Raw genomic sequence first — 57,671 nt, 5'->3', positions numbered from 1 at the left:
AAAAAACGTACATTTTTTTACTAAAACCAGTAAAAAAATAATAAAAACACTCCATTAGTAAAAATACTTTCTTCCCCCATTAAACTTTTCATTCTTTTCCCTACATCTTTCTTCCTACTTCAAGTGCCAAAGCTTAGTTTTCATAGTTTTTAAATCCATCATTGGTATGTATTTCGTAACTCGAAATTTGTCTAAATAATAGGCATTTTACTTTATTAACAACCTGTCTATATTTGGATAGAATTTGAATTGTTAGAATAATCTACTTTTTGGAGGTAAGATATGAACGTAAAGAAAAAAACTTTATCCGTATCCTTATCAAGTTTAATGGCTTTTGGTGCAATTACCGCCGTCTCAACACCCGTTTTTGCTGTAGGAAATGGCCCAAGTGCTGGTAACGGGTCGATCCAAACGTCCATCCTGCATACATATGAGAGTTTAGTAGATTATTTAAAGACACAGGATGCGAAGCAAGAAGCGATGGAACTAGAGGTGATTGGACAAACAGTGAAAGGCCGAGATATTTTCATGGCGAAATACATCTCCAATCCTGATAATCCAACGATTTTATTTTTAACACAACAGCATGGAAACGAGCAGCTTACTACAGAGGGTGCCCTTAGCTTTATTAAACATTTAGGCACGGAGAAAACAAAGGGTGTATTGGATAACGTCAATGTACTTATCATTCCGATGCTTAATGCAGATGGAGCCATGGGGGATGTCAATTTCTCTCTTGATAACTATCTTGCCGATGGTGACCGCCACCTTACTCGTTATAACGCTAACAACGTTGACCTAAACCGTGAGCATGCCAAGGCAACAGCGGAGATGCAACCAGAGGCTAGATTCTTGCATGAGAATGTTTTACAGAAATACGATATCGATTATATGATTGATTTGCATCATCAAGGTACCCTTAGTGAAACAGAAGGTGAGCTTGTTTCTGGATCGATTCTTTATCCGACAAATCCGAATGTGAAGCCTGAGGTGGTTGAACGCTCTAAAAAATTAGGATCAGTTGTCTACGGAGCACTTGAGGATACAGGTTGGGGCCATATTGGTAAATACGCAGGTGGCAGCGGAGAAAATATCGGACGAAATGGTGCAGCCGTTCGTTATGACATCTCCACCCTTTTATTTGAAATGCGGGGTATGTCCGATCACTATATTGAATCTTATGCACTTGGACAAAAGAGCAATGGTTACTTAATTAAACAAACAATCACTACCCTAGATGCAACGGTACGAGCCATTGCAGATGGATCTATCGAGACTGCCGACACTAGTTTCTGGGATACACTTCCCGTTCAGAGTAACAGAACAGGCGAAGAAGCGGACGAATAAAAAAACAAATAAAGGGAGAGCCTTTCCTATCTTAGGCTCTCCCTTTCTCTATTGCATCATTTCCACCTTATCTTTTTGACCACGACGTTTCACTACTTTCCACCCTATGTACATGAAAGTAACGACCACAAATCCAACAAGTAGAATCGTTTGGTACTCCGTTATGATCTTGAGAATCGCATCGATATCACCTTCATAAAAATGGCCAATACTCAAAAATAGAAACGTAGAAGGTGCAATTCCTAGCATGGTAAGTATCGTATAAGGGAAAAGTTTCATATTGGACATTCCTGCTATAAACGGAATCACGTTTCCTAAATGAAGCGGACTTAAAATAGCAATACTCCATATACCATGCTTATTCAAATTGCGCTTAACCTTTGCCAGCTTTTCTCTATGTCTTAGGCTCAACCTGTTCTCAATAGAATGGCCTAATCTATATCCAATTGCATAAGGAATGTAACTGCCTAGGGCATATAAGAAACTTCCTATTATTGAAACCAAAATCATTTCTACCCAGCTCATATCCCTAATGAATCCCACTGTTACAATAAAAAACGTTCCGATAAAAGGAAACGCACTTCCCTCAATAAATAAAGAAAGATATATTCCCCCTATCCCCCACTCGTCAATTAGAGCTAACAGTATTTCTGTCATACACCCACTCCATCTACCTTCAATATAATATAAGTTTAGAGTGGTTCTTGATACCTTTATAGAAGCTTGAGGTGTAACTTCATCTAAGACTTGAGAAGTAGATTGTTATATCATTAAGATCTCACGAATATCTTCTTCAGATAAAGAAGCCTTTGAATCCCTCTTCGAATCAATAATCTCTGAAACAAGATGTCTTTTTTTCTCCTGCAGCTCATTTATTTTTTCTTCAATCGTTCCGCGTGCGATAAGCTTGATTACTTGTACTTCATTCGTCTGTCCCATTCGGTGTGCACGGTCTGCTGCTTGCTCCTCCACGGCAGGATTCCACCAGAGGTCATATAGAATGACCGTATCTGCCCCTGTTAAATTCAGTCCTGTCCCCCCCGCTTTTAATGAAATGAGAAAAATATCCCGTTCTCCATCATTAAATCGATTGCATCTTTCCAGGCGTTCCTCTGATGGAGTCTGCCCATCCAGATAGAAGAATGGCACGCCTTGATTTGCTAGCTCCCTGCCAATTATATTGAGCATTTTCGTAAACTGAGAAAAAATTAACACCCGTCGTCCAGAAAACTTTGCTTCATCAACAATCTTCATGAGCTGTTCAAATTTTGACGAGCTTCCTCTATATCCATCCACAAATAATGCAGGATGACAGCATATCTGTCTTAGTCGCGTTAATCCAGCTAGGATTTTAATACGGTTTTTTCCAATCGTATCCTTGTCTAGATGCTTTAACGTATCTTCTTTTAGTTTTGCCAGGTATGCTGCATATAGATTTTTTTGATCAGGGAGAAGCTCTACGGTCTCCATTAACTCCAATTTTTCCGGAATGTCAGAGAGTACCTCTTCCTTCATTCTTCGAAGTAAAAACGGACGGATCCTACGAGAGATTTGTTTTCTTGTCAAATTACTGTACTCCTTGAATCCAAGAAACAATTCAGGAAATACAACGTGAAAAATGGACCACAGCTCCTCTAAGGAATTCTCCACCGGAGTTCCTGTCAATGCGAAACGATAATCTGCTTGTATCCTTTTTACGGCTTTCGCTGTTTGTGAAACTGGATTTTTAAATGCTTGTGCTTCATCAAAAAAGACAGTATGAAACGACTGTTTCTGATACCAAGTCAAATCTTTTAATAACAATGGATACGAGGTGATCACAACGTCCAAACCGATAAGGTCCTTCTGAAGTTTCACCCGTTCCGTTTTCGTTCCATCAATCACAACGGCCTGTACCTCTGGAGCAAACTTCATCAACTCACTTAACCAGTTGTAGGTTAAAGACGATGGGCATACAACAAGAGCAGGAAGCTTCTTCTCACGTATGGTAGAAAGCTCAGATAATAAGAAGGAAATGCTCTGCAAGGTTTTCCCAAGTCCCATATCATCTGCAAGAATCCCTCCAAATCCAAAATGGGTGAGAGTTTTCATCCATTGATAACCCTGCTTCTGATACTCATGTAAAATCGGCTCTACCTGTTTTGGCACCTCAAAATCCATCTTACTTGGATGTTGAATGGTTTCTAAAAATTGACGAAAGGATTCTTCAAACATAAATACTTTACTATCATCGCCTAGGAGCTGTAGCCCCCTCACAACTGGGATGTTCAATTCGTTTTCCCAATCTTCGGATTGGACAGGAAGGGTATTAAGGAATCGGTCGATTTCTTCAAACTCCCTTGTTTCTAACGAGAGCAATGATCCATTTTTCAAACGGTAATATTTTCGCTTTTCCTCTAAAGCGGCTAGCACGGCACGAATCTCTTTTTCTGCCATACCTTCCATTTCAAACTTAAATTCAAGCCAATTGGTTCTTTCCTTTTTCATTTTAATTCGAATTTTCGGGTGAGCATTTTCCTTGAACAAGCGGTTTCTTACCGCTGTCGTCGCATATACCTGTACAAGCTGCTGAAGCTTCGGAACCACATGATATAGAAACTCGTACTCTAATTCCTCATTATGAAGAACGTAGCCACTGTCAGTTGTCGCAAATGAGCTTTCCTCCATTAGCTTTAGAATCGCCCGTTCTTTCCCCACATCCCTTGAAGGAATAAATCTTGCTTGGTGTGGTTGACTTTCCAATGGGTTGATGACGATATTTTCATAGTGGAATTCGAGACCAGCAAGAAGACGGTTACTTACCCGATCTAGGTACAATTTTGCCACCAGTGGCGTTTGGAAGAGTTGATTAGAAATGGAAGGAGATATTTGGACGTTCCCAAGCTTTTTTAAACCAGGAACCACTTTATCTAAGAAAAAATCAAACTGTTCCTTTGGAATGGGTATAGCCCCCGACATCGAATTTGCTAACATCTGCTTCATTTCAACTAGTCGGTCAATCTCTTCATATGGAAGCTGGTACATTTCACCGTTTGCTAATACCAGTCCATAGGATTTCATCACGGTGATTTGGTCCAAGCCTTGTACCGTAAGTTGACAACCTTCGCCCCCTTGGTCTGATAAATCAAACTTTAATGGCAGAGTATTCTTAGAAAGCCGCAATCCGTTATATGTGAATTCATCCACCTGTAAGCTTACTAATGGCGCTTTTACAAGAAAAGGGAGTACTCTTTCCCATGAGGTCGGTGTGATCTGGAGCATTTGTTTATTGAGAGCCCCTCCCTGTACCTTTTCGTCATTCGTCACTTGAACAAGCTGGTGAATAACCGCGTCAGTCTCTCTTTGAAAACAATGAACACTTGGATCGTAAGTAAATGAATCCGATAGAGTGATTGGGCCCCCGTGTTTTATGTGTTCAAGAAAATTTCGAATATCTTGGACGGGAATGGAATCGATACTCATTTCTACTCCCAGTATCTCTCTTTCCTGAATGGTAATGGTTTTGCAGGTGAAGGCAGCATCGATTACTTGACGGTTTTCAAAATGGAGCTGATGCCCACTCGACCGCTTTGGCTGATTGGTGAACAGCGTTAATAACCCCTCTGTTAACTCCTGATTGGGATTAGGACGTTTACTTGGTATAAAAGGGACTGCTCCTTTTTTTTGGTAATCATAGATAGCTAGTAATACGGCTGCAATATGCTGGCATTCATTTTTAAAAGATGGTAAGGAAGGGCAGCTGCATGATGATTGAAAATCTCCGTGAGAGTCTACCTCTACTTTGACATGGAAGTCCTCCGCACCCGTAACTGTTGCTTCACAGTCATTAAGTTGATATTTCTGAAATGTTACTCTATCCGCACGATAAAAAGAATCTCCTCGTTTAAAGGAGACATTACCACACATATCTTTAATGATTTTTTGATTTAATCGTATTTTCACGTATGTCTCTCCTTTCTAGAGGAGCATGATATATCTCATTATTCTACCATCAAAAGAGTAGAAGACACCAAAAAATGCCCAAAAAACCCTTTGGGCATTTTTACTACTTTGTAATAGGCAGCCTAAATAACCGATCGTCACCTTCTCTCGGATTCCCTCTACCATCACGGTTATTGGTTATGGAATATAGGGATTGATCCTCAATAAAAATATCCCGCAGTCTACCGGCACCTTCAAATACTGTATCCACTTCCGTACCAGATAGATTTACGACTCGAATACTCTCCCCACGTAAGGTCGCTACGTATATATTCCCATTATGAATTTCAATTCCGGATGGAGCCCATGTTTCTTCTCCTGTTTGAAATAATGGAGAAACCATATTTGAAGCTTTTTCGTCTCCTTCAATCACGGGCCACCCATAGTTCTTCCCCACGTCAATTTGATTAATCTCATCATGCGCCGACTGACCATGCTCCGAACTATATAATTTCCCACGATTATCCCAAGCCAACCCTTGAGGATTTCTATGTCCATATGAATAAACGTAGGAGTTAGTGATTGGATTATCCTCTGGTATCGAACCGTCTAATTCCATACGCAAGATTTTCCCTGCTAAGCTACTTATGTTTTGTGCATGATCAGGGTTTCCAGCATCGCCTGCTGTTGCATACAACATATCGTCCGGACCAATTTTTATTCTTCCACCGTTATGAATTCTTCCACCTGGAATTCCTTCAAGGAGAATGGAGGTTTCTTTCCATCTATCCTGAATAAGCTGGAGAACGACGATCCGATTGAATACTTCACCATTTTGTTGGTAGGTATGGTAAGCAAAAGCTTTCTGAGTGCTTTCAAAGTCTGGAGAAAGGATAAAACCTAAAAGTCCTCCTTCCCCAACATGTGAGACATCCTTTGTAACATCCACCTCTTGAATCGTTTTCGAACCATTTTCTCCGTTCACTTTAATGATATTGCCTGCCCGCTGGCTTAGATAAAAGGTATTATTATTCTTCGTAATATTCCAAGGGATATCTAAATCAGTCACCAATACCTCAGCTTGTCTGGCAACTGCTTCACTAGCCTCATTTTCATTTAAGCGTTCATTATCTCCTGAACACCCCGAAACAAAGACGATTGTCATTATAATAATCAGGAACTTTTTCACTGCTACCACCTCAATTTTTACTCTAAATAGAAGTTTAGCCATTTGTTTACAATAATAAAAATAATTTTTCTTATTTACATGACCATCCTGTCCAAATCACCGGCCCATTCGGACTCTAAATCGATCCCAAAGAAAATCCTACTATCAAATCAAATCAAATCAAATCTCTTTATTTATTCTTCTCCATCAGCTTCTTCACTGCCTCTTTCGGATCCCAGCAGTTGAATTGATAGGTTGGGTTTGTATCAAATCCTAATCGGGAGCATCGGTAAGTCACTTTCCCGTGCACTTTTTTTATTTCATAATTCACACACGTCGCACAGCAATGGAAATTCTTCACGTGTTTCTCCTCCTTCAATCGGATTCTTTTATTATAATAATAAGTGTAATTACAGTAGATTCCTAGAGTAAGGAGCGTATTCCATTGAAACTCATTTCTATTTGTCCAAGTAATACCGAAATTGTCGCTTATTTAGGATTAACTTCCTCGCTAGTTGGAGTTGATAATTATTCTGATTGGCCAGAGGATATGAAAGAATTACCTAGATTAGGGCCCGATCTCAATATAAATATGGATAAGGTCGAAGAATTACAGCCTGATCTGGTGTTGGCCTCTCTCACTGTCCCTGGGATGGAACGCAATATTGAAGAATTAGAGAAACGCAACATTCCATATGTAGTCGTGCCTAATCCAACAACCCTACAAGAGGTGGCTGATTCCTTATTGTTTGTAGGAAAAGCAACAAACTCTATAGAAAAAGCAACCTTAGTATACGATAAGTTTACCTCTATCATCAGAGACTACAAAACGCTGAGCCAGAAGGTTGGAGTTCCGAAAAATATTTACTGGGAGTGGTGGGCGAAACCAGTATTCACCCCGGGAGCAAGCAACTGGTTAACGGAAATCAGTGAGCTAGCTGGGGGAGAAAATATTTTTTCAGACCGCAAAGAAGCGAGTGTGCAAACGGATTGGGACGAAGTTCGAAGAAAAAATCCTGATGTCATTTCCGTAGTTTGGGTCGGAGTACAAAAAGAGAAAGTGAACCCTAAGGTAATCCTTAAAAGACCTGAATGGGATCAAATGGAGGCAATCAAAAACCATCAATTATACATATTGGATGAACCATTGTTTTGTAGACCTTCTCCTAGGTTACTCTTAGGTTTAGCAAAAATTGCTTCTCTTCTTCATCCAGAGATTTATCCTACTTTCAATGAGAAAAGTGATCCATTGATGGATAGTAACAAATAACAAAAAGGCCATTGTCCCAAAACGGACAATGGTCTTCTAATTAGCTCAATCATTTTGTTAAAGGAATAATCCTACCGTAGTTGCTGTTAATACAGAAGCTAAAGTAGCCGCCAGTAACATTTTTAGTCCAAAGCTAGCCACAACACCAGCTTTTTCACCATTTATCGCTTGAATGGAACCAGAAATGATTCCAATTGAACTAAAGTTAGCAAATGAGACTAGGAAGGTTGATATGATTCCGACCGTACGATCCCCTAGTTCAGGAATCAATGTTTGGAATTCAAGCATAGCAACGAACTCATTTGTGGCAAGTTTAATTCCCATAATGGAACCTGCCGTTAAGATTTCACTTGCTGGAATCCCCATCATGAAAGCAACTGGCGCAAATACATATCCTAGAATCTCAGTTAAGGAAATGCCGATTAATCCTGATAAAGCTGCATTAATTAAAGCCATTAGGCCCACATAGGCAACCAACATCGCTGCCACAATTAACGCAACTCTTCCTCCGTCAATCGCGCCCACACTGATTGCTTCAAAAATCGATTTTGATTGGGAAACTTCTTTTAAGTTGATCTCTTCATCTTCTCCTGATTGGATAGGAGCTACAATCGTAGCAATAATCAGAGCCGAAAAAGCATTTAAAATCATGGCCACTAGGACATATTGTGCTGGAATCATACTCATATAAGCACCCATAATACTTGCACTCACACTCGCCATGGCACTTGTTGATACGATGAACAACTTATTATTGTTCATTTTATCTAAATGTGCTTTTATTGCTAGCAAGGATTCACTTTGACCAAAGAAAATAGAGTTTACAGAATTAAACGTCACTACCTTAGATAGGCCGGTAATTTTTGAAATAGCTCCACCTATGTATTTGATTGCTAAAGGTAAAATCTTAATATGCGTTAGAATAGATAATAGAGTGGATGTGAAAATAATCAACATCAAAACATTGATAAAAAATACAGATGTGTCTTTAGGAACTAATCCGCCTGTGACAAAATTTATCCCTTCATACCCATAAGTTAATACTTGTGTAACGAAGTTTGAAACGACTTCAACAATTTTTAAGCCAACAACCGTCTTAAACATCACAATTGTGATCGTAATTTGAAGTGCAAACATAATTACGATTGCTCTAAAGTTAACCCCCTTCTTATCATTTGATAAAAGGTAGGCCAACCCAAGTGTGAGGATGATGCCTAAAATGCCAATAATGATACTCATACTGTTCTCTCCTTAGATGCATTACAAAGTTACTTTCTACTATTATGCCTTCTTTTAAACAATAACTTTTCCATTTTAACGAATTACGTTTTGCTTTTCTAGTACCATTCATTTATTTATAATTTTCCCAAAAGTAAAACAATGCTACCCAGGAAGCATTATTAATAATGCAACCCTGATAGCATTGTTTCTTATCAGGTTCCACAGTATGTTCGATAAGGAAGACCAGATGAATCTGGAAGTTTGCAATATTCTTCCTGTACGGAAGTATAATTGTAAGGATTCGCTAAAGCCTCGAGTAAATTATCCATTACAGAATAGTCTTCTTGCTGAGCAGCCTCAAGTGCTTCTTCTACCCGATGGTTCCTTGGTATCACAGAAGGGTTGTTTTTACGCATTAATTCGAGTACGGCTTCCTTTGATTGCTCCTGCCTAGCCAGTCTCTCCTGCCACCGCTTATACCAGTCGTTAAATTCCGTCGTTCCTTGAAGGACGGACTCCTCATGTGCTTCACGGGTTAACGCTCTAAAGGTATTTGTATAATCCGCTTTATATTGCTTCATGACGCTCAGCAAATCATGAACCAGATTTTCATCCTGCTCTTCTGCATTAAATATCCCTAATTTTCCTCTCATACCTTCTAGCCAATATCCCTTCGCTAATGCAGGATACTCAGAAATTGCATCTTGAGCAATTTTAACTGCCTCTTCATCGTTGTCGTGAAGTAAATCCAACAACGATTCAGCAAACCTTGATAAGTTCCAACCGCCTATTCCTGGCTGGTTTCCATACGCATAACGACCTTGGACATCTATTGAGCTAAAAACTGTTTCCGGATCATAAATGTCCATAAATGCGCATGGACCGTAGTCGATTGTTTCCCCACTAATCGTCATATTGTCTGTATTCATAACACCATGAATAAATCCTACAAGCTGCCACTGGGAAATCAATTTCGCTTGCTGGTTGATAACCGCTTTTAAAAAGGAAAGATATTTATCCTCATGATCCGCAATATCTGGGTAATGACGGGTAATCGCATAATCAGCTAGTGCTCGAGAGTCTTCAACAGTTCCCCATTTCGCGGCATATTGGAATGTACCAACACGGATATGACTGGCAGCTACACGAGTCAAAATAGCACCAGGCAGGTTGGTTTCCCGGATGACCGGCTGACCTGTTGATACGACGGCTAAGCTACGTGTCGTAGGGATCCCAAGTGCATACATCGCCTCACTAATGATATATTCCCGAAGCATCGGACCAAGTGCTGCGCGACCATCTCCCCCACGAGAATATGGTGTTCTCCCAGGTCCCTTAAGTTGGATATCCAAACGTTCACCATTAGGTGTTATATGTTCACCGATTAGAATAGCTCGGCCATCCCCAAGCATGTTGAAATGTCCAAATTGATGCCCCGCATATGCTTGGGCAATAGGCGAGGCACCTGCTGGAATTTCATTTCCAGAAAAAGTTTTTACGGCCTCTTCAGATTGCAGAGCATCTACATTTAATCCAAGTGACTTTGCCAATGATTCATTGAACTTAACCATTTCAGGTGATCTTACAGGGGTAGGATTTGTATTCGAATAAAAGGTCTCTGGAAGGTTGGTATAGCTGTTATCGAAGTTCCAACCAAATTCATTTGTTTTTGTCATCGTATCTTTCACTTCTTTCAGCTTTTATAAATTGTATTGCGTCCGTTTTGTTCACACAGCAAATAACCCTTTTTTAATGTCCAACTTCTTTGCTTTTATTATACCTTTCCCGTTTATTCAGGGAAAAGCAATAAGAATATTTGACCTGAACCTTAACAAACTATAAACGTAAAAAACAATATAGAAGCAGAAAGGAAAACAGATGAGAAGAGTTCTATTTGGTTTGCTTATTTGTTTGTTTATGACCACTCCCTCAAACTTTGCAATCGCGAGTGTTCAAGAGGCAAGTACTACACCTCAAAAGCAAGGTCAGCACATTCTTATGACTAAGGAGCAATTCAAGGATTGGTTACAAAAAAATACTTTCCATCGAAAAATTAATCTAATTCAACAGCATCATACATGGGCTCCAGCTTATAAACGATTCAATGGCTCCAATCACTTCCTTTTGCTTCAGGGAATGGAGAATTACCATAAGACCAACATGCATTGGAAAACCATTGCGCAGAATATAACCACATTCCCTGATGGAAGAATAGCCGTGTCCAGACCCTTTGATATGGCTCCTGATGGCTCGATTGGAGCAAAGGCAAATTCCGTTGGTATCGCCATTGAAAATGTAGGTAATTTTGATAAAGGGCAAGATGTGATGACCGCCGAACAAAAGGAAACAATTGTGTATATTACAGCCCTGCTTTGCTTGAAATTCGACCTCACACCATCTGTGGACACCATCACCTATCATCATTGGTGGAATTACAAAACGGGGCAAAGGGTACTTGATCAGGCGAAAAGCTATGAGGTGAAATCTTGTCCAGGAACGAATTTTTTTGGTGGCAATACGACCACCGCTGCTAGAACGTATTTTTATCCACTTGTGTCTCAAAAGATGGAGGAGCTTCGAATAAAATAAAAAATAGGTTGGTGAATTCTTTACCAACCTACTTTCCTATCTCATGAAACTGCTTGTTTCTTTAATTCTACCTCTCTATACTCATGTTTCCCAATAATTCCAGCTTCCCGATCCTTCTTTTCTAGTTCTAAAGCTTTCGGCACTGACAACCAATACGCTAATCCAATACTGATTACACCAGCACTTAGCTTCCCAATAATAATGGGAAGTATTAATGTCGGTTGGAAATTCGCAGTAAAAGAGAGATGATCCCCTAACAGAAATGCTGCGCATACGGCAAACGAAATATTGATTACTTTGTCTTTTGGTGACATCGTACGAACGAGTTTGAACATCGCTAAAATATTAGCAATTGTCGCAACCAGTCCTGCACTTCCTTCTTTACTTAATCCTATTTTTCTTCCCATCGCTTCCAACTGGTTCCCTGCATATTTTTGTAATAGATAGACCATTGGGAATGCCCCAGCTAGCATAATTCCAATATAACCTGCAGTCTCAAGTGCTCGAAACTGGTCATCTGCATCAGCCATGATTGGATGGAAGCCCCATGAGCCGAATACCTTTGAGAAAAGACCTGTGAATATCTCCACAATCGAGAACACTAACACCAGTTTAATTCCTGCATCCATGATCCTTCCGAACCACATAAATCCTTTAATCATTACGTCTGGTAAAAAGTATAATCCAGCTGCTAAAACAACAACAAAAATAATCAGAGGAGATAAATTAGCAAATATTTCTAAATAGCTGATCGTAAATTCATAGGTAGAATCGGTGGTTGTTGAGATGGCGTCTCTAATTTTCGAATTCGTTATCACCACTAATACACTTGAAATAAATGCACCAATCGGAATCGTTAAAATACCTGACATCACACCTAAAGCCATATATTTATGGTCACGTTTATCTAGCATAGCTAAACCCATGGGAATTGAGAATACGATGGTTGCTCCTGCCATAAATCCAACAATCATTGCCATGATCCAGCCTTCATAGGAGGTCGCTAGCTCTTGTGCTAATTGATATCCTCCCATGTCAGTAGCAAGAATCGCGGTGGCGGCTATTGCTGGGTCGGCTCCTATTGTTGCAAAGAATGGGCCACATACCTTGTTAATAAACCAAGATAGATAAGGAATAGAGGCCATGATTCCCGCTGCTGGAACAAAAATATGTCCAACAGCATGTAAGCCTTCCATAAATTGTTGCCCTAATCCTTGCTCACTGTTTTTAATCGCTGCAAACGCTCCTAAAATGGCACATGCCATAATAATATAAATGACGATTTCTCCAACCATGACCATTCTTTTTTCCCCCTTTAATAGAATATCAATTTACACAACTAGGCTTACTCCACTCGCTTTTTGCTCGAGCATCTTATTAACCAAGGTTCCGATATGAGCGGCCGCTTCAATTGGTGGTGTTCCACGTCGATGAATATTGGATATCACCATTCTTTCCGATTCCTTCATTCCTTTTCGCGGGCGATAACACATATAGGCACTAAGGGAATGAGCACATACAAGCCCTGGTCTTTCTCCGATTAATAAGATAAAGGCTTCCGGATTAAGAATTTCCCCTATCGCATCCATACAAGCTACCCTTCCCCCTTTTACAAAGAATGGGGTCCCGACCTCAATTTGATATAAAGAGAGAGAATCCAACAGAGCGGGATACACATCCAGTAAATTCTCATTGATTGCACTAGCACTTAAACCGTCCGAGATAACAATTTGCACTTGAGGGTTTCGTACACAACGTTCACTAATGAGCTGTTCACCTTCTACTGATAAAACTCTTCCTTTATCCGGTCTTTTTAAATACTCTTCTTTTGTTCCATAGCATGTTTCTACGGCAAAAAGGTTAAATTCTTGTAATAGCTCTGAAGAAACCTCCCCATACACGGCATCAACTGCAGCTGCATGATCAATCCGAAACGATAAGAAGTCCTTTGTTAACGGTCTTGTACCCGTCCGGCCAACTCCAATTCTAGCGGGAGTAAATTTCCTTAACCCTTCCAACTGATGATTTTCCATTTCTGTCACCTCACTTTTATACGTTTTGTAAGAAAAATGTCGGATCTCCCGCTAGCTGGGTTAGCTTTCCATTTTCCATTAATCCAATATTCTCTAACCAACACTTAAACTCCGGTGCTGGGTCTAAGCGTAAAACGCTTCGTAATGTCGCGATATCGTGATAGCTTAAGGACTGATAATTGAGCATACAATCATCCGCCATCGGAACACCTATAACAAAATTCACCCCAGCCGTCCCTAATAAGGTACTCAACGTATCCATATCATTTTGGTCTGCGTTCATATGGTTCGTATAACAAACGTCTACTCCCATTGGAAGACCGTGCATTTTTCCCATAAAGTGATCCTCTAGACCAGCCCGTATCACCTGCTTGCTGTCATATAGATACTCTGGGCCAATAAAGCCGACGACCGTATTCACAATAAAAGGACTGAACTTTCTTGCGAGACCATAGCATCTGGCTTCTAAAGTCACTTGATCTATATCAAAATGAGCATCAGAAGAAAGTTCAGAGCCTTGACCGGTTTCAAAATACCAGCGATTTGGACCGGTTGCTGTTCCTTTTTCGTTAATCATTGCTGTAGCCTCATCAAGCATGGAAAGGGAGATTCCAAAGGATTCATTTCCTGCTTGAGTACCAGCAAGACTTTGAAAAATCAAATCGGCCGGTGCTCCTTTTTCAATGGCACGCATTTGACTTGTGACATGGGATAAAACACAGTTCTGAGTAGGAATTTGAAAGTGATCAATCACCTTCTTTGTTTCATGTAATAAAGCTGAGATATTTTCCGTTGTATCTATCACTGGATTAATTCCGATCACCGCATCACCAATTCCAAAGCTTAATGCCTCATATAAGGATGCCGTCATCCCCTTTAGGTGGTCGGACGGATGATTCGGCTGAGCTCTTGAAGCTAGTACGCCTTGTTGGCCAATTTTTGTTTGACAATGGGTAATAATCTTTATTTTTGAAGCGGCTTGAATTAAGTCCAAGTTAGACATAATCTTTGCTACTGCAGCGATCATCTCACTAGTTAACCCGCTGCCCAATGTGAGCAAATCCTTGCCCATCTGATCATCACTCAAGATATATTCTCGTAAATCCGCTACGGTCCAATTCTTTACAACCTGATATACCTCTTCATTCACATTGTTTTCAATGAGCTGTGAGACATCATCTGTATCAGGATCTACTAAAGGAGTATTCCGAATGTCGGAAAGGAGAATATCAGCTAGGACGAGCTTAGCTGCCATTCTTTCCTTCATATTTTCGGCACTAATCCCGGCTAGATCATCCCCAGAACGGCTTTCATTAGCTTTTGCCATGATTTCTTTTAAGCTATGAAACTCATAGGTGAGCCCATATAATCTTGTTTTTCTATACATGCTTCCTTCCTCCTCATTATCCAAAAGCTAGAGTTTTCACCGATAGAGAGATCGCTTCCCCCGCTGTACGAAAGCCTAAGTCAATATAATCTCCATGTAGAAAATCCACCTGATCGATACAGATAATTTGCATCCCTTCATGACTGGTTTTCTTTAAAGATTGACCGAGCGCCTTTCCAATATCACTTTCACAAATAACTACCAGACAAGTAGCGTTCGGAAAATGTTGGTGAAAGAGTTGACAGATTGTACTTGTCATAGACTTCATTGTTTGGTACGAGCAGTAATCCATTCCTAACAAACCGAGAGCAAATGGTGGATCCTCCACTTCATAAAGCCTTCTCGCTTGTTTGATTACTTCATCTAGCTGGTTAGTAAAAGCTACGGCATTAAATTCTAGCGTATCTACCATGATTCGTACGATTGGGAGATTTTTTATCGGTAACAGGTCCTCTTGAACAAAGACGGTCGCCCCACTTATCTCCGTATTTTGCATTCCTGCTCCAATTACGGTTGCTCGGGTTGTTTCCTTCGCATTAATCAGATGGAATCCTGACAACTTACTTACCTTCAATAAGGTAGAAGCAAGCAAAGGGCCAATATCACCAAACGTTGTAACCTCATTTATTTGACTGGGTTCTTTCCCAGCCATCATGTGCCCCACCCCACCGGAAAAAATGATTTCTTTAATGAGTGGAAGGGGTTTATCTATTGGTTCAACGAGTAACAAATCTGCATGATACTTTGGCTTACCAGAGAGAAAGGAAATCATGCTTTGATTCATACGTGTACAGAGTTCTTTCAGCTCATGAAATGTAATGCCCTTACCTGTCTGATGGGAAAGGCAGTTCGCTTCAAGCCAGGGCCTTACATATTCTGAAATGTACACGACTTCCTCTTGGTCATTTATTCGGATTAATCTCCCCCCTACATGAAACGTGAAGGTTTGAATGGCCCGACCCGCTTCAAACAGAGCAACATTGGCCGTTCCTCCCCCAATATCTACATTGGCAACAATTCCTTCGATTTCTTCTGAACGCACCTTTGCACCAGAACCTTTCCCAGCTAAAATTCCTTCTAGGTCTGCTCCTGCTGTGGCAACGACAAAATCTCCCGCTCGATCAGCTAAATAGTTAATAATTTTTTCCGCATTTTCTTTTCTCGCCGTTTCACCTGTAATAATGACAGCTCCTGCTTTCACATCCTTCATATGAATGCCAGATTGTTCATACTCCGTTGAAAGAATGGTTAACAAACTTTCCATATCGATGTCATGGTTGGATGTTAAGGGTGTTGTGTAGATGGAACTTGCATACACAACGGTACGGTCAATTATTTGAGACGTCGGTAAATGAAAAGGGCTCCCCTGTTCCGCAATGGATAGATGACTGACAATGAATTTTGTGGTACTTGTTCCTATATCAAGACCGATACTTGTGATCCAGTTTCCCAACTTCTCCACCCCCTTAAAATAAAAAGCACCTTAAATTAATTCCCATCTCTAAAAGAGATCGTAGAATTAATTCAAAGCGCCGTTGCTTTGGATGATTATTTACTTTTCTCTAGCACGTCCTTAGCTAACTTCGCTAATGGAATATGTTTCTCCATACTTTCTTTTTGCATATGGCGATAAGCCTGCTCCTCGGTACATTCTAGTTGTGCCATGAGAATCCCTTTTGCCTTCTCAATAAATTTACGGTCCTTCATTTGTTGCTCTAATCTCCCAATCTTCTTATGTAAAAGTAGATTTTGCTTTCGTTGAAACAGAGCGATTTCAACAGCAGGGATAAGATCTTTTTCTGTTACCGGTTTGACAATATAGGCATTGATGCCAACCTCTTTCGCCTGTTCAATCACCTCATCATGACTAAAAGCGGTAAGAAGAAGAATGGAGCAGCATGAGAATCCCTTAATAATAGAGGATGCCTTGATTCCATCCATTTTTGGCATTTTCACATCCATTACAATAAGGTCTGGATCCAAAGCGTACGCCTTTTCAACAGCTTCTTCCCCATTTCTCGCTTCTCCAACGACCATGTACCCTTTACCTTGAAGAGTCTCTTTAATATCAATTCTTGTAATGGGCTCATCATCCACTACAAGTATTTTTGATTGGTTCATTCCATCACCTTATCTCTAATCGGAAACATAATCGATACTTTTGTCCCTCGAGTGGAAGGGAAGAAAGATAGAACTCCGTCTAACTCTTCTTCGACTAACATTCTTACCAGCTGCAATCCTAAGGATGATGACTGTAAATCATTTGGCTGTACTGTCATTCCTGAGCCATTATCAGATACGATAAGATAGACCATCTGCTTTCTACTATTAATTGTAATTTCTATTCTCCCACTTTCTCGAGAATGGAAAGCATGCTTAATTCCATTTTGAATCAATTCATTAACAACAAGTGCAAGAGAGGTAGCCTTATCTGATGGTAAAAATAACGACTCCCCATGAACAAAAACTTGAATATTCTGTCCTGGAATAACAGAAGAAGAGACGAGTAGAGTACCAATTTGCCCCATTACAAATTTCACATCTACCTCTTCTAATCCATCCTTCGCTAAATAATTATGAACAAGCGCCATACTTGAAATTCGTGAGAGACTATCCTCAAACACTTCCCTAACCTCTTTTGATGAAGATCTTCTCATTTGTAGACGGAGTAAACTCGAGATAACCTGCAAGTTATTTTTTACTCTGTGGTGAATTTCTTGAATGACAAGAGACTGCACTAATTTTTGCCTTTCTTGACTATTGGTTGTTTCCATTAAGGACTTTACTTTGCGTTCATTTCGTATGGTTTCTGAAATGTCCCGTTCTTTTATTAATACAGCTATCGGTTTTCCATCACAATCAGTAATGGGAACGATATCCTGTTGCATGACGATGTTTTCCTGAGAGATTCCCCTTGAACCAATGACTGGTTTCCCATTTTTCAAGCAGAATAACACTCCTGGCTCTGCTTCCTCTAATGCCACCTGACCTAGCACACTTTCTTGATATAACGAAGGTGCAGTGTTTGGATTGGCTTCAGCCACCACAATGGCTGTCTTTCCCCCAGGCAATAAACAATCGATGAATACATCTGCTTGAGAAATATCCGCTATTACTTGGAGATTAGTAGACATGTTTTTTATTAACTCTTGTTGTTCATAGGTTAGATTTGTTACCTGTTCTAAGGCGAGACTCATTACCATGTCAGAATAAATCCTCTCTCTTTTTATTGTCCTTTTCTATAGAAACAACAATAACACCCTTTCCTTACACGACCAACAAAACTGTAAGAAATTCTAACAATCATTATTCAGATTCATAGAAGTTTTCTTACAAAGAAAAACAGAAACCTTACAAAAAGGTCTCTGTTTAAGTAAATTATCTTCCACTAATTTCATAAATCCTTACATTTCCAGATACCTCGTTCGCCACCAACAACAATGGCTTACCAGTTGGACTATCTTTTGCTTCAACCAAGCACAGTCCCTCTGGCGCAAGATCACCACTAGTGGATACATCTGTACCTGCGAAATCTCTTAAGTTAACATAGTCATAAAACTTTACATTTTGTACATTTGTGACGTCATACATCATAATGCCGCCCGTTCTTTCTAACCCGATAAATGCGAAGGTTTTGCCATTTACTTTCATCACTTTAATATCTTCTGGCTCTGGTCCTTTTTTCCCGCTGCGCGAATCTAGTTCTGTTTTATTGTTCGATGAATTAAAGGCCTTAGGATAAAGCTCTCCCGTTATCTTTTCAAAATCACTTCCACTATCATATACTTGCTCCATTGTATCTGCATCCCAAATGGAGAAGGAACGGCCACCGTATAGGTATGTTTGATCGGGATTAAGTCCGTCTCTTTCCGTATTCAATAGGGTATCGATTTTATAAGAGGTTCCTGGAAATCTAAATGACACTGTATCCTCATAATCAGCCCATTCTCTTCCATCACCTTCGTTGGCAGTAAAGATATACTGTTTGCCCCCGATTCTCTGCGAGGCTAGTCCATCAGGCATGTAGGTTCCATAGAGGTTTTGAGTGGTGAGATTTACTTGACCATCCTTTAATGCATCAAGAGCGTTTCCTTCTACATTATGATCCTTAAATCCAAGCCCTTTGACACTTACAATCTCTTGAGTTTTCAAATCGATTGTCGCTACCGAATTGGCCTCCTGTAAAGATACATATGCGTAGTGACTGTTATCAGAAACAGAAATGTACTCAGGCTCTAAGTCAATGGATGGTGTGGTATTCGGCTTCAATAACACTCCATTTTCTACAAGTGCTGCTCTTGCTTCTTTGGAGTCGAACTTGTCAAAACCAATCGTTTGACCCGTAGCTTTGTTTACACCCTTTTTTATATCAATGATAGTAATGGATCCTTTTGGGTCAGCTGCCTCTGCTGCAGCATATCCTTCTCGTGGCTCGCCTTCGTTGGCAGACAGTAGGTATTTATTGTCATGAGAGAAAGTGACCATATCAGGCTGCACTCCCGCCTCGAAATGACGAATGTACTTCCCATCATAATTCAGAATGACAATACTTCCATTATCCTTGTACGTTGCCCCCTGGACAGCAATCGCAATAATTTTTTCCTTCGTATTGATATCAATACTGGTAATATCACCGCTCGCAAATCCATTTTCTTTTCCCATAGCAGTAATATCCAGGCGCGTATCAATCTTAAATTCTGTTTTATTGTTTGAGGTCATATTAACCACGCTAACAATATCAACTGATTGTGCCGCCCCGTTTACAAGATACATTTTTTGATTGTCTTTATTGTATTTTACAATTTCTGCAATTCCACCATCTTTGTTGTTCATTCCGGTCTGGTAGTTTCCGATATAACTCAGTTTGCCGTTGACACTTTCTTCGTGAACAACGTTGCTTTTTGCAAAGACAGTTGGATTACTAAATGGTAGCGTTCCTGCTAATAGTCCCCCTGCCATTGCGAGTCCCAAAATTGCTTTTGACTTTACCATTATACTTACCTCCCAAATATAGGATTTGTTTCGGTTAATTCACTTATGTAGGACAATTCCACTCATTATTGTCGCAAATGCTAGAATCAACAAAAACCATGGTGAAGTAAATATTTGGTTAATGTTTGGTAAATGTTCAAATCTCCCATTCGAACTCTCCTTCGCCCAGATCATTGTTCCTTGTCCGAATAAAACCACTGTTATCTCGGTCACTCCCCTCCCTCGAATGAATACCCTATTACGAAAGGAGTGCGATTACTATGAACAACAACTATATTGGGATCATCATCCCGAAATCCACCTATGAACGCATGCCAGAGTTAAGTGGGAATGTATTAAGTATGTTTTCCATTTGGGAAGAGGCAGCCCGGAATCATGGCTTGAATATCTGTTATATTCGTTTTTTTGAGATCCAACCTGATAAAAAACTGGTAACTGGTTATGTCAAAGAGAACAGTGTCTATAAGTTAAAACAAATCCCTTCACCAAAAGTGATTTACTCGAGAGTTCTTGACCAGTTACCTGCTTACCGAGAACATGTAAAGTCTCTCATCCAGAACGAAATTTCCATATTCAATGTTCCAAACTTCGATGTAGAGAAATTCACTGTTCATAAAATCCTGAACCAAGACTCGTACATCCGAAAGCACTTACCTCAAACAGAACTATTTTCCATCGAGGACTTAAATAAGCTTGCGAGTAAATTTAACCGCCTTATTCTAAAAAAGAGCTACGGAGAATTTGGTGAAGGAACCATGAAGCTTGAACGAACACCTAAGGGGTGGGAACTTTCATATAAAACGAAGGGAGATAAAGAGCTAAAAAAAATACCTTTTCAGAAAACATTGCCTTCCATTTTACAAAAGCGCATCAAGCAGCATACGTATTTGATTCAGGAGCTGATCCCGCTGGCTACCTATAGCGGAAGACCATTTGATATGAGGGTCGCTGTCCAAAGAAATTCTAAAGGGGAATTTCAAGTATCTGGTATCATGTGTAAAGTGGCTCAAGATAACGATTTTCTGACGAATGGGGCTCAAGGTGGAACCACTTATTCTCTACAAAGTATCGCACACACCACTCATCCGCACATTCCTTATCAAACCCTAGTTAATACGATTAAGGATTTTTCCTTGTATGTAGCTAATTATCTCTCCAAACACTTTCCACATTTAGCTGACCTCGGTTTTGATCTCGGTGTAACGAAAAATGGGACTCCCTACTTTATCGAATGTAATTTTATTTCCGACTATGTTAGTGGCTTGTTTGAGGATGGGAAAATAATAAACGAAGAATGGGAAGCCGTCTTTAGCACCCCTATTGATTACGCGAATTTTTTACTAACCAAAAAAAGAGTCTGATAGAGATAACTCTCTAGTCAGACTCTTTTCCTTTTAAGATTAATTGGTTTACCGTGTTTTTGAACGATTTCCTCATGGAGGTTTTTAATAACACAGAGGTGTCTTCATCAACGATACCTTTCAGCAACTCCATCAAGGCTGAATGACTTGTTACATGGTGAATATTTGCTTTGCTCATGCCTAATTCAAAGGCCTTTTGACAAGCTGGAATCGTGTTTCTTCCAACCGCTATGAATCGATCAATCTTGTTTTTTACAACCAGCGCTCCCACCTTTTGGTGTTCAGACACTGAATACTCTCCTAACTCTTCAATTTCTCCAATGATCGCTACGGTTTTACGTCCTCCAGCTGTTTCTTTTAGAACCTCTAAAGCGGCCTCTATAGACGTAAGATTGGTATTCCAGGTATCATCTATCACTTGGCTTCCATTGAGACCTTTGTAAAACTGAAGATGGCTTTTTACATGTGTAAAGGTTTGTAATCTTTCTATAGCCTCTGGAATGCTCACTCCTACTAATGAGCATGCGATAATAGCCGCCATTGCATTGTATACATTATGCTTACCAAACCCAGGGACAAAGGCAGAATACTCCCCTTCTTTGCAAACAATTACGAAATTCATTCCATTTTTTTCTAAATTAAAAGTCACGGAATGAGCATAGTAATTAGCTGTTTTCTCCATTCCATAATAAATGACTTTTCCCGAAAAAGACTTAAGATCAATCCTTCTACAGTAAGGATTATCATGGTTTAGAATAATGGTTCCTTTTGGCCCTACTGCTTGAACCATCTTACTCTTTTCTTTTACATATGAATCTTGATGTTTAAATCCTTCAATATGATCAGTGCCGATGGTGGTAATAATCCCAATTTCCGGTCGGAAGTAACGGGCCGAATAAAGCAGTTGGTTAGGACCTGAAACCCCCATCTCGAATACAGCACTGTCAGTGGTATCATCGATTTCTAATAGATAATCTAAGTTTCTTCTTAACCCATTATGACTTAAATAGGTACTTACTACCTTTTGATCCTCAGCTAAGATTTTTGTAATCATTTCCTTGGTAGTCGTTTTTCCAGATGTGCCAGTCACCCCAATAACAGGAAGGGTAAACAAATTTCTATAAAAACTAATAAACTGGTAGTATGCCTTTTTTACATTTGGTACATAAACAATGGTTGTGTCACTACTAACATTTTTCAATAATCTAGGCGTGGAAGTAACGACCGTAATGGAGGTAACTTTGGTTGGCAAAGGCAACGTTTTTCCCTTTTTTAAAATAAAAACTAAAGAATGATCTGTTATTACATGTTCCCCGTACTTTGCCGAATTTTTTATTACTTGCGATCCTTTTCCGTGAATAACCTTTCCTTCTAAAACAGGAAGTAGTTGGTTTAAATGAAGATGTTTCATGATGTACCCACTCTCTTTTGTGGCTTTTGTTTATTCTATTGAAAAAGCTCATTTATGGTAAGGGCATTTAACCATTTTTCAATCCTTTGTATGAAACACATTCCTCCCCCCCTTTAAAAACATATACTGCTAGAAGAAATTTGTGTGAGATTGCTTGAAAAATGGAGGTGAAATATATGCATCATATTAAACCTTGTAATCAAACACAGTATACAATCACATTGTCTCCTGATTCTCCTTTGATCCCTGAACAACCAAACGTAAGCTTACTATTTGGTGTAAAGACAGCCGAGGTAAAAATAGAGGTTTCAGATTCGGTCGAAGGGTCGGAGATTCTATTGTCCGATCATCTTATCCATGAGCTACAAATCCCTTTGACCTGTTCTTACGACATCTTAGTAGGTGACCATTTCATTCGAATCGGTCCGTTTATAGGCATTCTTGCAGAGCTTACAGATAAAAAAGTCGAACAATTGCTTTTTACCTATAAGAGCTTCGTGAGAAGATATCAGCAAATAGGTGGAGCGATTCTTGTATTTTCCCTAGAAAGCATTCATATTGAGCAACAGACTATATCAGGTTTTTTGTATCAACCTGAACACAACTCATGGAAATACGGGACGTTCCCTTTCCCAGCATCTGTTATGACGATACTCGAGGCAAGCTTAACCTCAAAATATAAAGACTTTCATCAAAAAATAAACGTTCTAACATCAGTGTTAGGTCCTAAAGTATTTAACTACCCTCACTTTTCGAAATGGGAGATGCACAAGCTGCTCGTTCAAAAGTTGGGTCATGTGTTACCTGAAACGACTCTCTATCAAGAACCGGATGACATCACTGATATGCTAAAGCTCTATAAAAGTATTTATATAAAGCCCATTAACGGGAGATTAGGTAAACGTATTTTTAAAGTGGTACAAACAAACAAACACATTGCTGTCTATTTTTATGTAAACCGAAGGAAGCAGGTAAAAACCTTTTCTTCTCCTAAAGAAATGATGAGCTTTTTCCAGGCTAATCTTGTACCAAATGTGTATTTAATACAGCAGACCATTTCTTTAATGAAATTTGATGATAGGATCATCGACTTTCGAGTGATGATGATAAAAAATGAGTGGGGTATATGGGATAACCTTGGGATATATTCTAGATACGGTGCAAAGGGACAATTAGTAAGTAATATCACGGCAGGTGGTCAAACGGAACTGGCTTCCGATACTCTGAAAACCGTATGGAAGCTAGATTCAGAGAGTACCCAGGAAGTACTGCTAAAGATTGATAAATTAGTAAGAGAAGCACTGGAGCTTTTCGAACAACAAGGTTACCATCTCGCTAATATTGGCTTTGATATTGGAATGAATGAAAATGGGGCACTCTATATAATAGAAATCAACCATCAAAATCCAGATCCATATATCGCACTTAAGGCCAATAACAGCAGAGCGTTTTACCTGGCTCGCTATAAGAACATGATGTATGCGAAGCACTTAGAGGGATATTAATAATAAATGCTACTCAAATATGGGTAGCATTTTTTATTGATTGAAACCAAGTGATTTAGTCATATATGAAACCGATTAATAAAAGCGCTTGCAAAACTATAAAATCTAGAGTTATAATACTTGTATACAAGTATACTTGATTAACAGGAAGGTGTAATTATGACCGAATCTAAGGATTTTTTATATCCATCTAAATGGCTCTCAAAGGCTTCTGCTGGAGATCGTGTGACATGCGAGCTTAGAATGCGGATTATATCTGGTTTAATTGAAAGCGGTGCCATCATTTCTGAAAATAAATTAGCTTCAGATTTTGCTGTAAGTCGTTCACCTGTTCGGGAAGCGTTAAAAGTACTTGCATCGGAAAACATCATTCGACTAGAACGAATGGGTGCCGTTGTGATTGGGTTAACCGAAAAAGAAATAGAAGAAATATATGATGTTCGTCTACTTATTGAAACATTTGTTTTTGAACGATTAGTACGTATGGACGTGACTGAATTAGTTAAGGAACTTAGTAAAATACTTGAAATGATGAAAGTCGCTATTAAGTATCAGGATGCGGATGAATTCTCCTATCAGGATCTCCTATTTCATGAAACGATTATTCGTTCCATTAACCATTCGTACATGCTAATGATTTGGAGTAACCTAAGACCAGTTATGGAAAGCCTGATCCTATTATCGATGAGAGCTCGCTTTCAGGAAAAATACGAAGACTTTGACCGAATTATAAAAAATCACGAATTATATATAGAAGCCATCCAAACAAAAGAAAGAACCCTTATGGTTCAATCTTTACATCAAAATTTTGATGACGTTCAAGGGAAGGTTGATGATCTTTGGATGTCTCAACAAATGCTTTCTAAAGGAGTAGTGCAGGAAAATGACTAGCTATATGGTAGGTGTAGACATAGGAACAACCAGTACAAAAGCTGTTCTTTTTACTGAGAATGGCGATGTGATACAAACAGAGAATATTGGCTACCCTCTCTACACACCCAATATTTCAACAGCTGAACAAGACCCGGAAGAGATTTTTCAAGCAGTTTTGAAAGCTGTTTCTAGCATTACGAAGCAACACCCCCATAAAAACATATCATTTGTTTCATTCAGCAGTGCCATGCATAGCGTGATTGCTATCGATTCTGATGACCAGCCTCTAACAGCTTGTATTACATGGGCTGACAATCGCAGTGAAGCTTGGACGCATAAGATTAAAACGGAACTGAATGGTCATGAGGTGTATAAGCGTACTGGAACACCTCTTCACCCGATGTCACCATTAAGCAAAATGGCTTGGATCACCCATGATCGCCCTGAGATTGCAACAAAAGCAAAGAAATACATTGGTATTAAAGAATATATCTTTAAAAAATTATTTAACGAGTATGTTGTCGATTACTCCCTTGCTTCTGCCATGGGGATGATGAACCTTCAAACATTGGATTGGGACATGGAGGCCCTTTCGATTTCTGGTGTAACAAGAGATCAGTTATCTACATTAGTTCCCACTACTCAAACGTTTACGAACTGTGATTCAGCTTTAGCCAAGCAAATGGGAATCCACCCACAAACCCCTTTTGTGATTGGGGCAAGTGACGGAGTGCTTTCCAATCTAGGAGTAAACGCCATTCGCAAAGGTGAAATCGCTGTCACAATTGGTACAAGTGGGGCGATTCGTACAATTATAGATAAGCCACAAACTGATGAAAAAGGACGTATCTTTTGCTATGCATTAACCGAAAATCACTGGGTTATAGGTGGGCCAGTTAACAATGGCGGGATGATTCTTCGCTGGATTCGAGACGAGTTTGCTTCCTCAGAAATGGAAACTGCAAAAAGGCTTGGAATTGATCCGTACGAGGTATTAACGAAGATTGCAGAACGCGTCAGACCAGGTGCTGATGGCTTACTCTTTCACCCGTATCTAGCCGGTGAGCGGGCTCCTCTTTGGAATCCGGACGTCAGAGGATCATTCTTTGGCTTAACTCTCTCTCATAAAAAAGAGCATATGATTCGTGCCGCTTTAGAGGGCGTGATTTACAACCTTTACACCGTTTTCCTCGCTTTAATGGAATGCATGGAAGGGCCAGTTACTCGAATTCAAGCCACGGGAGGATTTGCAAGATCAGAGGTATGGCGTCAAATGATGTCCGATATCTTTGAATCGGAAGTAGTCGTTCCAGAAAGCTATGAAAGCTCGTGTTTAGGAGCATGTATTTTAGGCTTATACGCAACAGGGAAAATTGAATCATTTGAAATTGCATCTGAGATGATTGGCAGCACTTACCAACACACACCAAATGAAGACGCGGCAAAAGAATATAGACAGCTATTGCCGATTTTCATTAATTTATCAAGAGTACTAGAAAATGAATATAAGCAAATTGCTAATTATCAAAGAGGCTTAATAGAAAAATAAAAGATTTAGGGGGAAATACGATGCCATTAGTTATCGTTGGATTGGGAATTATAGCATTACTCATCTTGATTATGGGCTTTAAATTAAACACCTTTATTTCACTAATTATCGTATCATTTGGGGTTGCATTAGCACTAGGTATGCCACTAGAGGAAATTGTTAAAACCATTGAAGCAGGTTTAGGCGGAACACTTGGACATTTAGCGTTAATTTTTGGGCTTGGGGCCATGTTAGGTAAATTGATTGCAGATTCAGGTGGTGCACAACGAATTGCGATGACCCTCGTAAACAAGTTCGGCGAAAAAAATATTCAATGGGCTGTCGTTGCTGCTTCCTTCATTATCGGTGTAGCACTATTTTTTGAAGTAGGATTAGTTTTACTAATTCCGATTGTATTTGCGATTTCAAGAGAGTTAAAGATTTCTATTTTATATCTAGGAATTCCAATGACAGCAGCGTTATCCGTAACACACGGGTTCCTCCCTCCTCACCCAGGGCCAACTGTTATTGCTGGTGAGTATGGTGCAAACATTGGGGAAGTGTTACTTTATGGATTTATTATTTCGATTCCAACCGTTATTTTAGCTGGACCTGTATTTACTAAGATTGCAAAGAAGCTAGTTCCAGCATCATTCACTAAAACAGGTAATATCGCTTCACTAGGAGAACAAAAAACATTTAAGCTTGAAGATACACCTGCATTTGGAATCAGTGTGTTTACTGCTTTACTTCCTGTTATTTTAATGTCTATCGCTACGATTATTACTTTGCTGCAAAAAACAATGGGTTTTGAGGATAATAGTTTCCTAGCAGTCGTTCGTTTTATTGGTGACGCTGGTACATCTATGTTGATTTCCTTATTAGTTGCCGTTTATACAATGGGGGTAGCTAGAAAAATTCCAATCAAACACGTGATGGATTCTTGTACAACTGCTATCTCACATATTGGGATGATGCTTCTAATTATCGGGGGCGGCGGTGCCTTCAAACAAGTATTAATTAATGGTGGCGTTGGTGATTACGTAGCTGAATTGTTCAAGGGCACTTCTTTATCCCCAATTTTACTAGCATGGATCATCGCAGCGATCTTACGTATCTCCTTAGGATCAGCTACTGTGGCAGCATTAACAACAGCTGGATTAGTGATTCCGATGCTAGGTCAAACGGATGTAAACCTTGCATTAGTCGTACTGGCAACTGGTGCTGGTAGCTTAATTGCTTCCCATGTCAATGATGCTGGTTTCTGGATGTTCAAGGAGTATTTTGGTTTAAGCATGAAAGAAACATTTGCCACATGGACGTTACTTGAAACGATTATCTCTGTAGCGGGATTAGGGTTTATTTTATTACTAAGCTTGTTTGTATAAAGGAGTCGAGAGTTACATGAACAATACCATTGGAGTCATTGGATTAGGAGTCATGGGTAGCAATATCGCCTTAAACATGGCAAATCACGGCGAAAAAGTAAGCGCGTACAATTATACAAGAGAACTAACGGATCAGCTTGTTCAAAAGCTAGATGGTCAATCGATTCATCCCTTCTATGATATTCAAGAGTTTGTTCGATCTCTAAAAACTCCTAGAAAAATCTTTCTTATGGTTACTTCAGGTTCTCCTATTGACTCTGTCATACAAACCTTACTTCCATATCTTGAGGAAGGCGATGTAATCATGGATGGTGGAAATTCTCACTATGAAGATACCGAACGCAGATATCATGACCTAAAAGCAAGAGGTATTGGGTACCTGGGAATTGGAATTTCTGGTGGAGAAGTTGGGGCTTTAACCGGCCCCTCCATCATGCCAGGTGGAGACCGGGACGTGTACGATAAAGTTGCCCCTATTCTGACCAAGATTGCTGCACAGGTAAACGGGACTCCTTGCTGTGTCTATATCGGTCCAAAAGGTTCTGGTCATTTCGTCAAAATGGTTCATAATGGAATTGAGTATGCCGATATGCAACTCATTACCGAAGCTTATACGTTTTTACGTGATACCTTGCTTTTACCTGTTGATGAAATTGCTGATGTGTTCGAAACTTGGAATCAAGGGGAATTGAAGAGTTACTTAATCGAAATAACAACTGAGATTTTAAGAAAAAAGGATGAGTTAACCGGACTCCCTTTAATTGATGTCATACTAGATAAGGTCGGACAAAAAGGGACAGGCAAATGGACGAGTATTCAAGCAATTGATAATGGAATTGCTGCATCCATCATTACTGAATCACTATTTGCCCGTTATGTCTCCTCTTTAAAAGAAGAACGGGTGGTCGCGGAAGAAATGTTAGTTGGACCGACCAACAAGCACCACAACCTGAACAAAGATGAATGGATAGAATATGTCCGACAAGCTTTATATATGGGGAAAATCTGTGCATATGCTCAAGGTTTTAACCAATACAGAGCTACTTCTGAGCTGTATAATTGGAAGCTTCCTTTAGAGGATATTGCCTTGATTTTCCGTGGTGGCTGTATCATTCAAGCGGAGTTTCTTAATGTCATTAGCCAAGCTTATAAAGAGAATGCAAATCTCGCTAACTTACTTGTTGCTCCTTTCTTTGCTGAAAAGGTCAAGAAATACCAACAAGGATTAAGAAATATAGTAAGTGAAGGAATTCAATCAGGAATCTCCTTCCCTTGTTTAAGTGCTTCCCTTACCTACTACGATAGCTATCGTACCGGTCGATCACATGCGAATCTCTTACAAGCTCAACGTGATTATTTCGGGGCACATACGTATGAGAGAACTGATCGGGAAGGAATGTTTCATACAGAATGGCAATAATAATAAGGTGCTGACCTTTGTGGTCAAGCACCTTTTTCTGTATAATGACACCATGAAAGTGAAAGGGGGAGATGGATTGGATCAGCATAAGCACGCAAAGCTAACGATTTTAGAAACTAGCGATACCCACGGTCATATCTTCCCTATTTTATATGGAACAAACAAATATGAACCCATTGGTTTAGCAAAAATCGCTACTTATATCCAACACCTCCGTCAAACGGAACCCAACCTCCTTTTGATTGATAATGGAGATAGTATTCAAGGCACGCCTTTAACATATCACTATGTAAAAAATCAAAGTGACTTACCTAATCCCGTTATCCTTACTTTTAACCAACTAAAATACGATGCAGCGATCATCGGAAATCATGAGTTTAACTATGGACTGCCTACTTTACGAAAAGGCATTTCGGAAGCACAATTTCCCTTTTTATCTGCAAATATTATTAATAAACAAACAAAAGAGCCTTACTTTGGACTACCTTACACCATTAAATTATTTCCAGAAGGAATGAAGGTGGCGATTTTAGGGTTAACAACACCCTATATCCCAAACTGGGAAAAAGCAGAACATATAGAAGGGGTAGAATTTGAAGATGCTGTTGAAACAGCAAAAAAATGGATCCCCTTCATTAAGGAAAAGGAACAACCTGATCTTTTCATTGTATCCTATCATGGCGGCTTTGAAAGAAACCTCAAAACAGGAGAACCAACCGAAGCAATCACAGGTGAGAACCAGGCCTATCAACTCTGCCAAGAAGTGAAAGGGATCGATGTGTTATTAACTGGACATCAGCACCGCCTCCTGGCCGACGAACTAAACGGAGTAACCATCGTCCAGCCTGGAAACAGCGGGGCTTATATGGGGCAGGTTGATATTGAGTTTGCAATGGACTCTAGAAATAAGTGGAAGTGCGTTTCAAAAAATCCCTCCCTTGTTCCCATAACAGAATGGAAAGAAGATGAGGAAATTTTACAATTGATTCTGCCTTACGAAGAGGGAACACAAAAATGGCTCGATCAACCAATCGGCCGAATACAAGGCGATATGATCATAAAAGACCCTTTTCTTGCTCGTATACATGAACACCCCTTTGTTGAATTTATTAACCGTGTCCAGATGGAAGCGAGTAATGTAGATATTGCTAACACGGCTCTATTCAGCAATCAGGCGATTGGACTTCCAATTAACGTAACGATGAGGGATATTGTCTCAAATTATATTTATCCGAATACGTTAACCGTATTAGAGCTTACCGGTCAGGATATTTTGGATGGATTAGAAAAAAGCGCCACCTATTTTGTTGTGAACGAGCATGGAGAGATAGCAGTAAATCCCCAGTTCATCGATCCTAAACCTCAGCATTATAATTACGATATGTGGGAAGGAATTCAATACACCATTGATGTTGGAAAGCCAGTAGGGGAACGGATTGTTTCACTTATGAAGGACGGTGAGCCTTTAGATAAAAAGAAAACCTATCATGTGGTCATGAATAACTACCGAGCAACTGGCGGGGGGAACTATTCCATGTATAAAGGTAAAAAGGTTGTAAAAGAAATTCAAATGGACATGACGGAAATACTGGCTAATTATTTTACTAAGTATGGTACAGTGGTAGCTAATGTAAATAATAATTGGCAGGTTATACGAACATAAACAGGCTAGCAGCTTTATGGCTACTAGCCATTTTTTCTATTTCAAATCGTCCATGGCCACCAATTCTCCAGTAACCGCATGTACTCCATAATAACAGTCGAGCTTTCCTCCTAAAAAATACTTTTTTTGTCCTTTGTCGTACACATAGCATGGTTTTAACACAAATTGATCTTTTAGTTTTTCGTATGCTTCTTCTTTTGCAACTGTAATTTTTCCAGGTAACTGTAACGAAGTTTGCCTTTCTAGCAACAACTTGTTATCTATGTAATTGACTACCTCGAAGCTTTCAGCAAGAATAATGACCTTCAGCTTTCTTTCAAATAGATGATTGGTCGGCTTGTTGGCTTGTAATAGGGCGTGAATATAGCCTTTGTCCCGAAAAAGACTGTTCACCTTCCAAGTTCCCGATTCCTTTGGATAAACTTTACGCAAAAAGTCTCTTATGGCAATGACACATTGGTCTTGCTCAGCTTTTGTTATGGGATAACTCTCTGGTGCCGCTTCCCGCGCGAAGGCTTGCTCAGGAGTAATCTCCTCGATCCAGCTTACTACTCCATGTTCATATGGGCGATGGATTGGTTCTTCCCACTCCAGTATTTGGTTGATTTCTGTATAAGAGCTTATCTCTATAAAAAAATCATGTGCAATCGTTCGTAATGGGCTGTTCATGACATAAATTTCTTCAACTGCATAGATTGGAACAAGCCTTTTTTGATCGGACAAAGGAAAATCCATTAATTTTATTTGTTCCCATTTGAGCTGGGGAATTTTCTCTACCTCTAACTTATACCCTTCATCCATCACCTGCTCCATTGACGGAAAATGACCTTGTACCGTCAATGAAGTCAGTTTGCCTTCCCCATCACATTTGATTTCAATGGAACCTGGCGGATATACGGCCAAGCCTTTCAGACATTCTGTAAATAGAATAACTTCCCTTTCTTCTTTACAGGTTTCGAATTGCGTCCCATATGTTATTCCTTGTTCCTTCTCAATCCAGATAATCATGTCACTTACATAAGGCTTAGTAAAAGCAATGCCATCCTTTGCGTACGTTTTACCATTTACGAAGGTGGCACTTTTGATTTTATGGCTATTTACATCTATCTCAATCATAGCTGCCCCATCTGGGGTATTCCCCTCTTCCACTATCGTTGTATGTTGAGGAAACCATTCCATACAAAGGGTGTACTCGGTCTCATTAAAGATATTCACATGTCGATTAAGACTATGACTTTGTAAGTAATAGTCCTCTAATCCAAACTTATCGTTTGTGAATTGTATGATTTCCTTTATTCTCTGATGCACTCGTTTCACCTCTTACTATTATGACAATAAGCCCTACTTGTTTGCCTGCTTATAAAAGAATAAAGTGCATGGTGATTACACCCATAATGACAGCGAAAATAATACCTACTCCTATTCCTATTACGTTCGATTTTCGAGTATAACCTTTTAGATCAGTTTTACTTAAAGAACGGTCAATCTTTCGAAATCGAATGACAGAGCCAATATTAACTAAGGCTAAGGTTAAAAATATGAGTATAGCTAAAAAGGAATTCTCCATTTGAAAGGTTTGCTCTGGCAAACTTCGGTTCCAGAATGCTTGCAAAAACATCAAGCAACTCAGTAGGACACTCCCAATAAAATTTGTTTTTCTTTCTTTATACCACTCCCTACCCATTTTTTCCTTTTCATAGACGGCAACCTTCTCATAGATGGGTAACAAAGACTTCGTCGTATCACCTCTTAAAAGCCCCACAATCCCTTGTAGTGCCAATAAGAAAGCTACAATCATCGAAACTTGAGAGAATGATATGGAAACAAACCTAACCAAAGTAAAAAATACAATCAAACTTAAAACTATAAGCACATTGGTTACAAGAAGCTGCTTTACTCTCATATTACCTATTTCTTTTATGTCCATTTACTTCTCCCCCATATGGAAACCTCTTTTAGAATGATTGATAACACAGTCATTATTCTATGTACTACGAATACAATGACGATTGGATGTCAATACACTTTCATTTTCTCTGAAAAAAGGTGACAACAGTTTGTCACCCATTGTCACCTTGCCTTTATTCTAATTTATGTTTGGAATGTTATTTATTACTGTTTTATTTTTCCCTGTTCTCTTTGCTGTATAAAGGGCTGTATCTGCTCCTTTAAAGAGTTCTTCCTTATTCATTCCAGGCAACAGCTTTTGTACACCAATACTGATTGTTACATGACGTCCTTTTAGTTCACGGAAGCTAGTGTCTGCAATACTTATTCGAATATTTTCCACTTTTTCAATCATATCCTCTTCAGACGTCCCTAACGTAATAATTCCAAATTCTTCTCCTCCGTACCTAGACGGAAAGTCATCGCCAACCGAGGAAAATTTAATTTGCCTGGCTACTTCGATAATTACACTGTCTCCTGCTCTGTGACCAAATGTATCATTGATTTGTTTAAAATTATCAATATCTAGAACCGCTACATATACGTTTAACTCCTCTAGTAAAGCCAAACTTACAATTGAACCAAGTGTTCATGGAACGACCTGTGATTATATAATTCTGTCACGGGATCAATTCGGGTAAGCCTTTCCATTTGAATATTCCTTGAAAAAAGGTCATTTTTCGCTTTTGTCGTTAGTAAGAGATGATTCATTATTTGGAGGCTGTGCTTCATTAACTTATAGATAAGTAAGGATACTCCTACTATAATCACAATAATAATAATCAGATCTGAGGTATCTATTTGAGTACGAACGGGCCAATAAAAGAGATAAATAAATGATAAAGTTAAAATAGAGATGTATATAGAAAATTGTACCAATTTTTTATTATAAAAAAACAAGGACACGATGACAGGAAAAACCAATAAAATCATTAAAGTTATTTTCATATATAAACTGATAACAATGATCGCAACGATAAGAGTAATTGCTATCATCACAATATACTCCATATACTTTCTGTTTTTTTTCATATAAATCTCAGTAGCTAGCATTACTGCTAAGAACTTAATCAATGGAAAAAAGATCACTTCTAGAAAAAATAATCCCCGATCATAAGAGGTAAGAAACAGCTCAGTTCCTGTCCCTATCAAATACAGTCCAATAATAACCCATAGGGTATTTAATATGTCACGAATAAGTAACCTTTTATCAAACATTTCTTCTCTATTCATATGACTTCCTCCAATTTCACGTAGTATTCAAAATACTTCGTGAAAGCCATCTTTGGCTGTATTCGATAACCTGGCAATCTTAGCTTTCACCTTAGATCCACGGTTTTGCGTCTCTACCTTTCAGTAGATTTGCCTTTTCGTAATTGGAATAATTACTTACTACTATTATACTCTCAAAATGTTTCGGTAGATATATGCACTCTGATTGAAAAATTACCCATTTAAAACTAAAAAGAGCCTTCAACACGAAGACTCTCCAATGATTATACAGTCATTTTCCAACTAGAAAAAGCTAACCAATTTTCCTGTTCTTTATAATCAGGCATGATTTTTCCTACCAGACGCCAAAAGGATCGGTCATGATTCAAATGCATCAAATGGCACATTTCATGTACAACTACATAATCAATGACTTTTTGCGGTGCCATCGCTAACTTCCAATTAAAAGTTAACTGCTGATTAGAATCACAGGTTCCCCACGTACGATTGCTATCATTAATACGGATCCCCTTGGGTCTTATTTTAAAGTGACTTTGATAAGACTTGATGCTCTTCTCTACTAACATCTTACATTGCTGATAGTAGAAACGCTTAAGTGCCTGTCTGATTTTTTCTTCCTCTACCTCCTTTACATAGATATGTAGTTTATTCTCTTCAAACTTTACTTGATTCTGGGTAAGAGTTTGGTCATGAATAATTTGTATGGGGTACGTGCTACCTAAATAAAGAAAGCTTTCCCCATGGTCATACACCTTTTCCTGCGGTCCAAGTGCTCTTTCCTTCATTTCCTTTGACTTCTCCTGAATCCAGTCCCATTTCTCTTCTAAAAATATAAGGATATATTGATTCGGTGTACCTTTGGGAGCCTGGACTTCGATATTCCCATAAAAATCGATAGAAATTCCAATAGACTTGCGTTTCTTGTAGTTTATATTGTAACTGATCGTTTCACCTAAATAGCTGTGTATCATTACATCACCTTTCTAAATCCACTTGATTCAAAATCATCACGTGCTGCAATGGTACAGCTAGTAACGTTGTTGCAAGGAACATACCATTTGCCCAAAAACCTAACCAAGCAAAGGATCGGTATTTCTCCCATCTTCCTTCTTTCTGCTTTAAAACAAAATACAATAACCAAACTCCAAGTGGTAATACAGGAATCCTTACCACCGCATCAAACATCGGCCAATTGATTGTAAATGAAAAAATACCTATATATAAAACGAATATAATCTTCCATACCTTCAGCTTGACTGCCTTTTTTTGAGAAATGCGAAAGGCAATTAACCCTATGCTCATCCAAGCTAGAAGCCCTAAGGTGAAATTAATTATATGAAAAGAAAAATCCATAGTCATTTATTCAACCCCCGTTTTCCGTCACAAATCAAACACTACATTTCCCCAATTTTACCATATGAGGTGTTACAATTACTTTATGACCCGGTGGAAGGACTGATTCTTTTGCTACTAAATAATTTCCTATTACCTATTTTATTTATAGGAATACTTTTCTTTTTATATAGATGGAGTAAAGAACTTGAAGATCGAAGTTTTACTATATTTATCTATTTTCTAGTTAGTACGTATATTGGTCCCCTCTTTTCCACTTCAACTGAGGATGGGGGAGATTTTACCTTGTGGTTTCCGATGGGCTTTGCTATGGTCATGATTTACCTTTATGCTAGCAAGCGGTACCACCCTGCCAAAATGAAGGCGAGTTCGCTAGGACTTTGTGTAGCTATAGTCAAAATTATTCATGAGTATCAGTTTTTTATGTAAACTCACACACGAAAAAACTCTATCCTATGTCGGATAGAGTATCTAACCTATTCAAATAATGGGCTTACCGCTTTTTCACTATGAATACGGTCAATTGCTTCTACCAGCAATGGGGCGACAGATAAGCAAGTAATTTTATCAAGATGCTTTTCTTCAGGCTGCTCGATTGTATTTGTCACAACGAGTTCTTTTATGGGTGACTGTGCAATTTTTTCAATTGAGTTCCCCGTAAATACAGCGTGTGTACACCCTGCATAGATGGATTTTGCACCGTGTTCAGCTAATGCTTTAGCTGCAAATGTGATGGTTGTCGCTGTATCAATTAGGTCATCGATAATGATCGCATGTTTCCCTTCTACATTTCCAATCACATCGTACGTTTCATGCCCGCCTTCTTCTGGTTTTCTTTTATCGATAAGAGCAATAGGGGCATTTAAAGTATTCGCTAATTTTCTGGTTCTTCCGATACTTCCGTTATGTGGAGCCACAATTACCATATCTTCTAACCCTTTTTCCATAAAATACTGTGCCAGAACGGGCACACCAATTAAATGCTCGACAGGGATATCAAAGAACCCTTGAAGCTGAGGTGTATGAAGATCCATTGTAAGGACTCGATTGGCTCCAGCCGATTCTAATAGATTAGCTACTAGCTTAGCAGTAATAGGCTCACGAGAACGTGCCTTCCGGTCCTGTCGACCATAAGCGTAGTAAGGTATAACTACATTAATGACACGTGCTGAAGCTCTTTTTAACGCATCAATCATAATGAGGAGCTCCAATATATTATCATTCACAGGGTACGAAGTGGACTGAACAACAAATACTTCACTTCCACGTACACTCTCTTCAATATGAATTTGAATCTCTCCATCACTAAACTGAGTAACCGAACAATTTCCCATCTTACAACCTAAAAGCTCCGCCATTTCTTCCACAAGCTTGCGATTTGAATTCAATGAAAATAACCTGAAATTTTGATTTAATTTATAAGGCACCTTATATCCCCCATACTATTATTCGATCTTTTTTCGATTCTACATACGATTCATTTTACATTCTCTTTAAAAGACAGAATCTCCTGCCAAAATAGTGAAAAATGTTGATTCTTGTCATAACCTGTCTTAATTATAACTTATTTTGATGATTTTTGAAGGTCTATAGTATATTCCCATAGACCAAGTTGCCCTTTGGCTGGTATGAACTCATCTAGCAATTTCATATTCTCAACTTCCCACACATACCCACCTACTCGATAATCCCCTAAAAATAAATCATTTCCCTCGACTAATCGGCCATTCTCCAAGACTGCCCATGTGTTATGGTTTTCAACGACTTTGATACAATTTTTCAGCATACATACACCGATAATGACTCCCGTTGGGAGGTTGCTAGCTGTATAAGCGTGCTTCACTAATAGCTCTTGAACCTTCGGATGACTGCAGGAAGCTCTGTCTACTTTCTTACTAGTATGAATGGCTAATGGTCCTCGGTACTTTGTTTTCCAGGTCCTTGTTTCATATTGAGTCTCTCCAAGGACAAATAAACTTGCCCAGGGCTGAATCATGGACAAAACCTTCATTCTATAAGGCTCCTTAGTTGGTTATAAATTATATGATATAGGTTCCCCTTCGTTTTATGACCCATTCATTGTTCTAACACAACTCTGACAAAATTTTCTATTACCTAAACACTTGCTCCACGAATGCCCCATTCCATCTCCTTCTCCCCCACATATGAATAAGCAAGCTAGTTTTTTTGTCTTGAGATTGGAGGAAAAAAATGTGCATGAATATACGATTGAACCGTGGGATCATTTAGTTGATTCAGCCACTAGCGAGGCAGACTTAGAACAATATGTCCCACCAGAGCTAGAGACCTTAGCCTATGAAGTCCTATCGAACTATGATATGACTGTTTCCGAAATGACTCTTATCACCTCGAAGCCCGATAAAGGGGGAGCTATTTGGAAAATAGAGACCAACCACGGACCACGCAGTATCAAGGTACTTCACCGTCAGCCTACAAGAAGTTTATTTAGTGTAGGTGCACAACTGTATGTTGTTCAGCAAGGAGCTCGAGTTCCTTCCCTTATTCCCACAAAGGATAACCACCTCTATGTACAGGCGGGAGGAAAACTGTGGATTGTTACCGATTGGATCACTACTCTTGAACAACTAATGAAAATTGATTTAGAGGCCGCCTCTGCCCTTTGCTATGGTCTAGGAGAATTCCATCGTCATACGAAAGGATATATTCCACCAACCGGCTCAGCAAAGTCTTCTCGACTATATCGGTGGAATCAATATTACGAGAAAATGATTCAAAAAATCGGTTGGTTCCGAGATATTGCCCACGCTTACCCTGAAACGGTCGCCAGTCCACATTTACTTTCTATAGTAGACAAATTTGAAAAGCAAGCCTTTGAAATGTACGAAAAGTTCAAGCAGTCCTCTTATCGAAAAATGATTGCAAAAGGGGAAGCACATTGGGGATTAGCTCACCAAGACTATGGCTGGTCTAATGGACAACAAGGACCTAACGGAATATGGGTCATCGACTTGGACGGAGTTTCTTATGATTTACCAATCCGTGACTTACGGAAAATCATTACAAGTACGATGGATGATATGGGAACCTGGGATCTTGAATGGATACGCGGGGTGATAGATGCCTACCATCAGGCAAATCCAATCGACCAAGAAACCTTTGAATTACTATGGATTGATATGGCATTCCCCAATGAGTTTTATAAGCATGTAAAAGAAGTAGTTTTCGAACCTGTGAATTTTATGAACACTGAGCTTGATGCCATCTTAGACAGAATTACTCAAACAGAGGCCAATAAATGGGAGGTGCTAACTGAATTAGCCAAGGACAAAGAGAAGTATCCTCCTGGAGACTATTCAGAGGAAGAAGTTATTTATGAAGTACCTCCAAGTGCTGTCGTATTAGGCAATACAGAATTACTAATCAAAAATAATAATGAATTCAAAAAGTCCGATTCTTCTCAAACTCAACAAAAGGTTCAGCCTCTATTCGGGGAGTCTACATCAAAAAATTCTAAAACAAAGAAGTCCGATTTAAAACGTGAAAGTATTCAAACGAAAATCAAAAAGAGAAAAATAAAATCATCCCACACTTCTATAACTAGTGACAGCAGAGATTATTTGGTTGACCTCGACCTTCTTTTAAGATCAATCATTGAGGAAGATTTCCCCAAACTGCTTAAGAAGATGAATGAAGGAAAAACGTCTAAATCTAAGAAAAAAACCGAATATCCAGCTTCTTCTAAACCAGTTCGCAAAAAGAAATCAAACGCTGAATTTGAAAGCATTGTAGCAAAGGTTCAGAGAAAAAAGCTGGAATACGAACGTAAGACAAAATAGAATAAGTTTTTGTCTACGATAAATAGCAAGAAGGGAGTACGCACATGAATGTGTTGCTGATTTGTACAGAAATGCTACCTGTCCCTAATATTCGAGGTGGCGCTATCCAAACGTATATATGCGGTGTATCCCATTTATTAAGCGAGCAACATCAAATTACCATCATCAGTAGAACAGATCCAGATCTACCAAATGAAGAGGTGGTTAATGGTATCCGTTACATCCGTATTGACTCTCAGCGCTTACTAGATGTTTATAAACAAGGAATTGTAAAATATTTGTCAGAAACAGAAGAGCAATACGACATCATTCACATTTTTAATCGTCCTAAGCTGGTACTTCCCGTAAGCGAAGTGGCTCCTAACTCTCGCATTATACTAAGCATGCACAATGATATGTTTAAACCAGAGAAGATTAGTCGAGCTGAAGGGGCAGCGGCCGTGGAAAAAATAGAAAAAATTATAACCATCAGTAAATATATTGGTCAAACCATCGTATCTTATTTCCCAGAAGCGGAACCCAAAATCTTCCCCATCTATTCCGGAGTGGATTTATCCAAGTTTGCTCCTTGGACAAAATCAGAATCTGCTCTACAGGCTAGAAAAGCCATTCGGTCCAAATATGACTTAGGGAACAAAAAGATTATTTTATTTGTCGGTCGTCTTTCAAGAAACAAAGGTCCACATGTTCTTGTGAAGGCCATGTCACATATTCAATCGAAGGATGCTGTACTTGTTATCGTAGGTGCAGCGTGGTATAGCGACGATTCGATTAGTGATTACATCGCCTACACGCGTGCACTGGCAGAAAGATCCCCTATTCCTGTGATCACAACTGGATATGTTCAAGCAGATGAGGTTCACAATTGGTTTTGTGCCGCAGATGTTTTTGTTTGCACATCCATCTGGGAAGAACCACTAGCTAGAGTTCATTATGAAGCCATGGCGGCAGGGTTGCCGTTTATCACTACCGCTAGAGGTGGTAATCCTGAAATCGTACAGAACGATAATGGTCACCTTGTCCAAGACCCAGAAGATCCAATCGACTACGCAAACCACCTAAATAAAATGTTAACAAATTTAGAAGCTGCAAGAGAAATGGGGCTTCGCGGACGCAAACTGGTTGAAGAAAATTTCACTTGGAATCATGTAGCCAATAATATCCTTACAGTCTGGGAGCAAAATCCTTCCGAAAGTTAGCAGCCACAAAGGAGTGTGCATCATGAAGATTCTTGTCACAGGGGCTGCCGGTTTTATTGGATCTCATCTCTGTGAGCGCTTGCTACAAAGCCCACAAAATGAGGTGATAGGTATTGATGTATTTTTGCCATATGGTACTTCAAGATCGATTCGCGAACGAAACCTTCAAAACCTACATCACTCTAATAGATTTACATTTGTTGAAGAGGACTTATTACAAGTAGATTGGGACACCTTACTTGAGGGAATAGATATCATCTACCATCTGGCAGGTGTTCCCGGTGTAAGATCTAGCTGGGGACAGGATTTCACATTGTATGTAACCAATAATATTATTGTCACCCAACGATTATTAGAAGCAAGCGTGAAGTTTCCGATAAAAAAGTTTATATATACTTCAACCTCATCTGTGTACGGCCAAAAGGATGGAAAAGTAACCGAAACTTCCGAACCAACTCCACTCTCTCCATATGGAGTTACGAAGTTATCAGGAGAACACTTGTGTCGAGTATTTTATCAAAACGATGGGCTTCCCATCACCATCCTACGATTATTCACTGTCTATGGTCCAAGGCAGCGACCAGATATGGCCTTTCATAAATTCATTAAACAAACACTTACCAATGACACAATAGAAATCTACGGAGATGGAAAGCAAACAAGGGATTTCACTTATATCAGCGACTGTGTAGAGGCTATTGCCTCTGCTGCTACTTCGCTAGATATTGTCGGAGAAACGATAAATATCGGCGGAAAAGAAAGGGCCTCCCTTTTAACTTGCTTATCCATCCTTGAAGAAGCACTTGGCCAAAAGCTTAAGTGTAGATATACAGGATCGACTTACGGAGAGCCCGTTCATACTTGGGCTGATATTTCAAAAGCACAAAAACTATTAAATTATGATCCGAAGGTTACGTTAAAGGAAGGCCTATTAAAGGAAATTGGGGATTTAAAGGGTTTATATAATAAGCAATAATATTTTGCTGATTTTTAGTCCTTCATAAATAAGTGAAGGACTTTTTGTTCCACTTAAATTACGGTTGTCGAAACTTTTTTGTATTTCGAACAAGGAATGACAAGTTTAAACAATATGCACCCATTGAGCGTTAGGTAAGTGAATTCTATAATTAAGTTGTTGGAAAATTCTTTTAATAGGGGGATTTTAATGAAGAAGAAATGGATTGCAGGTGCTTTAACAGCAACACTTAGCGCTACTGCCTTTTTTGGTAGTTTGGGGGTAACTCAAGCTCAAGCAGTGGACAAAGACTACATAGTTATTTTTAAGTCCGATGCAAATCTTCCATCAAACTATCAAGATCTAGTAAAAAGTTCTGGTGGGAAAGTAACTAAGGCGTTACCTAAACTTGGTGCTGTAAAGGTCAACTCAGATAACCCTCACTTTCTAGCAAACATTGAAAAAAACACAGCTGTACTAGACGCTGGTATGGAAAGTACCATTTATCCTGAAGCCCCTGTAAACGAAGAAGTTCTAAAAGATGATTTCGTCTCTACTGAAGCAAATGATCTATATAACATGTATCAATGGGATATTAAGCAAGTGACAAACAATGGTACCTCTTGGAATTTGGAAGGGGGAACTGGAGAAGCAAAGGATGGAAATGATATTGTTGTAGCCGTTGTGGACACAGGAATTGATTATACTCATCCAGATATTAAAGAAAACTATGCTTATGGAAAATCTTTTGTACCAGGTATAACGAGTGCAATGGATGAGGATGGGCATGGTACTCACGTAGCAGGATCGATTGCTGGAAACGGTAGAGTACTAGGAATCGGGCCTGAATTAAAAGTTGCTGCGTACAGAGTGTTTGGGCCAACAGGAGGAGCGTATACTTCTGATATCGCCAATGCTTTAATGACAGCCGCAGATGATAATGTGGACGTCGTTAACATGTCACTTGGTGGTTACGATTGGTTCCAAAATCCAGAGTATGCAACAAAAGAGGTTGTTGCTGATGTTCGTCTCTTCAACCGTGCCATTCAATACGCGATTAAGAATGGGGTAACAGTAGTCGGATCCGCAGGGAACGCTGGCGTTGACATTTCAAGTCCTGGGAAGCTTTCTGGAGATGATAAAGGTGCAACCCATCGAAGCCCAAGCAGCCAATCATTGATTCGTGTAGCTGCTGGTGGGGAAGAAAAGAATCTTACTTTCTATTCTAACTATGGGGTTGGGAAAATTGATGTTATCGCACCAGGTGGTGACTACGGTACAGCTTGGTTAGAAACTGGTGACACGTCTTTAAGAGATCGAAATAAATTATGCCTATCAACAGTTCCAGGAGGATATGCCTTCTATGCAGGCACGTCCATGGCTGCTCCTAAAACAGCCGGCCTTGCTGGAGTCATTATTGCTAAGTATGGGAAGGACGTACTCTCCCCTGCTCAGGTCAAACATATCATTCAAACATCCGCTGATGATTGGTTCAAGCCGGGTTATGATGGCGAGTCTGGTTTTGGGGCGATAAATGCGGTTAGTGCGCTGAAGTAATACGTGAAAAAGATAAGGAGACTGATAGCGTATTATGTCAGTCTCCTTAATTATTAAAGTCGTTTAGTTTTGGAAAACTACATAAATGGGACATACAGTAACTATATCGAGGGTGACTAGTGGTACGATTGAAGGAAAATGATGATTTATGTAAATGAAATAGTAACACTAAGCGCTCTCCACAATCTCGGTTACATTTTTCCCTGCCATAATGGATTGTAAGAATTCACGTACTTCCTCTTTGGACATTCCCATATCTCTAGCCTGCTTGATTAGTTGAATCCATTCCTCGTCAAGATTCTGAATCTCTTTCATGGTTTTCCTCCTAGTTCATTCCATCTCATAGCTTTAATCATAAAGGGTAAAGGTTAAATTAAAGTTAAGAAATTGGAAAATTATAATAAAAGGAGAAAATTAAACTTTTATGGAAGAAATTTGTATCCAAACCCTCTTAATGTAATAATATACTCTGGCTTGGAAGGACTTTTTTCAATCTTTTTTCGTAGAGTACTGATATGAACGGACACTGTTTTTAAATCACCATAATGATCTTCTCCCCAAATCAAGTCATATAACTGCTCGGTACTAAATACTCTCCTAGGGTTTGAAGCTAATAAAATTAACAACTGTATTTCCTTTGCTGATAAATGAATTGGTTTTCCACCAACGGTTACTGCATATTGTACTGTATCAATATGCAGCTCTCCCCATTTAATTATATGTGTGTTCTTACGTTCAGATACTATCTGCTGGTTGCTACGACGCAAATGTGCTTTTACTCTGGCCACTAGTTCTCCTGGATCAAATGGCTTTGTGATGTAATCATCGGCACCAATCTCTAACCCTTTGATTTTTTCACTTTGTTCTCTTTTGGCACTTAAAAATATGACTGGGATCTGGATATGATTCTTTCGTAGGCTTTCACAAATTTTAAAACCATTCATACCGGGAAGTAAAATATCTAGAATCACAAGATCCGGCATGATTTCCATGATACCGGCTAGCGCCTCCTTTCCATTGGCAAATGAGATGACCTGATACTCCCGTTCAAGGTAGAGCGTCAACAAATTCCGAATATCTACTTCATCTTCAGCAATTACAACGGTTCTCATTTATTCTCCCCCGGCTCCCCAGTGTAAATAGGTAATGTAAAATAGAAAGAACTTCCCTGTGATACTAAACTTTCAGCCCATATCATCCCATGATGATAATCAATAATTTCTTTCACTATTGCCAGCCCAAGTCCCGCATTCCGATACGTATCATAGTGTTCCGCATCCGCTCGATAGAACCGGTCAAATATATAAGGTAGTGACTCAGAATCAATTCCTTTTCCATTATCATGAACACCGATTACTAAGCTCTTCCCACTGTGACTGTTCACCTTCTTCTCCAAACTCACAGCAATTTCCTCTACGTGCCCCTGTCTTTCCTTATATTTTTTATAAAAATCCTCAAATTCGATGACTTCAAGCGAAATAATCCCATTCTCTTTTGTATATTTGACTGCATTCGAAAGTAGATTTGCCATGACTTGCCTAATCCGGTTCAAATCTAAGTAGAGAATCCATTGATTTTGATTTTGTGAAAGCTTGCTATCAAGCTGAAACACAATATTTTTACTAGTGACATCCACTTCAAAGGCATTCAAAAATTGGATAAACTCGCCAACTTTACCCTTATTCATATAAAAACTTGCCTGCTTAGCTTCTAATCTTGAAAGGTCATATAGATCTTGGATTAACCTGTCAACATATAAGGTTTTCTCATATATAATTCCTAAATAATTTTGATCACACGGTTCGATGACTCCGTCCAGCATGGCTTTGACGTATCCTTGAATAGATGTCATTGGTGTACCCAAATCATGTGAGATATTGGATAATAAATGGCGCCGTGATCTTTCCATACTTAATAGCTTTTCTGTACTGATTTGCAGTTCTTCTGTTCTTTTTTGTACTCTTTCTTCGAGCTCTTCATTTAATAAAAGTGTGGCTCGTTCTGCATTTTCTTTTTCCATTTGAATGATTTTCACTCGATCAGCCAGTGCTAATGAAAGGAGAATCATTTCGATAAGTGATCCTATCAAGGAGGCATGTCTGGTATAAATATTCAGTGGCAAGATCCCTGCATCCGACAAGGAAGATATTAACCCCGTCAACAGAAAGATAAACCACGCGAAAAATAAAAAGCGTGCAGCCTTATTCCCCCGTTTCCAGCAAAGGATGGTTGTAGTCAGAACGACCGGAATAAAGAGAATAGTAGAAAGAGTAACAAGATGTAAAGCAAGAGGATAGGACAGCAATAACACACCGATAATCCCCATATTGAGTACCGAGAGCACTTGTAAAATCCTGCTCCACACCCGTGCATAATTCCGAACTTCTAGAAACTTATTAACAAATAATGCTCCTGCCAAGTTAGAGAGAGCGATCGAAAACACAATAGAGCGATTGTTCCACCATGGGAAATCCGGCCATAAAAATTGATAGGCAAATCCATTCAATGTTAATTGAGTCATGCTAACCGCAAAGATTAACAGGACATACCATAAATAGCTCCGTAAGCGTAAAGAGGAATATAAAAAGATGTTATAAGCAACCATTACAAGAGTTGCCCCATAGTAAATTCCGAATAGTAGATACTCTCTTAAGCCTTTTTCAGAAAACGCTTCTTCATCCCAGAGTACAACCGAAAGTTGTAAGGATCCTTCACTTTTTATTCTCACATAATAGGTACTTGTTTCCTTTTCAGCTAATGTTAATTCAAACGTAACATGACGATGCTTCCGGTCTCTCTCTGAGAACGGAAGTAAATCACCACCATATAAGGAAGTATACTCATTGCCAACAGTTGGTTCATATAAAGTAATCGAATCGTGAGGGGCATAAGGAAATTCTAGGATATACCTCTCCGTACGTTGTTGATTATCTATTTCAAATCGCATCCAATAAACCGATGACTTATATCCATAACTCGGAATGCCTTTATTATTAGCTTTAAACTGCTTGGATATAGTGGGGGAGGATACATCGTTAATTGTCAGCTTCCCTTCTCTATCCTCAAGTATTTCCATATTTTCATAAATATTATATTTTCCAGTTTTTTCTTGATTGATCACTATAGAAGCTTGAGCTTCATTTACGATTCCACCACATATAATAATAGCTAATAGGAAAATCATAGATGGTATTCTCTTCATTATGGAACCTCCGTTAGACTTGTTTAACCAGAAAATGTATGTCCTGATTATGTTCTATACAGATGTTCCATTTTCCTCCAACATAAAGAGCAATACCTATTTCCTATTACTCTCTTTTTTGTTGAAAACTTTTAATTGACTTTCAACCTAACTAGATTTATATTAAAAACATAAACGATACTGATAATCATTATCAATAATATTCCAGTTACGGAATAACTAATTAAAAGGAGAATACCCCATGAAAAAACTATTCTTTCCATTTTTACTTTTACTCGTTCTTGTTATTAGTGCTTGCGGAAACCAAGCTAAAGAAACAGATAACAGTTCAGAGACACCAAAGGAAGAAGAAAAGCCATCAACCATCACATACGAATCTGAATCAGGACCAATTGAAGTTCCAGCTGATCCACAAAGAGTCATCCTTCTTTCTGGTTTTACTGGAAATGTATTAGATTTAGGAGTAAATGTTGTTGGAGTTGATGTTTGGTCAAAAAATAATCCAACCTTCGCAGAAGAACTAAAAGATGTGGAAGAAGTGTCAGATGAGAACTTAGAAAAAATCATTGAATTAGAACCTGATTTAATTATCGGATTATCGAATATCAAAAACCTTGATAAATTAAATGAAATTGCTCCAACTGTAACCTACACTTGGGGGAAAGTTGATTACCTAACGCAACACATCGAAATTGGGAAACTTTTAAACAAAGAAAAAGAAGCTCAAACCTGGGTTGATGACTTTACGAAGCGTGCAGAAGCTGCAGGTGAAGAAATTCGAGCAAAAATTGGCGAGGACGCAACGGTATCTGTCATGGAAAGCTTCGGCAAAGACCTTTATGTATTTGGGGAAAACTGGGCACGTGGAACGGAAATTATCTACCAAGCGATGAAACTGAAAATGCCTGAGAAGGTAAAGGAAGTCGCTCTTGAGTCTGGATATTATGCATTATCCACAGAAGTAATCCCTGAATATACAGGCGACTATGTTATTTTAAGTAAGTACTCAGACGCAGACACATCTTTCCAAGAAACAGAAACGTATAAAAACATTCCTGCTGTTAAAAACAACCAAGTGTTTGAAATGCCTGGAGAAGGTGCTTCATTTAGTGATCCGGTTACACTTGAAAAGCAATTAGAGTTTATAAAAACTTCTTTTTTAGGAAATTAATAATAAAAAACAAAGCATCCCTTTGTAGCGGGATGCTTTGTTATCTAAAAAGGGTTTGAAATCAGATTATGAGTTTTCTTTAGGCATATAAATTCTTGACTTAAATAAATCTCCATCTACCTGAATGTCAAATCTTCCTTTTTGTATTTCAATAAGGCTTTTCGCTATCGAAAGACCTAACCCACTACCTTGACTAGATCTAGATTCATCCCCTCTTGTAAAACGCTCCATCAATTCATCTGCTGATATATTTAACTCGTAGGCTGATATATTTTTAAAAGTGATACATACTTCCTTCCCTAAATCCTCAATATCTATATACACTCTTGATCCCCTAAGTGCATATTTAAATATATTGGATAACAAATTTTCTAGAGATCTCCATAATAACTTACCATCGGCTGTGATATAGACTTTGTTTTTCGGATAGTTTAACTTAAAATCTAGATCTAAGGCTTCAATCTTTGAGTTCACTTCTCCCATTCCCTGTGTTAGTAAAGAGACGATATCTATTTGCTCAAAATGAACGGGAATACTTCCACTAGAAGCTTTTGCCGCTTCAAATAAATCATTGGTTAATACTTTTAATCTTTTTGATTTTTGATCTAATACTTCCACATATTCTTCTATCTTTGATAAGTCATTTTCCTTTTTCAATAGGTCTACATAGGTAATTATAGAAGTCAAAGGCGTTCTTATATCGTGAGATACATTGGTGATGAGTTCTGTTTTTAACCTCTCACTTTTCAGTTCACTATCTACCGCTGTTTTCAGGCCATCGGTAATGCTATTAATATTACCAGCCAGGCTTGCAAACTCACCTTTTCCATCAACAGAAATCGAATGGTGTAGATCCCCATCCTTTATTCTTTCTACCCCATCTTTTATTGCTTTAAATGCCTTCACCTTCTTCAAGGCAAACCAGGCTGCTATCCCCAAGGTTATAGGAAACATGAAAAATGTTCCCGCTACCAATAAGGGATATCCAATGACAAGTAATACCGTTTTTACACCAACATTTCCACTTGCGAATACATCTCCTACGAATGTAAAAAGCTTATAAAATATCTTATAGATGAGGCTATGCTTGAATAATGTTCTATTTTTGACATGCTTCACTAGTGATAGAAAAAGGACAAACCCAACTGCTCCAAAGGAAAGTGTTAAAGGGATAATCAATACATCGATGTTTGTTAGATTGATCTCTTCTATAAATGTAAACCAAAGCGCTGACAGAAGAATGGATACAACTAGATTAAGATCAGTATATAGTTTATCAAATGCATGTAAGTGTACCTCCTGCGCTTTAAACTTTTTTCTACCTATCACAAGTACTAAATACGAAAAGAAAACAATAAATCCTAGTAGAAAGGCTAGTAATCCATACAAACTTTTTTTAGCTATTTCCTTCTTTTCTTCCCACTGTTTAACTTTAAGATCTAAAAACTCCTCTGTATACGATACATATATAACCTGATTTTCCGGATTTAATTGTTGAATACTTTCTGTCATCCGGTATAGATGTTCATTGTTTGTCACTTCTTTTGGATACAACTCTTGTTTATATCCCTCAAAAATCATATAGGATGGATGTGTTTGGAACTGTTGTTTTTCCTTTAAAGTAGTGTTTGTGTATACATTTACACTGTCACTTCCGTAATACAATGGGCCATCATACGCTTTTAATTCTTGCAAAATGATATGAAAATCTCTTAAGTCACTTTTAATTGTCTCATCCCTTGCCTGGGAGATTTGATCTGCATATTCCTCTTGGAACCTTGCATAGTTGACTTCTTCACTTTGTTCTGGATTGTAGCTTCTAGAGAATGCTTGGAAATCAGAGTATAATGATTCTTCAATACCCCTCATTTCTTCTTCACTAAGTGTCCCACCTTTTAAAATATGTTCTTCACTCTTATATTCTTCTATTAATATGGAAAGCTTACTGATTATCTCTTCACTTTCTTGTACATATGACAAGCTGTGAAAATAATCCTCTTCAAAAACCGCTCCAAAATTTCCACCATTTTCAATTTCCACAACCACAATGTTATAAATAACCCCCGTAAAACAGACGATTACTAAGACAAACATAATGATTTTCGTGATTAGTAAGTGGCTAAATTTTTTCAACTTTATATCCAACTCCCCACACCACCTTCAAATATTTAGGCTCTTTTGTATTGATCTCGATCTTCTCTCTAATCTTTCTTATATGAACGGTTACTGTATTTTCTGGACTAAAAGCCGTTTCGTTCCATACCTTCTCATAGATTTCCTCTATGGAAAAAACCCTTCCAGCATTAGCCGTTAGAAGTTTTAAAATTTTGTATTGCACAGGTGTAAGATGTACCTCTTCTCCATCGACAGTAATCAATTTCCTTTCATCATCGATCATCAGACCACCTGTTTGATAGACATTGCTCCTCGTTTCAAGACTTCCAAAGGTGGTATATCTTCTCAACTGGGATTTCACCCTAGCGATTAACTCCAAAGGATTGAAGGGCTTGGTTATGTAATCATCCGCTCCAATATTCAATCCTAGTATCTTGTCGTAGTCCTCAGATTTTGCTGAAAGCATAATCAAGGGTATTTTATTCTCTTCCCTAATCTTCATAGTAGCGGTAATTCCATCCATCTTAGGCATCATAATATCCATGATAATCAGATGGATTTCATCATTCTCAACCATTTCTATCGCTTCTTCACCATTAAATGCCTTACATACTTGGTAGCCTTCATTTTCTAAATAGATTCCAATTGCATCTACAATCGATTTGTCATCGTCACAAACCAATATGTTCATGAGCATTCACTCCTATATATAAGTTCAAACTATTATACCCCCCATGGATCTTTAATCTAGACTAATCATACCCTTAAAATATTAATAAACACTTAATGCAAATCTTAAGATTTTCTTAGTGTTAAAAAAAAGCCTACCCTAAAGTTGACTTTTGAACATGGTCTTATTCTAGTATGTTTTTGGTAGGATAGAAAAAGCGAGCAGGAATTGCTTTGCATCCAAAAACAAAAAACCAAATCATATGTGATTTGGTCTGATATAAGTGGTATTTATTATGATTCTCAAAAAATAGAACTACTTCAACTTTCTTGAGTCGGCTTTTTATTTGTAGAATTTCTATTTTAAAGTACGTTTCAGGAATTCCCTCGTACGATTTTGTGTTGGATTATTGAAAATTTGCTCTGGGCTTCCTTCTTCTGCAATAACTCCCTTGTCCATAAATACGACTCGGTCTGATACTTCCCTTGCAAATTCCATTTCATGCGTGACGATTAACATTGTAAGACCAGATTCAGCAAGTTCCTTCATGACCTTTAGAACTTCTCCTACCATTTCAGGATCAAGAGCCGAGGTTGGTTCATCAAATAACATAACATCCGGATCCATAGAAAGTGCTCTAGCAATCGCTACCCGCTGTTTTTGACCGCCGGACAATTGCTTGGGCTTTGCGTTAATATACTTATCCATTCCAACAACCTTCAAATATTTCATCGCTACTTTTTCGGCTTCTTCCTTGGTGCGTTTTAATACCTTCACTTGTCCAACTACACAGTTAGTAAGAACATTGTGATTGTTAAAAAGGTTAAATTGTTGGAACACCATGCCTAAATGCTTCCGATAGTCCACTACATCATGCTTATCATCCAATATATTTTCACCATGATAAATAATTTTCCCGCCACTTGGTTTTTCTAAAAGATTAATACAACGAAGAAGAGTTGACTTTCCAGAACCCGAGGAGCCAATAATCGTAACAACTTCTCCTTTATTTACCGAAAAATTAATATCCTTTAATACTTCATGGGCTCCAAAGGACTTGTTTAAGTGTTGTATATCAATAATCTTTTCCATCGTCTCTCCTCCTTTCTATTTATTATTGATTGAGTTCTGTTGTAGTTGTGTTCCCTATAACCGTATAGCTTTCAGAGCCATCTAATTTCTTTTCAATATATAACAAGATTCTTGTGACAATAAAGGTCATCACGAAGTAAAGCATACATGCGACAAAGAAGGACTCAAAATATCTAAAATTATTTCCTGAGATTGATTTGGTAACGAAAAATAATTCTGTCACCGAAATAACATTCAGTACGGATGTATCCTTAATATTAATAACAAATTGATTTCCCGTTGCAGGTAAAATATTTCGAATCACCTGTGGCAATACTACATTCCACATCGTTTGTAGATGATTCATCCCTATTGCTTGAGCTGCTTCAAACTGTCCTTTTTCAATTGAAACAATTCCACCACGGACAATTTCCGCCATATAGGCACCCGTATTGATGGATACAATAAAAATAGCTGCCACAAACACATTCATATCTATGCCAAATGCTAACGCTGATCCATAGAAAATAACCATCGCTTGTACAATCATCGGTGTTCCGCGGAAAAACTCAATATAGATAGAAAGAATGAAGTTAATCAGTTTTAATAGTATCTTTTTTGCTCCACGTTCAGGTGCGGGAATTGTTCGTATAACCCCTGCCAATAATCCAATGGCCGCTCCAAAAATCGTACCAATCAGAGAGATCAAAAGGGTTAAACCAGCACCGCGTAGGAGCATTGGCCAGTTTTCTGAGATGATTTTAATAATCCACTCAATACTCATCTTTTTTCCTCCTTACCGTATAAAACCGACTGTATGCTTTCATACAGCCGGTTCCTGAATTCTATTTTGCTGCTGGCTGATTCTTGATAGCATTATCCATAATGCTTGTACGTTCTTCCTCTGAAATACCTGCTAGGATTTCATTGATTTTCTCTGTATAGTCACTACCCTTTTTCAGCCCTACAGCGATGGCTGTATCATCCTCTGATGTTTCAAATCCATCTTCAAATTCAACCATCACATAGTTTTCATTTGCAGCTGATGCACTAACTCCCTCTGGACGTTCTGAAACGTAACCATCAATGATTCCTGATTCAAGCGCTACCCTCATCGCTGGGAAGTTGTCCATTGCTGTCTTCTTGTTCACACCTTCAATTTGATCAATCACATTGTAGTGGAACGTATTTAATTGAGCTGTAATCTTCGCACCTTTGAAATCTTCAAGAGAAGTAGCCCCTTCATACTTGCTGCCTTTTTTCACAACCATTACTAAATTTGATTTATAGTAGTTTTCCGTAAAATCTATCGTTTCTTTACGTTCACCTGTTGGTGACATACCAGCGATGATTGCGTCAATTTTTCCTGATGTTAAAGCTGGTACGAGACCATCCCACTCAGTTTTCACAATCACTAATTCTTTTCCTAAACCTTCAGCCACTTTTTTTGCAATTTCCACATCATATCCACCTGCGTATTCTGCAGAACCGTCTATTTTAACCCCACCGTTAGAATCGTCGTTTTGAGTCCAGTTAAATGGAGCGTACCCCGCTTCAAGACCAACCTTAAATGTGTTATCTTTTGATGAACCAGAGTCAGAGCCATTGCTTGACCCACAACCTGCTAATAGAACTAACGATGAAACCAATAAAACTATTAATAATGAAAACTTGTTTCTCATGATGTATCTCCTCCTATTTTCTACAAAATACAACAAAAAACGACCTGAGATATACTCAGGTCGCACTATGCATAGTTACCTTAAGTCCTCTCTTTTATCCCATGATGAGATAGCACAACTCAATAAACTTGTGTTTATTGAGACAGTCCTGCAGCTCTTAACTACAGACCCAGCATGTAATATTGAGGTATTACACACTTCGGCGACATTTCCTTCTCCTTAGCATCACTGCTTCTCAAACTCCACTAAAGACTGTTAAATATCGCGCCTCTACCTCACTATAAAAGTGAGGTCTTATTAAATTATTCTTAAATAATACATTAGTATATTTACTCCGTCAACCCGTTTTTGAAACCAATTCTATTAAAATACTATATCAACATGTTATATGTGAAAAAAATGTAGATTGTTTAATATCAAAAATAGTAAGTTACCTATCCAATGACCTTGGTACATTACGATGGATGAGACTGCGGAAAGAACCCTCTAGCATCCCTGTGCCCAAAATAACTCCCAGTACGATTAGCATAAAGCCAATTAACTGTTCAAGCACAATCTTTTCTCCTAGGAACAGAGCAGAGCCAAGCAACGAAAAGAACGGGGTAAGATTAATAAAAATTGCAGTTGAGCCAGCACCTAATTGTTGAATGGCATAATTATAAAGCATATGACCAAGTCCCGTTGCAAAAACAGCAGAAGCTAGTAAAACTAACCAAACATACACTGGCTGATGAAAATCACTTGCTTCCACCGGTTCTATCCAAAAACTTAATCCGAACATCATGGAAGACCCAAATATCAGCATGATCCCCGTCATTTGTCTTGAATCAAGATTAGTAGTTAACTTTTTGATCACGATAAAACTAATCGCTTGCGTGATCACCGCACCAAATATAAATAAATCACCTAATGAAAATCCAGAAACGGGTCCATTTCCTTTTAAAATAATAAAATAAACTCCACTTAGTGCAGCCAATATACCAAGACACTTAACAACCGTTAATGTCTCTTTCAGAAAAATCATGGCAAAAATAGAAGTAAAAAGTGGTACCAAGCCTAGAATTAAACCTGTATTTGAACCGGTAGTAAGAGTTAATCCGAGTGCCAAGAATAGATGGTGACCAAATACTCCAAACAAGGCAGCAACAAATATTCCGAGTACATTTTTCCTAGAAATCCTCTCAAATTTCTTTGACATAATAAGGACAACTATTACCACCAAACCTGCCAAAAACACCCTGATACCCTGAATAAAAACAGGTGGAAAATACGTAACTAAAATTTTAATGGCCGAGACATTGAATCCCCAAATCACCATTAGTAAAAATAACAAACTGTATAATAACCCTCTAGACAAACATAGCCCTTCCTTCTGATACATTTCCTTACTCTTAAGAACACTCATACAAGGTTACTGTATATTTAGATCATCTGTAAATAGGTTATGTTACATTTGTGATTAATATATTTCCCAAGTTTAAAAGCAAAAGAGCAATCCTTCAACAGGTTGCTCCAAATTTCGTATATTCTACCTAAAAAGCCTATCCTCTATGTCTAATCGCTAACCCTTTCAAGAAATTCCTAGCATATCGATCTCCACAGAACTTATAATTTTTATGGCCAACTTTTCTTAATAACGCGCTTAATTCTCCTTTGGTGATGCTTACTCCCGCATCCTCTAAGATTTCAATCATATCCTCACTTGTTAATGACAAAGCGATTTTAAGCTTTTTTAGAAGGAGATTATTCGAGCTTTCTTTTAGGGATGGAGCTTGTCTTTCAGGTTGGCCTGGTTTTGGTTCTTGTTTTCCTCTTTTAAAAATAATAAAACCGTTTAAAAAGGCATCAAACATTTGGTCATCACAGATGATCACATCTTCATTATCCTCTTCTTCATCGTTAATTTTCGTAAGGATCTTTAGTACGTCTTCTTTTGTTACTTCAACTCCACCAAGTTTAAAAATTTCTACCATATCTACATTCTTAATATCTAAAGCATATCTTAATCTGATTAATATATCGTTATTATTCACTAATCGATCCCCCTAAAGATTGTTTACCTTTCCTACTATAGCACTTGTCATTACAAAAATTAAATGACCCCTGAATAAAGGAGTCATTCATTTTTATTCAGACTTATTAGACTGTGGATAACTTATTTTTTTAAATTTTTACACGTTATTTATCCCAATTTTATACTCAATGTGAATAAACTTGTGGATATTGTCTGACTTATCCAAAAAAACTGGCACTTATCCTTTTAAAATCAAACTAGTAACACTTTCAATGTGACTTGTTTGTGGGAACATATCCACAGGTTGTATATAACCAACCTTATATTTAGAAACCAACACGGAGATATCCTTTGCAAGTGTGGATGGATTACATGAAACATACACAATTTTCTTTGGCTTAACCTTTAAAATTGTGTTTAATAACTGTTGATCCAATCCTGTTCTTGGTGGATCCACTACAAGCACATCCGGTTTCCATCCTTCTTTCGCCCATTTCGGTAGAACTTGTTCCGCTTTACCGACAACATAAGTAGCGTGACTAATTCCATGTCTCTCCGCATTTTTTTCTGCATCTTCAATCGAATCTGAAATAACGTCCATTCCACGGATTTCTTCTGCTCCATCTGCCAACCAGAGACCGATTGTCCCCACTCCACAGTAGGCATCCACAACCTTTTCCACACCTGTTAGTCCTGCTGCCTCTTTTACCTCATTATATAGGTTTACGGTTTGCTCAGGATTTAACTGGAAGAACGTTCTAGCTGATAGTTCAAATTCCAGTTCCCCTAGAGTTTCCTGGATGAACTCTCTTCCCTCTAATAATCTCGTTTCATCACCAAAGATTAGAGATGTTTTCTGACCATTAACATTTTGCACAATGGATGTTACTTCTGGCAAAGCTTGCTTAATACGAGCAACGATTTCATCCTTATGTGGAAGCTCTCGTTGACTTGTGATTAATACAATTTGGAGTTCCTCTGTTTTTACACCAATTCTAGCCACAATGGTACGTACGATACCTTTACGAGTTTTCTCATTATATACAGACACTTTAAGGTCTTGTAAAATCTTCTTCACGGCTGATGTTGCCTTGTTTGTAGCAGAATGCTGTACCGCACAGTGTTGAATATCAACGAGTTTGTGTGAGTTGATGCCATATAATCCCGCTAGTAACTTGCCGTCACTTTGCCCCACCTGGAACTGGCTTTTGTTTCGGTAGTTCCATGGGTTGTCCATACCAAGTGTGTCACGGATATCTAACTTTTCTACATTTAGCTTTGTATGACGCTCAAGTGATTGCTTTACTATGTCCTTTTTTTCCACAAGCTGCTGACGATAATCAAGATGCTGAAGCTGACAGCCTCCACACTCTTCGTACACAGGACATGGAGGTGCGACACGATGCTCTGATTTTTTTCGGATCTTTTTAATGCGCGCCTCAGCGAATTTCGGTTGAACTTTTGTTGCTTCTACAACTACCTCTTCACCTGGTAGCGCACCTGGTACGAAGACGACTTGCTTTTTAAAGTAGCCGACTCCCTCCCCATTAATTCCGAGTCTCTTAATGGTTAGTGGAAAGGTTTGTTTTTCAGTTATTCTTACGGATTGCTCCTGTTTCATTTTTGTTCACTCCATCTATTATTCGATACTTCTCCACAAGTAAAGAGAAGCGTAGCTCGCGTATGGCTCCCAGCTTTGCTTATAGCCTTCCATTTCTTCCTTTGTTGGCTTTCGGTCCATATTATATAGCTTTTTTAGAGCATTTTGTAAACCAATATCAGCTATTGGAAAAAGATTGGGTCGTCCAAGTCCAAACACAAGGAAGTTTTGTACTGTCCATGGACCAATACCCTTTATTTTGACGAGCTCTTCCATAATCTCATCATCTGTCTTTTCGTGCAACTTATGCAGCTCTAATTTCCCCTCTACAATGGCTTGTGCCACACCTATCACATACTCTGCTTTACGGCCACTAAATTGAAGCTCGCGTAGCTCCTCAATTTTCACACGGGCCAATCTTTCTGGATCCGGATAAAAATACACTCCATTTACCTCGGTTCCAAAGGTCGTTACGAATCGCTGAGTTAGTGTGTGGGCGAACTTCAGGTTGAGCTGCTGATGAACGATGCATTTTAACAAGCAGTTGTAAGGATCAAAGTCTAGAACGAGGGGGGTCCCCATATGCTCTTTAAAAATAGGAGCTAAGTCCGTATGACGAAAATGTGCGTGAATGTCATTCAATGGTTGAACCCATTGGAAGATTTCACGTAAACGAAAGACAACCGCCTGGTTTGTCTTTCCACTCACTTCAAATGCAGGCTCTTCGATTGTACCTGTTGATGTTACCTTTACTACATACTTGTCTCCGTCGACGATGAGAGGAACTTGAACCGAACGTTCCTGTTGATCAATCTGATTGAGCGGATCCAATGCGAGTCTGGATAGCACTTGCTCAAAGTTATAAGGTCCTTTGATACTTATTCTCTCCATAGTTTGTCCCGTCCCCGTGGTTTTTCTGTAAGTATATCATTTTTATATGTATGAAAGAAAAACAGAACCCATAAAGAAAGAGAGTAGTCATGTGACTACTCTCTTTGCAGGTGCCT

The 57,671-nt window shown here is 38.7% G+C and carries 51 protein-coding genes and 2 riboswitches; of the genes, 16 read left to right on the top strand and 35 right to left on the bottom strand.

All coding sequences use genetic code 11. The features are described 5' to 3' along the window. Nucleotides 1–282: 282 nt before the first annotated feature. Nucleotides 283–1,347, top strand: coding sequence for a M14 family zinc carboxypeptidase (locus BKO01S_RS12465; RefSeq protein ID WP_066054214.1), 1,065 nt, complete (start codon nucleotides 283–285; stop codon nucleotides 1,345–1,347). Nucleotides 1,348–1,395: 48 nt separating this feature from the next. Here BKO01S_RS12465 and BKO01S_RS12460 read toward each other — a convergent pair whose 3' ends face one another. The 4 genes from BKO01S_RS12460 to BKO01S_RS24650 all read right to left on the bottom strand — a co-directional run bounded on the left by BKO01S_RS12460 (nucleotide 1,396) and on the right by BKO01S_RS24650 (nucleotide 6,797). Then, nucleotides 1,396–2,004, bottom strand: a complete 609-nt coding sequence (locus BKO01S_RS12460) for a DedA family protein (RefSeq protein WP_066054212.1) — start codon at nucleotides 2,002–2,004, stop codon at nucleotides 1,396–1,398. A 105-nt stretch (nucleotides 2,005–2,109) separates the two neighbouring features. Then, on the bottom strand, nucleotides 2,110–5,289 hold the full coding sequence (locus BKO01S_RS12455) for a DEAD/DEAH box helicase (protein ID WP_066054210.1): 3,180 nt from the start codon (nucleotides 5,287–5,289) through the stop codon (nucleotides 2,110–2,112). Between the two features lie 103 nt (nucleotides 5,290–5,392). Then, a complete protein-coding gene (locus BKO01S_RS12450; RefSeq protein WP_084362064.1) occupies nucleotides 5,393–6,457 on the bottom strand; it encodes a PQQ-dependent sugar dehydrogenase in 1,065 nt (354 codons plus the stop codon). Between the two features lie 169 nt (nucleotides 6,458–6,626). After that, nucleotides 6,627–6,797, bottom strand: a complete 171-nt coding sequence (locus tag BKO01S_RS24650; protein WP_198158809.1) for a hypothetical protein — start codon at nucleotides 6,795–6,797, stop codon at nucleotides 6,627–6,629. Between the two features lie 84 nt (nucleotides 6,798–6,881). Between BKO01S_RS24650 and BKO01S_RS12445 the strand changes: the two genes are divergently transcribed. Further along, nucleotides 6,882–7,706: a cobalamin-binding protein gene (locus BKO01S_RS12445; RefSeq protein WP_066054205.1), complete on the top strand. Its 825-nt coding sequence runs from the start codon at nucleotides 6,882–6,884 to the stop codon at nucleotides 7,704–7,706. A gap of 57 nt (nucleotides 7,707–7,763) precedes the next feature. Here BKO01S_RS12445 and BKO01S_RS12440 read toward each other — a convergent pair whose 3' ends face one another. Further along, on the bottom strand, nucleotides 7,764–8,945 hold the full coding sequence (locus BKO01S_RS12440; RefSeq protein WP_066054203.1) for a NupC/NupG family nucleoside CNT transporter: 1,182 nt from the start codon (nucleotides 8,943–8,945) through the stop codon (nucleotides 7,764–7,766). A 194-nt stretch (nucleotides 8,946–9,139) separates the two neighbouring features. After that, on the bottom strand, nucleotides 9,140–10,603 hold the full coding sequence (locus BKO01S_RS12435) for a protein adenylyltransferase SelO (RefSeq protein WP_066054199.1): 1,464 nt from the start codon (nucleotides 10,601–10,603) through the stop codon (nucleotides 9,140–9,142). Between the two features lie 202 nt (nucleotides 10,604–10,805). Here BKO01S_RS12435 and BKO01S_RS12430 point away from each other — a divergent pair, with 202 nt between their 5' ends. Beyond that, nucleotides 10,806–11,516 carry a peptidoglycan recognition protein family protein gene (locus tag BKO01S_RS12430; protein WP_084362063.1) on the top strand — a complete coding sequence of 237 codons (711 nt, stop codon included), beginning with the start codon at nucleotides 10,806–10,808 and terminating at the stop codon, nucleotides 11,514–11,516. Nucleotides 11,517–11,557: 41 nt separating this feature from the next. On the opposite strand, the gene eutH is transcribed toward BKO01S_RS12430, so the two are convergent. The 8 genes from eutH to BKO01S_RS24390 form a co-directional block, all read right to left on the bottom strand. After that, nucleotides 11,558–12,817 (bottom strand): ethanolamine utilization protein EutH, encoded by a 1,260-nt coding sequence (gene eutH / locus BKO01S_RS12425; RefSeq protein ID WP_066054197.1) that lies wholly within the window; start codon nucleotides 12,815–12,817, stop codon nucleotides 11,558–11,560. A 30-nt stretch (nucleotides 12,818–12,847) separates the two neighbouring features. Next, entirely contained in the window at nucleotides 12,848–13,549 is a 702-nt protein-coding gene (gene eutC, locus BKO01S_RS12420) for an ethanolamine ammonia-lyase subunit EutC (protein ID WP_066054195.1), read from the bottom strand. A gap of 16 nt (nucleotides 13,550–13,565) precedes the next feature. After that, the gene (locus BKO01S_RS12415) at nucleotides 13,566–14,936 is read right to left on the bottom strand and encodes an ethanolamine ammonia-lyase subunit EutB (RefSeq protein ID WP_066054193.1); all 1,371 of its coding nucleotides are present in this window, start codon (nucleotides 14,934–14,936) and stop codon (nucleotides 13,566–13,568) included. 16 nt (nucleotides 14,937–14,952) lie between these two features. Continuing rightward, a complete protein-coding gene (locus BKO01S_RS12410) occupies nucleotides 14,953–16,389 on the bottom strand; it encodes an ethanolamine ammonia-lyase reactivating factor EutA (RefSeq protein WP_066054191.1) in 1,437 nt (478 codons plus the stop codon). Between the two features lie 95 nt (nucleotides 16,390–16,484). After that, on the bottom strand, nucleotides 16,485–17,057 hold the full coding sequence (locus BKO01S_RS12405) for an ANTAR domain-containing response regulator (protein ID WP_066054190.1): 573 nt from the start codon (nucleotides 17,055–17,057) through the stop codon (nucleotides 16,485–16,487). Next, nucleotides 17,054–18,139 carry a GAF domain-containing sensor histidine kinase gene (locus tag BKO01S_RS12400; RefSeq protein WP_066054188.1) on the bottom strand — a complete coding sequence of 362 codons (1,086 nt, stop codon included), beginning with the start codon at nucleotides 18,137–18,139 and terminating at the stop codon, nucleotides 17,054–17,056. Before BKO01S_RS12400 ends, BKO01S_RS12405 begins: the two co-directional genes overlap by 4 nt. Nucleotides 18,140–18,314: 175 nt before the next feature. Further along, complete coding sequence (locus BKO01S_RS12395; RefSeq protein ID WP_066054184.1) at nucleotides 18,315–19,928, bottom strand: choice-of-anchor I family protein; 1,614 nt, start codon at nucleotides 19,926–19,928, stop codon at nucleotides 18,315–18,317. A gap of 39 nt (nucleotides 19,929–19,967) precedes the next feature. Then, nucleotides 19,968–20,141, bottom strand: a complete 174-nt coding sequence (locus tag BKO01S_RS24390; RefSeq protein ID WP_157077364.1) for a hypothetical protein — start codon at nucleotides 20,139–20,141, stop codon at nucleotides 19,968–19,970. Between the two features lie 47 nt (nucleotides 20,142–20,188). Here BKO01S_RS24390 and BKO01S_RS12390 point away from each other — a divergent pair, with 47 nt between their 5' ends. Next, nucleotides 20,189–21,289 carry a YheC/YheD family endospore coat-associated protein gene (locus tag BKO01S_RS12390; protein ID WP_066054182.1) on the top strand — a complete coding sequence of 367 codons (1,101 nt, stop codon included), beginning with the start codon at nucleotides 20,189–20,191 and terminating at the stop codon, nucleotides 21,287–21,289. Nucleotides 21,290–21,302: 13 nt separating this feature from the next. On the opposite strand, the gene BKO01S_RS12385 is transcribed toward BKO01S_RS12390, so the two are convergent. Next, entirely contained in the window at nucleotides 21,303–22,700 is a 1,398-nt protein-coding gene (locus tag BKO01S_RS12385) for a UDP-N-acetylmuramoyl-tripeptide--D-alanyl-D-alanine ligase (RefSeq protein ID WP_066054180.1), read from the bottom strand. A 176-nt stretch (nucleotides 22,701–22,876) separates the two neighbouring features. On the opposite strand from BKO01S_RS12385, the gene BKO01S_RS12380 reads away from it, so the two are divergent. The 6 genes from BKO01S_RS12380 to BKO01S_RS12355 all read left to right on the top strand — a co-directional run bounded on the left by BKO01S_RS12380 (nucleotide 22,877) and on the right by BKO01S_RS12355 (nucleotide 31,077). Continuing rightward, nucleotides 22,877–24,205: a YheC/YheD family endospore coat-associated protein gene (locus BKO01S_RS12380; protein WP_066054178.1), complete on the top strand. Its 1,329-nt coding sequence runs from the start codon at nucleotides 22,877–22,879 to the stop codon at nucleotides 24,203–24,205. Between the two features lie 159 nt (nucleotides 24,206–24,364). Then, nucleotides 24,365–25,096, top strand: coding sequence for a GntR family transcriptional regulator (locus tag BKO01S_RS12375; RefSeq protein WP_066054175.1), 732 nt, complete (start codon nucleotides 24,365–24,367; stop codon nucleotides 25,094–25,096). Beyond that, nucleotides 25,089–26,627, top strand: a complete 1,539-nt coding sequence (gene gntK, locus BKO01S_RS12370) for a gluconokinase (protein WP_066054173.1) — start codon at nucleotides 25,089–25,091, stop codon at nucleotides 26,625–26,627. The genes BKO01S_RS12375 and gntK overlap by 8 nt, the downstream gene beginning before the upstream one ends. Before the next feature lie 20 nt (nucleotides 26,628–26,647). Next, on the top strand, nucleotides 26,648–27,994 hold the full coding sequence (locus BKO01S_RS12365) for a GntP family permease (protein ID WP_066054171.1): 1,347 nt from the start codon (nucleotides 26,648–26,650) through the stop codon (nucleotides 27,992–27,994). Nucleotides 27,995–28,010: 16 nt separating this feature from the next. After that, nucleotides 28,011–29,414, top strand: coding sequence for a decarboxylating NADP(+)-dependent phosphogluconate dehydrogenase (gnd, locus tag BKO01S_RS12360; RefSeq protein WP_066054169.1), 1,404 nt, complete (start codon nucleotides 28,011–28,013; stop codon nucleotides 29,412–29,414). Nucleotides 29,415–29,490: 76 nt separating this feature from the next. After that, entirely contained in the window at nucleotides 29,491–31,077 is a 1,587-nt protein-coding gene (locus BKO01S_RS12355; RefSeq protein ID WP_232311229.1) for a bifunctional metallophosphatase/5'-nucleotidase, read from the top strand. A 36-nt stretch (nucleotides 31,078–31,113) separates the two neighbouring features. Here the strand turns inward: BKO01S_RS12355 and BKO01S_RS12350 are convergent, their stop codons facing one another. From BKO01S_RS12350 to BKO01S_RS12325, 6 genes are all read right to left on the bottom strand, one after another. Continuing rightward, the gene (locus BKO01S_RS12350) at nucleotides 31,114–32,385 is read right to left on the bottom strand and encodes a hypothetical protein (protein WP_066054167.1); all 1,272 of its coding nucleotides are present in this window, start codon (nucleotides 32,383–32,385) and stop codon (nucleotides 31,114–31,116) included. Between the two features lie 49 nt (nucleotides 32,386–32,434). Beyond that, the gene (locus BKO01S_RS12345) at nucleotides 32,435–33,004 is read right to left on the bottom strand and encodes a hypothetical protein (RefSeq protein WP_066054164.1); all 570 of its coding nucleotides are present in this window, start codon (nucleotides 33,002–33,004) and stop codon (nucleotides 32,435–32,437) included. A 159-nt stretch (nucleotides 33,005–33,163) separates the two neighbouring features. After that, nucleotides 33,164–33,592, bottom strand: a complete 429-nt coding sequence (locus tag BKO01S_RS12340) for a GGDEF domain-containing protein (protein WP_066054161.1) — start codon at nucleotides 33,590–33,592, stop codon at nucleotides 33,164–33,166. Nucleotides 33,593–33,594: 2 nt separating this feature from the next. Continuing rightward, nucleotides 33,595–34,257, bottom strand: coding sequence for a hypothetical protein (locus tag BKO01S_RS12335; protein WP_066054159.1), 663 nt, complete (start codon nucleotides 34,255–34,257; stop codon nucleotides 33,595–33,597). Nucleotides 34,258–34,318: 61 nt separating this feature from the next. Next, nucleotides 34,319–34,401, bottom strand: a riboswitch (cyclic di-GMP riboswitch). Between the two features lie 119 nt (nucleotides 34,402–34,520). Next, nucleotides 34,521–35,228 carry a M48 family metallopeptidase gene (locus BKO01S_RS12330; RefSeq protein WP_066054157.1) on the bottom strand — a complete coding sequence of 236 codons (708 nt, stop codon included), beginning with the start codon at nucleotides 35,226–35,228 and terminating at the stop codon, nucleotides 34,521–34,523. Nucleotides 35,229–35,232: 4 nt separating this feature from the next. Further along, nucleotides 35,233–35,616 (bottom strand): hypothetical protein, encoded by a 384-nt coding sequence (locus BKO01S_RS12325; protein WP_066054155.1) that lies wholly within the window; start codon nucleotides 35,614–35,616, stop codon nucleotides 35,233–35,235. Between BKO01S_RS12325 and BKO01S_RS12320 the strand changes: the two genes are divergently transcribed. Then, entirely contained in the window at nucleotides 35,593–36,039 is a 447-nt protein-coding gene (locus BKO01S_RS12320; RefSeq protein WP_369690999.1) for a hypothetical protein, read from the top strand. The two genes, BKO01S_RS12325 and BKO01S_RS12320, sit on opposite strands and share 24 nt — an antisense overlap. A 47-nt stretch (nucleotides 36,040–36,086) precedes the next feature. Here the strand turns inward: BKO01S_RS12320 and BKO01S_RS12315 are convergent, their stop codons facing one another. Next, entirely contained in the window at nucleotides 36,087–37,037 is a 951-nt protein-coding gene (locus tag BKO01S_RS12315; RefSeq protein WP_066054153.1) for a ribose-phosphate diphosphokinase, read from the bottom strand. 137 nt (nucleotides 37,038–37,174) lie between these two features. Beyond that, a complete protein-coding gene (locus BKO01S_RS12310) occupies nucleotides 37,175–37,621 on the bottom strand; it encodes an ASCH domain-containing protein (RefSeq protein ID WP_066054151.1) in 447 nt (148 codons plus the stop codon). A 202-nt stretch (nucleotides 37,622–37,823) separates the two neighbouring features. On the opposite strand from BKO01S_RS12310, the gene BKO01S_RS12305 reads away from it, so the two are divergent. From BKO01S_RS12305 to BKO01S_RS12290, 4 genes are all read left to right on the top strand, one after another. Then, nucleotides 37,824–39,428, top strand: coding sequence for a CotS family spore coat protein (locus BKO01S_RS12305; RefSeq protein WP_232311228.1), 1,605 nt, complete (start codon nucleotides 37,824–37,826; stop codon nucleotides 39,426–39,428). 44 nt (nucleotides 39,429–39,472) lie between these two features. Continuing rightward, nucleotides 39,473–40,627, top strand: coding sequence for a glycosyltransferase family 4 protein (locus tag BKO01S_RS12300; RefSeq protein WP_066054149.1), 1,155 nt, complete (start codon nucleotides 39,473–39,475; stop codon nucleotides 40,625–40,627). Between the two features lie 22 nt (nucleotides 40,628–40,649). Then, nucleotides 40,650–41,603 (top strand): NAD-dependent epimerase/dehydratase family protein, encoded by a 954-nt coding sequence (locus tag BKO01S_RS12295; RefSeq protein WP_066054146.1) that lies wholly within the window; start codon nucleotides 40,650–40,652, stop codon nucleotides 41,601–41,603. Nucleotides 41,604–41,792: 189 nt separating this feature from the next. Continuing rightward, nucleotides 41,793–43,139, top strand: coding sequence for a S8 family serine peptidase (locus BKO01S_RS12290; protein WP_232311227.1), 1,347 nt, complete (start codon nucleotides 41,793–41,795; stop codon nucleotides 43,137–43,139). Between the two features lie 168 nt (nucleotides 43,140–43,307). Here BKO01S_RS12290 and BKO01S_RS23935 read toward each other — a convergent pair whose 3' ends face one another. The 3 genes from BKO01S_RS23935 to BKO01S_RS12280 form a co-directional block, all read right to left on the bottom strand. Then, nucleotides 43,308–43,454 carry an anti-repressor SinI family protein gene (locus BKO01S_RS23935; protein ID WP_084362059.1) on the bottom strand — a complete coding sequence of 49 codons (147 nt, stop codon included), beginning with the start codon at nucleotides 43,452–43,454 and terminating at the stop codon, nucleotides 43,308–43,310. 107 nt (nucleotides 43,455–43,561) lie between these two features. Further along, nucleotides 43,562–44,251 (bottom strand): response regulator transcription factor, encoded by a 690-nt coding sequence (locus BKO01S_RS12285; RefSeq protein WP_066054143.1) that lies wholly within the window; start codon nucleotides 44,249–44,251, stop codon nucleotides 43,562–43,564. Then, the gene (locus tag BKO01S_RS12280) at nucleotides 44,248–46,341 is read right to left on the bottom strand and encodes a 7TM diverse intracellular signaling domain-containing protein (protein WP_066054140.1); all 2,094 of its coding nucleotides are present in this window, start codon (nucleotides 46,339–46,341) and stop codon (nucleotides 44,248–44,250) included. Before BKO01S_RS12280 ends, BKO01S_RS12285 begins: the two co-directional genes overlap by 4 nt. Before the next feature lie 241 nt (nucleotides 46,342–46,582). Here BKO01S_RS12280 and BKO01S_RS12275 point away from each other — a divergent pair, with 241 nt between their 5' ends. Next, entirely contained in the window at nucleotides 46,583–47,512 is a 930-nt protein-coding gene (locus BKO01S_RS12275; protein ID WP_066054138.1) for an iron-hydroxamate ABC transporter substrate-binding protein, read from the top strand. 66 nt (nucleotides 47,513–47,578) lie between these two features. Here BKO01S_RS12275 and BKO01S_RS12270 read toward each other — a convergent pair whose 3' ends face one another. The 9 genes from BKO01S_RS12270 to BKO01S_RS12230 form a co-directional block, all read right to left on the bottom strand. Then, complete coding sequence (locus BKO01S_RS12270) at nucleotides 47,579–49,645, bottom strand: HAMP domain-containing sensor histidine kinase (RefSeq protein WP_232311226.1); 2,067 nt, start codon at nucleotides 49,643–49,645, stop codon at nucleotides 47,579–47,581. After that, nucleotides 49,632–50,318, bottom strand: a complete 687-nt coding sequence (locus BKO01S_RS12265; protein WP_066054134.1) for a response regulator transcription factor — start codon at nucleotides 50,316–50,318, stop codon at nucleotides 49,632–49,634. The genes BKO01S_RS12270 and BKO01S_RS12265 overlap by 14 nt, the downstream gene beginning before the upstream one ends. A 336-nt stretch (nucleotides 50,319–50,654) precedes the next feature. Next, nucleotides 50,655–51,389, bottom strand: a complete 735-nt coding sequence (locus tag BKO01S_RS12260) for an amino acid ABC transporter ATP-binding protein (protein ID WP_066054132.1) — start codon at nucleotides 51,387–51,389, stop codon at nucleotides 50,655–50,657. A gap of 22 nt (nucleotides 51,390–51,411) precedes the next feature. Beyond that, entirely contained in the window at nucleotides 51,412–52,152 is a 741-nt protein-coding gene (locus tag BKO01S_RS12255; protein WP_066054128.1) for an amino acid ABC transporter permease, read from the bottom strand. A gap of 61 nt (nucleotides 52,153–52,213) precedes the next feature. Next, on the bottom strand, nucleotides 52,214–53,050 hold the full coding sequence (locus BKO01S_RS12250) for a transporter substrate-binding domain-containing protein (RefSeq protein ID WP_066054123.1): 837 nt from the start codon (nucleotides 53,048–53,050) through the stop codon (nucleotides 52,214–52,216). A gap of 102 nt (nucleotides 53,051–53,152) precedes the next feature. Then, nucleotides 53,153–53,331: riboswitch (Lysine riboswitch) on the bottom strand. A 149-nt stretch (nucleotides 53,332–53,480) separates the two neighbouring features. Then, nucleotides 53,481–54,407, bottom strand: a complete 927-nt coding sequence (locus BKO01S_RS12245) for a DMT family transporter (RefSeq protein ID WP_066054118.1) — start codon at nucleotides 54,405–54,407, stop codon at nucleotides 53,481–53,483. Nucleotides 54,408–54,591: 184 nt separating this feature from the next. Continuing rightward, nucleotides 54,592–55,083 carry a YehS family protein gene (locus tag BKO01S_RS12240; RefSeq protein ID WP_066054115.1) on the bottom strand — a complete coding sequence of 164 codons (492 nt, stop codon included), beginning with the start codon at nucleotides 55,081–55,083 and terminating at the stop codon, nucleotides 54,592–54,594. 219 nt (nucleotides 55,084–55,302) lie between these two features. After that, the gene (gene rlmD, locus BKO01S_RS12235; RefSeq protein WP_066054112.1) at nucleotides 55,303–56,685 is read right to left on the bottom strand and encodes a 23S rRNA (uracil(1939)-C(5))-methyltransferase RlmD; all 1,383 of its coding nucleotides are present in this window, start codon (nucleotides 56,683–56,685) and stop codon (nucleotides 55,303–55,305) included. A gap of 18 nt (nucleotides 56,686–56,703) precedes the next feature. Further along, on the bottom strand, nucleotides 56,704–57,555 hold the full coding sequence (locus BKO01S_RS12230) for a DNA-3-methyladenine glycosylase family protein (protein WP_066054109.1): 852 nt from the start codon (nucleotides 57,553–57,555) through the stop codon (nucleotides 56,704–56,706). Nucleotides 57,556–57,671 lie beyond the last annotated feature (116 nt).

The sequence above is a fragment of the Robertmurraya korlensis NBRC 107688 genome (assembly GCF_001591645.1).
In the GTDB taxonomy this organism is placed as follows: Bacteria; Bacillota; Bacilli; order Bacillales; family Cytobacillaceae; genus Robertmurraya_A.
Note: the sequence above shows the minus strand (reverse complement) of the source record. Positions and strands in the feature narration are given on the sequence as shown.

Excerpts from the sequence above, each read along its gene's own strand:
- BKO01S_RS12430 (WP_084362063.1), top strand. The coding sequence starts at position 10,806 with ATGAGAAGAGTTCTATTTGGTTTGCTTATTTGTTTGTTTATGACCACT.
- BKO01S_RS12395 (WP_066054184.1), bottom strand. The coding sequence starts at position 19,928 with ATGGTAAAGTCAAAAGCAATTTTGGGACTCGCAATGGCAGGGGGACTA.
- BKO01S_RS23935 (WP_084362059.1), bottom strand. The coding sequence starts at position 43,454 with ATGAAAGAGATTCAGAATCTTGACGAGGAATGGATTCAACTAATCAAG.
- BKO01S_RS12290 (WP_232311227.1), top strand. The coding sequence starts at position 41,793 with ATGAAGAAGAAATGGATTGCAGGTGCTTTAACAGCAACACTTAGCGCT.
- BKO01S_RS12460 (WP_066054212.1), bottom strand. The coding sequence starts at position 2,004 with ATGACAGAAATACTGTTAGCTCTAATTGACGAGTGGGGGATAGGGGGA.
- BKO01S_RS12250 (WP_066054123.1), bottom strand. The coding sequence starts at position 53,050 with ATGAGAAACAAGTTTTCATTATTAATAGTTTTATTGGTTTCATCGTTA.
- BKO01S_RS12260 (WP_066054132.1), bottom strand. The coding sequence starts at position 51,389 with ATGGAAAAGATTATTGATATACAACACTTAAACAAGTCCTTTGGAGCC.
- BKO01S_RS12335 (WP_066054159.1), bottom strand. The coding sequence starts at position 34,257 with ATGAATAGAGAAGAAATGTTTGATAAAAGGTTACTTATTCGTGACATA.
- BKO01S_RS12320 (WP_369690999.1), top strand. The coding sequence starts at position 35,593 with ATGAAAAGAAAAATCCATAGTCATTTATTCAACCCCCGTTTTCCGTCA.
- BKO01S_RS12275 (WP_066054138.1), top strand. The coding sequence starts at position 46,583 with ATGAAAAAACTATTCTTTCCATTTTTACTTTTACTCGTTCTTGTTATT.
- BKO01S_RS12310 (WP_066054151.1), bottom strand. The coding sequence starts at position 37,621 with ATGAAGGTTTTGTCCATGATTCAGCCCTGGGCAAGTTTATTTGTCCTT.
- BKO01S_RS12330 (WP_066054157.1), bottom strand. The coding sequence starts at position 35,228 with ATGATACACAGCTATTTAGGTGAAACGATCAGTTACAATATAAACTAC.
- BKO01S_RS12285 (WP_066054143.1), bottom strand. The coding sequence starts at position 44,251 with ATGAGAACCGTTGTAATTGCTGAAGATGAAGTAGATATTCGGAATTTG.
- BKO01S_RS12405 (WP_066054190.1), bottom strand. The coding sequence starts at position 17,057 with ATGAACCAATCAAAAATACTTGTAGTGGATGATGAGCCCATTACAAGA.
- BKO01S_RS12380 (WP_066054178.1), top strand. The coding sequence starts at position 22,877 with ATGCATCATATTAAACCTTGTAATCAAACACAGTATACAATCACATTG.
- rlmD (WP_066054112.1), bottom strand. The coding sequence starts at position 56,685 with ATGAAACAGGAGCAATCCGTAAGAATAACTGAAAAACAAACCTTTCCA.
- BKO01S_RS12255 (WP_066054128.1), bottom strand. The coding sequence starts at position 52,152 with ATGAGTATTGAGTGGATTATTAAAATCATCTCAGAAAACTGGCCAATG.
- eutC (WP_066054195.1), bottom strand. The coding sequence starts at position 13,549 with ATGGAAAATCATCAGTTGGAAGGGTTAAGGAAATTTACTCCCGCTAGA.
- BKO01S_RS12280 (WP_066054140.1), bottom strand. The coding sequence starts at position 46,341 with ATGAAGAGAATACCATCTATGATTTTCCTATTAGCTATTATTATATGT.
- BKO01S_RS12325 (WP_066054155.1), bottom strand. The coding sequence starts at position 35,616 with ATGACTATGGATTTTTCTTTTCATATAATTAATTTCACCTTAGGGCTT.
- BKO01S_RS12435 (WP_066054199.1), bottom strand. The coding sequence starts at position 10,603 with ATGACAAAAACAAATGAATTTGGTTGGAACTTCGATAACAGCTATACC.
- BKO01S_RS12230 (WP_066054109.1), bottom strand. The coding sequence starts at position 57,555 with ATGGAGAGAATAAGTATCAAAGGACCTTATAACTTTGAGCAAGTGCTA.
- BKO01S_RS12375 (WP_066054175.1), top strand. The coding sequence starts at position 24,365 with ATGACCGAATCTAAGGATTTTTTATATCCATCTAAATGGCTCTCAAAG.
- gnd (WP_066054169.1), top strand. The coding sequence starts at position 28,011 with ATGAACAATACCATTGGAGTCATTGGATTAGGAGTCATGGGTAGCAAT.
- BKO01S_RS12465 (WP_066054214.1), top strand. The coding sequence starts at position 283 with ATGAACGTAAAGAAAAAAACTTTATCCGTATCCTTATCAAGTTTAATG.
- gntK (WP_066054173.1), top strand. The coding sequence starts at position 25,089 with ATGACTAGCTATATGGTAGGTGTAGACATAGGAACAACCAGTACAAAA.
- BKO01S_RS12345 (WP_066054164.1), bottom strand. The coding sequence starts at position 33,004 with ATGGACATAAAAGAAATAGGTAATATGAGAGTAAAGCAGCTTCTTGTA.
- BKO01S_RS12265 (WP_066054134.1), bottom strand. The coding sequence starts at position 50,318 with ATGAACATATTGGTTTGTGACGATGACAAATCGATTGTAGATGCAATT.
- BKO01S_RS12295 (WP_066054146.1), top strand. The coding sequence starts at position 40,650 with ATGAAGATTCTTGTCACAGGGGCTGCCGGTTTTATTGGATCTCATCTC.
- BKO01S_RS12365 (WP_066054171.1), top strand. The coding sequence starts at position 26,648 with ATGCCATTAGTTATCGTTGGATTGGGAATTATAGCATTACTCATCTTG.
- eutH (WP_066054197.1), bottom strand. The coding sequence starts at position 12,817 with ATGGTCATGGTTGGAGAAATCGTCATTTATATTATTATGGCATGTGCC.
- BKO01S_RS12300 (WP_066054149.1), top strand. The coding sequence starts at position 39,473 with ATGAATGTGTTGCTGATTTGTACAGAAATGCTACCTGTCCCTAATATT.
- BKO01S_RS12400 (WP_066054188.1), bottom strand. The coding sequence starts at position 18,139 with ATGGTAATGAGTCTCGCCTTAGAACAGGTAACAAATCTAACCTATGAA.
- BKO01S_RS12390 (WP_066054182.1), top strand. The coding sequence starts at position 20,189 with ATGAACAACAACTATATTGGGATCATCATCCCGAAATCCACCTATGAA.
- BKO01S_RS12385 (WP_066054180.1), bottom strand. The coding sequence starts at position 22,700 with ATGAAACATCTTCATTTAAACCAACTACTTCCTGTTTTAGAAGGAAAG.
- BKO01S_RS12440 (WP_066054203.1), bottom strand. The coding sequence starts at position 8,945 with ATGAGTATCATTATTGGCATTTTAGGCATCATCCTCACACTTGGGTTG.
- BKO01S_RS12415 (WP_066054193.1), bottom strand. The coding sequence starts at position 14,936 with ATGTATAGAAAAACAAGATTATATGGGCTCACCTATGAGTTTCATAGC.